Below are 57671 nucleotides of genomic sequence, written 5' to 3'. Positions count from 1 at the left end.
TGACGCAGAGTACCTTCCTGAACCAGGACGGTAGCAACAGGACCACGGCCCTTATCCAGCTGAGACTCAACAACCACACCGGCGGCCATGCCGTCACGTACGGCTTTGAGCTCGAGGATCTCGGCTTGCAGCAAGATACCTTCCAGCAGCTCGTCCACGCCCATACCTGTCTTGGCAGATACGAACACAAACATGTTGTCACCGCCCCACTCTTCCGACATCACGCCGTGCTGGGACAGTTCGCTCTTGACGCGGTCGATATCGGCTTCGGGCTTATCCATCTTGTTCACTGCCACAATCAGCGGTACACCACCGGCCTTGGCATGCTGGATAGCTTCAATGGTCTGAGGCATTACGCCGTCATCGGCAGCCACAACCAGAACCACGATATCAGTGGCCTTGGCACCACGGGCACGCATAGCGGTAAACGCGGCGTGGCCTGGAGTATCCAGGAAGGTGATCATGCCGTTGTCGGTTTCTACATGGTAGGCACCGATATGCTGGGTAATACCACCTGCCTCACCGGCCGCAACCTTGGTGCGACGGATATAGTCAAGCAGCGAGGTCTTACCGTGGTCAACGTGACCCATGATGGTCACAACCGGCGCACGAGGCTCCAGTTTGACATCTTCACCGTCACGGTCGGCCAGAACTTGATGCTCCAGCTCGTTTTCACGGATAAGCACAACCTTATGGCCCATCTCCTCGGCAACCAGTTGGGCAGTTTCCTGATCCAGTACCTGGTTGATGGTCACCATAGAGCCCATCTTCATCATGGTCTTGATGATTTCAGTGGCTTTGATGGCCATCTTCTGGGCCAGCTCGGCCACAGTAATAGTTTCACCTATGCGTACATCGCGGTTTACCGCGGCAACCGGCTTGTTGAAGCCATGGTTCATGGATTGAGGCGCACGGTTACGGATGTTGCGCTCGCGACCGTCACGGGAGTCCTTGGTACGTTTCTTACCGGCACTCTTGTGACGTGAACGACGACCACGCTTCTCCTCATCCATATCGCTGGTATCTTCGGCGGCGCGGGCCACTTTAGAGGTAGTGATATGGTGATCGCTGCGCTTCTCGGCTTCAAGACGCTGACGCTCTTCTTCGGCCCAGCGCTTTTCATTCTCTTCAGCTAGGCGACGGGCTTCGGCTGCCGCACGGGCGGCTTCTTCATCGGCCTTGCGCTTAACAGCTTCAGCCTGAGCCGCTTTCAAACGCTCGGCTTCAACACGGGCAGCTTCCTGCTCGGCGCTGGTCTTGGGATCGGCCTTAACCTCTTCCTTGGCTTTGCCGGCATCCTGAGCCGCTTTAGCCTTGGCTTTGGCTTCAGCTTCCGCCTTGGCTTTCGCTTCGGCTTCTACCTTGGCCTTGGCTTCAGCTTCTGCCTTGGCTTTCGCTTCGGCTTCTGCCTGAGCTTTGGCTTCGGCTTCTGCGCGGGCCTGCTCTTCCGCCTGACGGGCCAATTCGGCCGGGTCACGCTTCACAAAGGTGCGCTTCTTGCGAACTTCGACTTTGACGTCTTTGGACTGGCCGCCGCTGCCGGCGACACTCAGAGTCGATACGGTTTTACGCTGTAATGTCATCTTGGTGGGCGCACTGTCCGCACCATGTTGCTTTTTCAGGTAGTCCAGCAGTTGCTGTTTCTCTGCCTCGGTGACACTGTCATTCTTGCCTTTCTTGATACCGGCCTTGGAAAACTGCTCGATCAATCGCTCTACGCTTTTTCCCACTTCAGTGGACAGTTTCTCTACTGTTGTCTCTGCCATCAGTTAAATCCCCCTGTTGATCGACTATGCTTCTTCGCCAAACCAACAGATGTTGCGGGCTGCCATGATGAGCTCACCTGCTTTTTCTTCTGTCAATTCTTCAATTTCGATCAAATCGTCAATGCCTTGCTCGGCTAAATCTTCCAGAGTTATCACACCCATGCTTGCCAGAACGTAGGCCAGGTGGCGCTCCATTCCAGGCATGGACAACAACTCTTCACTCGGTTCGGCACCATCCAGTGCTTCTTCGGATGCCAGTGCACGGGTAGACAAGGCAGCCTTGGCGCGCTCACGCAATGCGGCAACTATGTCTTCATCAAATCCTTCGATGGCCAACAGCTCGGAAACAGGAACATAAGCCACCTCTTCCAGAGAGGTGAATCCTTCGTCGGCCAGCACCTGGGCGAAATCTTCGTCCACATCCAACGCACCCATGAACAGCTCCATCACTTTGGCGCTTTCGGCCTGATGTTTCTTGTTCATGTCTTCCACTGTCATCACGTTCAGTACCCAGCCGGTCAGCTGTGTCGCCAAACGAACGTTTTGACCATTGCGGCCGATAGCTTGTGCCAGACTATCGGCTTCGACGGCGATATCCATTGAGTGGTTATCTTCGTCAACAATAATTGAGGCCACATCGGCCGGTGCCATGGCGTTGATAACAAATTGTGCCGGGTTATCGTCCCAAAGCACTATGTCAACACGCTCACCACCGAGCTCATTGGATACGGCCTGTACCCGGGCTCCACGCATACCTACGCAGGCACCGATAGGGTCGATACGACGATCGTTTGATTTCACGGCGATCTTGGCCCGTGAACCTGGGTCACGGGCGGCGCCCATCACTTCGATCATCTCATCGGCAATTTCCGGTACTTCAACACGGAACAGTTCGATCAGCATCTCTGGCTTGGTGCGAGTCAGGAACAACTGAGCACCACGGGCCTCGGGACGCACTGCATACAACAGAGAACGTACACGGTCACCCGGACGGAAAGTCTCACGGGAGATCAGATCTTCTTTGAACAGCACGCCATCTGCGTTGTTGCCGAGATCAACCACTACGCTGTCGCGGTTGCTCTTTTTGACCACACCGGTAACCAAATCACCTTCTTTGTCGATAAACTGCTCGACGATTTGGGCACGCTCGGCTTCACGGACTTTCTGTACTATCACCTGCTTGGCGGTTTGAGTGGTGATACGGTCAAATTGTACCGAATCAATTTCATCCTCAATGAACTCACCAGGCTGGATCTCAGGGTTCTCATAACGAGCCGCTTCCAGAGTGATTTCACGGTAAGGGTTTTCCAACGCTTCACCGTTATCATCAACCACCAACCAGCGGCGAAAAGTCTCGTAGTCGCCGGTTTTGCGATCTATGGCAACACGAACATCGATATCGCCTTCATACTTTTTCTTGGTTGCGGTAGCCAGCGCAATTTCGAGCGCCTCGAAAATCTTTTCGCGCGGTACAGCCTTTTCGTTGGAAACCGCTTCAGCGACCAGCAAAATATCTTTATTCATCGTCTTGCCTCGTTCACCTTGAAACCATCAAAACTTAGCGATCAGGTTGCCTTTACGGATGTTATCCAAGGCAATAATCAAGTCTTTTCCATCCACTGTCAGGGTGAGCATCTGCCCGTCCACCTTAGTGATGGTACCTTTTAAGTTACGACTACCCGCTACCGGCATAGTCAGTTGAATCTTTGCTTCCTCTCCAAGGTACATACCATATTGCTCAGAGGTGAACAGCGGCCTGTCGAGACCGGGAGAGGAGACTTCCAGAGTGTATTCGGAAGTGATAGGGTCCTCGACATCCAGAATGGCGCTCGCCTGACGACTGGCATTGGCACAGTCTTCAATATTAATGCCGTTCTCACTGTCAATAAATAGCCGCAAGGTTGAATGCTTGCCGGCCTTAACAAATTCAATACCCCAGAGCTGGTAGCCTAAGCCTTCCACTGCTGGAGTAAGCATTTCTGTGAGTCTGGATTCTAATGTTGCCAAGGTAACCCCCGAAAAACAAAAAAGGGCTATTAATAGCCCCAGTATTGAGCTGCCGTAAAAGGCAGCAAATTTAAAAGTCCCAGATAACAAAAAACCCCGTAATCACGAGGTCATTATGTTCAAGAACCTGTAAACAGGATGAATTGTAGAGTAGCGCAATTCATCACTGGGAGCTGGTTGCGGGGGCCGGATTTGAACCGACGACCTTCGGGTTATGAGCCCGACGAGCTACCAAGCTGCTCCACCCCGCGTCAACTGCTGCAAGTTTACTGATTTCAGTTTTTACTTGCAATAACTGAGGAAAATTTCACATCCATTTCTCAGTTAAAGATTGGTGCCGAGAGCGGGACTTGAACCCGCACGACCGTTAGGTCACAGCCACCTCAAGGCTGCGCGTCTACCAATTTCACCACCTCGGCATATTCGGTATTAGTCTGGAATTTTGGTCTCAGACTGTTGGGTCTGTTCTACGTCAGGCCCCATAATGTTGGTTTCCTGCTTCACGTGATGTGCACTCATATTGCCGATAACCAGGCTGAGAGTGAAAAACGCGATAGCGAGAATCGCCGTTGTACGGGTCAGAAAGTTACCTGAACCTGCTGAACCGAACAGGGTTCCTGAAGCACCGGCACCAAAAGATGCGCCCATGTCAGCCCCTTTGCCTTGCTGGATAAGGATGAGTCCAACCAGACCCAAAGCTACCAACAAGTAAATAACCATCAGTACTTCTTTCATATTAAGCGCTCATTGCTATCGTACATAAACTCAAGAATTCGGTAGAGTTTAAGCTAGCACCGCCTATCAGTCCACCATCCACATCAGGTTGGGCGAATAAATCTGCAGCATTACTCGGTGTGACACTGCCGCCGTACAAGATCCTGATATTTTCCCCGATATAAGGGGACACTTCAGAGAGGCGATTGCGTATAAACGCGTGAACTTCTTGTGCCTGCTCCGGTGTTGCGCTCTTTCCTGTCCCTACAGCCCAAAGGGGTTCATAGGCGATGATCGCATTATCAAAAGCCATGGTACCGTTCTTTTCGATTACCACATCCAACTCCTCGGCAAGCACCTCGAAGGTACGTCTTGCTTCACGAGCCGGGCCCGATTCACCGACACAAAGTATCGGGGTCAAACCGTGCTTTTGAGCTGCGGCAAATTTCTCTGCCACTATATTACTCGTCTCACCGTACATACGGCGGCGTTCCGAGTGACCGATTATCACATAACGACAGCCGGCATCTTTCAGCATCCGCCCTGAGGTTTCACCTGTGTAGGCACCAAAATCGTGCTGACTCAGGTTTTGAGCCCCCATTCTAACCAGAGAACCGTTCAGGGTTTCTCTGTTAGTTTCGAGCAGTTGCCTTACGCTTTCCAGGTAAATTGCTGGTGGGCATAAAACCACTTCAACAGAATCATTATGTAGCTTGGTGGCAAACTTCTTGAACAACTCTTGCGCCAACTGCGCGCTGCCATTCATTTTCCAGTTGCCTGCTACCATTGGACGTCTGAGTGCCATCACCATCTCCTCTGAAAGCGGCGTGAATAATAGCGAACCACTTATTAACTTACAATACCTGATTACGGAATTTTTGCGATTTACTGTGTGTTCGGCTACTTTTTGCGCTCGCACTCAGTAAATCGCTCACAATTCCAGCTTAAGTCATTAATTTTACTTTGATTAAGCTAAAAAAGGCCAGTTTAAACCGCTTGTTTGACTGCGGTGGCAATGGTTTCGGCATGGGCGCGCACCTGGGCTTCATCGTCCCCTTCCACCATCACCCGGATCAAAGGCTCAGTACCGGATTTACGCAGCAGGACCCGGCCGCGCTCACCAAGTTGCGACTCAACCTGAGCCTGGGCGTCTTTCACCAGTTGTGATGCCAGCGGATCTGAGTTGCCTTCAAAGCGAACATTAATAAGGACCTGAGGCAACATCTTCATAGATTCAGTCAACTCGTCCAGCGAGGCGTTGTGACGACGCATGGCCGCCAGCACCAGAATACCTGCCACTATGCCATCACCCGTAGTACCATGATCCAGATTGAGGATATGGCCTGAGTTCTCCCCCCCTATACGCCAATCTTTCTCTTTCAGCAGTTCCATTACATAGCGGTCGCCGACTTTGGAACGGGCAAAGGGGATATTGAGCTGTTTGAGTGCCAATTCGAGTCCAAGATTGGACATCAGGGTACCGACAACCCCGCCTTTAAGAATGCCGCGCTTTTGGGCGTCGCAGGCAAGAATATAGAGGATCTGATCGCCGTCTATCACTTCACCCTGTCGATTGACCATCATGATACGGTCACCGTCGCCATCGAGCGCGATACCCAGATCGGCGCCTTCGCTGACCACGGTCTCACAAATCTTGGCCATGGAGGTCGCGCCAACCTGATCATTGATGTTGATGCCATTGGGTTTATCCCCTATGGTCACTACCTCGGCGCCCAGTTCGCGGAACACATTGGGAGCAATGTGATAGGTAGCGCCGTGAGCACAATCCACCACTATCTTGAGCCCGGCGAGGGTTTGATCCGCCGGGAAGTTACCTTTGCAATATTCGATATAACGACCGGCGGCATCATCGATACGGGAGACTTTCCCCAGCAGGTGCGACTCAACACAAACCAGAGGTTTTTCCAGCTCGGCTTCAATCTCCAGTTCCAGTTCGTCATCCAGCTTGCTGCCATCTGTGGAGAAAAACTTGATGCCGTTGTCATAGTAGGGATTGTGAGATGCACTGATAACGACCCCCGCCTCGGCGCGGAATGTTCGGGTCAGGTAGGCGACTGCCGGCGTCGGCATGGGCCCCATTAACATCACATTGAGTCCGGCGGCAGACAGGCCGGCTTCCAACGCCGACTCGAACAGATAACCTGAGATCCGGGTATCCTTGCCTATAATCACTTTACGGGTACCACTGCGGGACAAGACCCTACCGGCAGCCCAGCCAAGCTTAAGTGCCAGCTCCGGAGTCATCTTGCCCGCTCCAACCTTGCCGCGGATCCCGTCCGTACCAAAAAACTTTCTCACGCTCACTCCTACTGAGAACCATCTTTGAATGGTTATTCTATATACTGTAAACCTAATGCCGGCTGACCCGCCGGCCTGAAACCTATGAAGTCACGGCGCAGTCTTTATCCAAACTGCTTGGTTGCTGCCATGACCTTGAGTACATCGCTGGTCTCTGCAACATCATGTACCCGAATAATATGTGCGCCCCGCTGAGCAGCCAACATGGCGCCCGCCAGGCTACCTGCCAATCTGTTGTCGACACTGCGCTCAAGCAGATTTCCTATCATACTCTTTCGCGATAGTCCGATAAGTAAAGGCAGATCAAATTTTGCCAGCTCTTGCAAATGAGCCAGCAGATGATAATTGTGTTCCAGCGTCTTGCCAAATCCAAAACCCGGATCCAGCAATATTGCCTCTCTGGCGATCCCCGCATCAATACAGGCCTCAATGCGCTTGGCAAAGAAGTCATTCACCTCGGCAAGCAGATCCTCATAGTGGGGCGCATTCTGCATGGTTCTGGGTTGTCCTTGCATATGCATCAGGCATACAGGTACCTGCAGCTCAGCAGCGGCTTGTAGGGCGCCGGGCTCCTGCAAGGCCCGCACATCATTGATAAGGTGAGCGCCGGCATTGATACCGGCGCGCATCACTTCGGCTTTACTGGTATCCAAAGAGATCCAGATGTGGGGATACTTGGCGACAATATACTCCACCAAGGGAACAACCCGGGAAAGCTCCTCATCGACGCTGACATCGGCAGCTCCGGGCCGGGTGGACTCGCCGCCGATATCGATAAACACGGCGCCATCGGCCACCATTTGGTCGGCGTGGCGGCAGGCCAGTTCAAAGGAAGAAAAGCGGCCGCCATCGGAAAATGAATCCGGGGTTACATTGAGGATCCCCATTACCTTGGGCTCATCGAGTAGTAGTTTGTGAGCACCGGACTTTAGTTCAAACACTCTTTACTCCCTTACGCGTCAAGCGCGAGAACATCTTTATTGGATTTATTATTGTGCCTTCAGGCAGAAACAAGAAAACCCCTTGCGGGGTTTTCTTTTACCTCAGAGTAGGCTTATTTCAGTGGGCTCTCGCCGGGTTTGCCCAAATCTGCAGCAGTATCACTCGGCTCATGCTCTTCAACTTCAGTCTCTTCAGGCTTGGCACCTTTACTGCCATTATTGCCGTTGGAAGAGCCATTGTCGTCCAGCTGCCAATCGACCGGAGGACGCACTTCGCGGCGCTCCATCAGGTCCTCTATCTGGCGCGAGTCTATGGTCTCATACTTCATCAACGCATCTTTCATCGCGTGCAGTACGTCCATATTCTCATCCAGCAGTTGTTTGGCACGCTGGTAGTTGCGGTCAATGATGGCCTTGATTTCAGAGTCTATGATGGCCGCAGTCTCATCAGACATATGCTTGGACTTGGCCATGGAGCGGCCCAGGAATACTTCACCCTCTTCCTCTGCATACAGCAGCGGACCGAGTTTCTCGGAGAAGCCCCACTGGGTCACCATGTTACGGGCAATGGCCGTAGCATATTTAATGTCCTGAGATGCACCGGTAGAGACTTTTTCAGTGCCAAAGATAATCTCTTCGGCCAGTCGACCACCGTAGGCCACAGAGATCTTACTCTCCAGCTTCTGGCGGCTCTCACTGATGGCATCGGCTTCCGGCAGGAAGAAGGTCACACCCAAGGCCCGGCCTCGAGGGATAATGGTTACCTTATGCACAGGGTCGTGCTCAGGCACCAGATAGCCCACAATCGCGTGGCCGGCTTCGTGGTAAGCCGTCATCTCTTTCTCGGACTCAGACATCACCATGGAGCGGCGTTCGGCGCCCATCATGATCTTGTCTTTGGCACTCTCAAACTCTTCCATGGTCACCACACGGCGATTACCGCGAGCGGCAAACAGTGCAGCCTCGTTAACCAGGTTGGCAAGATCCGCACCTGAGAACCCTGGTGTACCACGAGCAATTACACTGGCTTTAACATCGTCACCCAAAGGCACTTTACGCATGTGCACTTTAAGAATTTGCTCACGGCCACGAACATCCGGCAGCCCCACTACAACCTGGCGGTCGAAACGGCCTGGACGCAGCAGAGCGGCATCCAATACGTCTGGACGGTTGGTTGCGGCGATAACGATAATACCTTCATTACCTTCAAAGCCATCCATTTCCACCAACATCTGGTTCAATGTTTGCTCACGCTCGTCGTGACCACCACCGAGCCCGGCACCACGCTGACGGCCAACGGCATCGATTTCATCGATAAAGATGATGCATGGAGCCGACTTTTTGGCTTGCTCGAACATGTCACGTACCCGGGAGGCACCGACACCGACAAACATTTCCACAAAGTCAGAACCTGAGATGGTAAAGAAAGGCACCTTTGCTTCACCGGCAATCGCCTTGGCAAGCAAGGTTTTACCTGTACCTGGGGGACCAACCATCAAGACACCGGTAGGAATACGGCCACCGAGTTTCTGGAATTTGGTGGGATCACGCAGATAATCCACCATCTCCTTCACCTCTTCCTTGGCCTCGTCACAACCGGCCACATCGGCAAAGGTAGTCTTAATCTGATCTTCGCTCATCAGCTTGGCTTTACTCTTGCCAAAGGACATGGCGCCTTTACCGCCACCGCCCTGCATCTGTCGCATAAAGAAGATCCACACCCCGATAAGCAGCAACATGGGGAACCAGGAGATGAAGATCTGTGTCAGGAAACCTGACTCTTCGGCTTCCTGCCCTTTCATGCGGATGCCTTTACGATCCAGGTCATTGATCAGATCCTGGTCATACAAGGGCATAATGGTGGTGAACTTTTCACCGGACTTTTTGACGCCTTCAATCGTACGTTGGTCGCTTTTCACTTCAACGTTACTGACTTGGCCGCTACGAACATCGTCCAGGAAAGTCGAATAATCCATCTTCTGCGCTGACGAAGAAGAGGGGGAGTAACCCTGGAACACGGACATCAGCACCACGGCGATGACCACCCAGAGAATCAAATTTTTTGCCATGTCACTCAATTACTGAACCTCACAAAGTCTTGAGATTTACTTCAATCAGGGTACTACAACTTGTACCCTGTCGCTACCAGATAGACCTCGCGAGAACGTGGCCTGGAGGAATCCGGCTTACGGGTTTTTACAGTCTTGAACGCTTGTCTGACTGCTTTCATATACTCGTCAAAGCCCTCCCCCTGAAAGACTTTAACAGCAAAACTACCATTGGCTGCCAACACCTGATGACACATATCCAGCGCCAACTCCACTAAATACATGGCTCTGGGCTGATCCACACCATCTGAACCACTCATATTGGGCGCCATATCCGAGAGCACCAAGTCAACCTTATCTTCCCCTACCCGGGTCAGCAAGGCCTCAAGGACTTTTTCCTCACGGAAGTCTCCCTGAAGGAAATCGACACCAACGATTGGGTCCATCGGTAAAATATCACAGGCAACCACTTTACCTTTTTCACCGACCAACTTGGCCGCCACCTGAGACCAACCTCCGGGAGCCGCCCCCAGGTCGACCACTGTCATCCCGGGTTTAATCAGCTGATCTTTTTGTTGCAGCTCCTCTAACTTGAACGCGGCCCGCGAACGCAGCCCCCGTTTTTGTGCCAATTTGACATAGTGATCATCAAAGTGTTCCTGCATCCAACGGGTGGAACTGGCCGTACGTTTCTTACCTGACATTCAAAATCCGCAACAAATGAGAGTTACACAAGGGCTATATGAGGGTAGAATAGCGGCTTTTCAACAGTAACTCAGCAAAAGTTGGTAGAAATGAACTTAACAACCAAACAGAAACAGCATCTCAAGGGCCTGGCACATAGCCTCAAGCCGGTAGTGCTGCTTGGTGCCAATGGCCTGACTGAAGGGGTACTGGCTGAAATTGATAATGCGCTCTCTCACCATGAGCTGATTAAAGTTAAAGTCGCCTCTGAAGACAGAGAACTGAAAGCCGCTATCGTTGATGCCATTGTCCGTGAAACCCAGGCAACCAAGGTGCAGCTGATCGGCCATGTTTTGGTGCTCTTCCGTCAATCCGAGGAGATGAAAATCGCTCTGCCCAAGGCCAGATAAGCCCTTTCCCCACAAAAAAGCCACCTTAACCGGTGGCTTTTTTGTTGCCATAATCCCATCGGCGCACACATTGTGGCGCCGGCGGATTAAATCAGTATTAATTGATGGGTTTCAATCAGGGTGTCTGGGTCACAGGCGTCACCCGATAATGCTCACTGGACAGTCCCAGCCATTCCGGCAGTGAAGTACCAACCGATATCGATGAGAAAGTACCGGTCAACACCCCGATAAACATGGCGATGGAAAATCCTTCCAAGGGGCCTCCGCCCATGATCCACAGTGCTGAAATAGTCATCAGGGTAGTACCGGATGTCACCATGGTTCGGGCAAAAGTGGCCGCAATCGCCTGGTTATTGATGTCTTTTACCGCCAACTTGGGTTTGGCAGCCAGCAATTCGCGGATCCTGTCGGCAATAATGATGGAATCGTTGAGCGAATATCCCAAAATGGCCAACACAGCCGCCAGCACCGTCAGGTTGAACTCCATCTGAGTGGCGGCGAAAAAAGCCAGCACAAAGATAACATCATGCACCAGAGCAAATATCGCACCGGACGCCAGACGCCACTCAAAGCGGTAAGAGAGATACCCCAGAATACACAGCATTGCCACCAGCAAAGCCAAGCCGCCCTGCTCGGCCAACTCCTGGCCGACCTGAGGCCCGACTATGCTGGTATTGAGCACTTCAACATGAGTGTTCATACCCGCCAGTACCTCCGGCAGTTCGGGCATGGTTTGCCCGGCACTTGGCGCTGCATAACGCAGCACCCAGCGTCCCGGCTCACCGGCAGCAATCAGGCTGACTTCCTGGCCATAGGCCTGCTGCAGCACAGGTTGCAGCGATTTGGAGCTGATTGAGCTGTCGATACGGATTTCACTGACCACACCGCCGGTAAAATCCAGCCCCCAGTTGAGCCCCTTGACGGCAATCACACTGATGGACACTATCATCAAAAACACGGAAACCGCGCTGCTGAAATAACGCCACTTGGTTGCATTTTTCATATTAATCATAATATTAAACCCTCACTTCGCGGCTAAAGTTCTTGCCATAGACCAGGTTAATAATCGCCCTTGAGGCAAAAATCCCGGTGAACATACTGGTCAACAACCCCAGCCCCAGCGTCAGCGCAAACCCCTGAATAGGACCATTACCTATGGCGTAGAGCACTACAGCAGTGATCATAGTGGTGAAGTTGGCATCGAAAATGGTGGAGAAGGCGCTGTCAAAGCCCTTGTCAATGGCGTGCGCCAATGCCCGCCCTTCACGAAGCTTGTCGCGGATCCGCTCGAAAATCAGTACATTGGTATCCACCGCCATCCCCACTGTCAGCACCAAACCGGCAATCCCGGGGAGAGTCAGTACCGCGCCGGGAATCAAGGCCAGCAAGCCAAACAGCAACACCATGTTAGCCAGCAACGCCAGGTTGGCGACCCAGCCAAGCCTGCGATACCAAAGCGCCATAAACACCAGGGTGATCCCCATGCCGAGCGCCAGGGCGGCAAAGCCGTTGTGAATATTCTCTGCCCCCAGCGTCGGGCCTATAGTGCGCTCTTCAACTATGGTGACAGGCGCAGTCATAGAACCGGCCCGCAGCAAAAGAGCCAGTTGCTGCGCATCCTGATAACTACCGGCGCCGGTTATCCGAAAACGCTCCGGCAGCACAGACTGAATGGTGGCGACACTGATAATTTCATTGCTTTGTACTGCCTTGCCGTTGGCATCGCGGCTGTACTCACTGTATGCCGTGGCCATAGGTTTGCCGATATGGCCTCGGGAGAAGTCGGTCATACGGCGGCCGCCTTCACTGTCCAGGGTAATATTGACCTCGGCAGTACCCATTTCACCTATGCCGGCACGGGCATCGACAATATGCTCGCCGGTCAGCACAGGTTTGCGCGCCACGGGTACAGGATTGCCGGACTTGTCCTTAATCAACATGGCGCCGGTGGCACTGTCCTTGACTTCATAGAAGGCCAGAGTCGCGGTCGCCCCTATCACGCTCTTGGCGGCAGCCGGGTCTTGAACACCTGGCAGCTCGATACGGATGCGGCTTTCGCCCTGACGCTGCACCAGCGCTTCGGTGATCCCCAACTCTTCGATACGGGTACGCATGATCTGCAGGTTTTGCTGCACTGTCAGGTTACGCAAATTGATTTTCTCAGCCTCAGTCAGCGCCAACTTGAGCTGACTGTTATTGCTGCTCACCTGCCAGAGCGGGTATTGCCTGGCCATAAACTGCCGCACCTCGGCGCGAGCCGCCTCTGGCATAACCACTGTCAGTTGCTCTTCAGCGCCCTGACGCACACTCAAGCCTCGGATCCCCTGCTCTCTGGCAAAGGCACGCAGGGCATCGGCCAGTGAACTTCCCTGGGTTTGATACACAGGGGTGATATCCACATCCAACAAGAATTGCACCCCGCCACGAAGATCCAGCCCCAACTTAATGGGTTCAAACCCCATGCCGAGCAACCACTCGGGCGCTGCCGGGCTCAAAGCCAGAGTGAGTTCAGCGGGATCTTTGGCACGACCGGCCAGCAAGGATTTGGCCAAAGTCTGTTGGCCTTCATCATTGAGAATAATCAGGGTTTGCTGATCTTTGCTGTCCAGGCGCTTGACTTGAATATCGGCCTTGGCCAGTTCAGAAACTATCTGGGTCGGAGATAAGTCCAGTCCGGCCTTTGGGGAAATCTGCACCGCGGCATCTTCACCATACCAAGTCGGCAAGGCGCTCAGCGCCATCACCACCAGGGTGACTACCAGTACCAGATATTTCCAGGCGCTGTAGTGATTAAGCAGTTTTTTAGGCTGGCGCCCGCGGCCATTACTCTTTAATAATGAGTCAGTTATCATATTTATGCTCTCTTTTCGACTCGTGGCTTAAGCCACATATCACAGTCGCAGCCATCCAATGAAGGAGTGACTGACAACAGATGAAGTGAAACCCGGACAGAAAAGCCCGGTAGAGAGCGTCAGGCGGCTTGCTGACTGAAGCGATAGCGGAGGTTGGCGTCTTTCCAGCCCCCAAGGCGCAAACCGGCTCCTGGGTGCTTTAAGGTCCAATACTGCTCAATAGGCAATTGCTCGGCAAAACCTATGCTGAGCACAGGCGCCGGTGGCATAGCGATTTCAAACGCCAATTCATAGGGTGGCTCGGCCACATCATGCGGAGCGGCCGTGCTGAGGCAGCGCTGGCTGGCTCCGGGCGCCGAATAGAGTTGGTCGCCCTGCTCGGAGCGCAGCAACTTGGATAAGTGAGACAGGGAAACCTTGCCATCCACCTTTTCTCTGTCGGCAGCATCATGCTTGCCAAGCTTATGATGCAGGGACTCCTGGGATTGGGGCTCTTGACCAAGAGACGCTGACAACACTGCAGAAGACGGCTCTTTGTCAGCATCTTGTTGCTGACTGAGCTCGGGTAAGGCTTGCTCAAACGCCTTCCAGGTTGCATCAGAGGCAATCCCGGAATACACATTGCCCAGCAGACCTATGGCGAGCAGCAGGGTAAAGAGGCGCATGATTCTCAGCAAGGTGTTATCCATAAACAGGGTTATTTGGGCGGATGCTAGTCTTTCAAGCCCTGACGGGCAAATTAAACTTTGTCCATCTTGCACAAAAAAGCCGCCCGGAGGCGGCTTGATAACGCAATCAGATATATTCGACGGCGACCACTTCATACTCTGCCAAGCCACCGGGAGTTTGGATGTTGACTTCATCCCCCAGATTTTTGCCGATAAGGCCACGGGCAATGGGTGAGTTCACCGAGATCAGGTTCTCTTTGATATTGGCCTCATCGTCACCGACAATGCGGTAAGTCACTTCGGCATCTGTGTCCAGATTCAGTATGGTCACAGTGGCGCCAAAGATGATCCGGCCATTGTTGGGCATCTTGGTCACATCAATGATCTGGGCATTGGACAGTTTGCCTTCGATATCGCGGATACGGGCTTCGCAAATGCCTTGCTCTTCACGGGCTGCATGGTATTCCGCGTTTTCTTTCAAATCCCCCAGTTCACGCGCCGCGGCAATTGCCTCGGTGATCTTGGGACGGCGATCAAACTTGAGTATATCCAGTTCTTTGCGCAACTGTTCTGCCCCAACCAGGGTCATGGGAACCTTGTTCATAATCTCTTTCGTCTCCTGTCAAACAAAAGCAGCCTCCGTCGGCCTAAGGCCAACAGAGACTCATTTTCCGGGTGAATGGGCGCCATTTTGTCAGCGGCGCCAGGGATGCATAGCGGAATACCGGGGAATACACCGGCTAAAACTCAATTCATCTTGGCTACAAGCTTACCTAAGCCATGGCTGGCTTGCCAGCCATGGCGACAAAAATCTCTGTTTCTGTGGCACCGACGATGAGAAATTCATCTCAGTTAAGACTCGAAAGCACAGAGGGATAGCCCCAACCATTGTCTCCTACCTCGACCTGCTCACCGGTAAGGTACTGATACAAGGTCGGTGCCAGTGAGCCGTTATCCAGCGGCCCCAATCTCTGGCCGGGTTTGACCGTCTCGCCCCAGAAACCTATGAAGGCATCTTTTTCCAGATAATGCTCGCCCGCATGACGACCCGGTACCAGGGTGTTGTAGCCAAACCCCTCTTTGGGGAAGAGGTTGATGGTGCCGGCCCTGTCTTCATCATAGAGATGTGCCAGCTGCACCACAGCATCGGGTCTAGGACTCATGGCCGCCAGGCTGCGCCACTGCTCGGCGCTGCAGCCCTTGGCACTCCCCAGGCATAGTTCGAGCAGTTGTTGCTTGGCAGACAGCTGAACATCAGACAACGGCGCCAGATAAGGGTTGCTCTGAGCCAGTGCCAGCAGCTCTGGCGCGCCCTTAGCATCCAGCGCCTGATAACGGATAACGCCCGATTCACGACTGATCATTTCATCGCGGCGCTGCCCGTTTCTGTATCCCACCAAACGCACAGAGCAGCTATCAAGCGTACAATCGCTTTGGCGCACCACCAGATAATCCAGCGATTCCTGCAACTCATCGGCAAGTAGGCTGACCATATCCAGCGCCTTGCCTTCTCTGACCTTAAAACGGGTCAACTCTTGGTACAGGGGTTGCATCTGCCAACCTCGGTCCGAGTTAAAGAAGTCCAGCATATAGTTGCCACCGGCAGTGGAGGCTATCACCAAATCTACCCCATGCAGTGAAGGCGGATTGAGGTTGTTGGTTATCTTGGGGCCTTCCCCTTCATCAGAGGAGATTTTGCTTATCTTGAGCTCGACCCCGCGTTGCTTGAGCGCATCTTGCAGCACCAGTTCGGGGTTAAGGGTGTGATACACAGGTGCCAAACCATGATCGCCGGCCATGCCCCACAGCGTCTGCGGATAGATACCCGCGTCCCGATACACCTTGTCCAGACGGCCGAGCCAGTAATCGAGCCGGTTAAGCTCACCGGTCGGCGCTATGATTTCATCGCTGAACGGCCCCTTGAAATGGGCGAAGTGATCCGGCCAGGGGTTATAAATAAGCAGATAGTCCGGCATTGCCTGCTCACTCAGCAAGGCCAGCTCATTGAGCTGCTCATTGAGCTTGGCCCGCAAGCTCATGCGGGAAAACAGCCGCCAGGCGCCCATCCTGTCGTAGGCCTCGAGTTGCTCTCGAACCGCCGCCACTTTATGTTGCAAGCCCTTCTCGGCTTCGGCGCGCAGCGACAACTCATTGAGACAGCGCTGCTCGCCAAAATCACGGATCACTTCCCCCAGCCCCAGATTGACCAGGGCATCGAAGCTGGTCTGGGCGTTCCAGTCATATTGGGCGTTGCAGTTTAAGGTCTTGAGATAGTTCAGTCGGTCGAACATGGTGCGCATGCCGCGGCTCTCCGCCAGATTTTCGAGCTGCAGAGCATCATTGCCGAAGAAGTAATAGGCCCGGTCACGGGTGCGATCGACAAAGTGAAAATTGGGGATCCCTGTGCCACCCTGGCCGGACACTGCGGCGCCTGTCTTGATAATCGGCAGATTGCGCACACTGATGGTAGGCGTGGAAGAGATACCTCCTGTGGCTATGCCATTTTCACTCCGGCGATAGAGTGACTTGAAAAACGGCAGATAGTACTGGTCGGTGGCGCCATGTTTCACCAACTGACGCAAAAAGTCCTGCTTGGGAGTATGCTGCGGCCGCCCCATGGCTGACGCGGGCGAGAGTTGCAACAAAGCCGCATCCCTGGCTAGTACTTCTTTGAGATAAGGGCCTGAATTGGGTGCAACCAACGCCTGCATCAGTCCCTGGCTCAAGCCATCTACCGTTATCTGCACCGCTCTTGGGCGTTGACTCCAACTTGCCAGAAAATCACTCAGCCCCTTGGGATCTTCCTTGAGACTGGCCTGCATCCAGGCAGAAAAGGACTTGGCCCGCTGCGCCGGTAATGCATATTGGCGATAGGCCTTGAGCACATTGAGACGGACAAAGTCGATAAGGGTAACGGTTATCGCCTGCGCCTTGTTGTTTACCTTGGCGGCATTTTCCGCCTTGCCATCTTCAATAATCAGCTCGAGGGCGCTGCGCATATCCCCCTCGGGCAAACTGCCGACATACTTGCCAATCTCAGTGATGATCAGCGGCTGAATGTCGGCAATCAGCGCCAGATCTTCAGGGCTATCGCCAAGATAGCGGTAATGTTCCGGCAGTTTCTTGCCAAGGGCCCAGTCATCATTGTTGAACAGACGATCATAGACAGTCACCAACATGGCAACCAACTGGCGATTGAGCGTCATGCCCTCGCGTCTGTCATTGGCTTCGGCGGTCGGTTCGGTGTTGTCTTTGACCTGCTCCTCCAGGCTGAACAGCGAATGCTGCCAGGGCGCGATTTGCTCCTTGCCGTATTGGCTCAGCAGATAATCCCGGAACTGATCCCGGTTTTCGGCGCGGCTGTATCTGTCGTAAAAAAGGTAGAGAAAATGCCCAAGGGGGATGCTGTAGAAAGGATCCGACAGCCGGGCTATGACCCTGGTCTTGGTCGGCGCATCGAGCGGCAGCGTTAAAATGTAGGCATCCAGGCTCATACCGGCAACGGAAAATATCGCCAGATCGCGCCCAGTGGTGACACTGAGCTCCAACCCTTTAAACAACTGCTTTTGCAACAGATCGCCGCCGTGATACAAGGGCGCCACCAAAGGCACAGTGTTGATATCGGCCAGCACGCCGTTACTGCCGAGGCTCAAAGCCAAGCCAAAACTCAAGGCAAGAGCCTGTGCTTTGCTCCGCCGGTTAAACAGCCCTTTGACGCGCCCCGCAACGTTTTCCCGGCCCTTGGGCTCCTTTGAGACAGACTCGAGTATCATCACTTCCTTTCCCTGAAACATCTTGATTGCAGCATCTTAAATGAAACGCCTTGATAGTGGGCGAGTTTAGCAAGAGCCGCCAAGATCCCAAAGCCAAGGAATTTGACCCAAATCATCCGGCCTACAAAAAAACAGGCCACCCTAATGGGTGGCCTGGTCACTTTCAGTTACTGACTGACAGCGTTTACTTGTTGACTCTCGCGTGCAGTTCCTGCACTGAGGCAACATTGCTTCTGTCGTCGGCATCATGGGCCATACAGGTTGCAAAAGCCGCATTCATGGTGGTGGTGTAGTTCACCTTGTGCTGCAGCGCGCCGCGGCGCAGCTGTCTGGAATCCTCGATGGCCTGACGACCCTCCGTGGTATTCACTATGTAGGTGTATTCACCGTTCTTGATCCGGTCAAGAATGTGTGGACGACCTTCATGCACCTTGTTCACCAGGCGGGGATTGATACCCGCTTCACCCAGCACCACAGCCGTGCCGTGGGTGGCATCCAGCTCATAGCCGAGTTCAATCAGCTTGGCCGCCAGATCCGAAACCCGCTTCTTGTCGCTGTGACGAACAGACAACAGGGCGCGGCCTGACTTGGGCACATCTTTCACTGAGCCCAGTTGCGCCTTGGCGTAGGCTTCGGCGAAGGTATCACCCACACCCATCACCTCACCGGTAGAGCGCATTTCAGGGCCGAGCAGAGGGTCAACACCCGGGAACTTGTTGAACGGCAGAACCACTTCTTTCACCGAGTAGTAAGGCGGGATCACTTCCTGAGTATGTTGCTGTTCGGCCAGTGAAGTGCCGGCCATTACCCGGGCGGCAATCTTGGCCAGAGGCACACCTGTGGCCTTGGAAACGAAAGGCACTGTGCGGGCGGCGCGCGGATTTACCTCAATCAGGTAAATCACGTCGCTCTTGACCGCAAACTGCACATTCATCAGACCGACAACGCCCAGCTCCAGCGCCAGCTTGCGTACCTGCTCGCGCATCTCGTCCTGAATCGCCTTGGAGAGAGTGTAAGGAGGCAGTGAACAACCTGAGTCACCTGAGTGAACACCGGCCTGCTCAATATGCTCCATGATCCCGCCGATAACCACGTCCTTGCCATCACAAACGGCATCCACGTCTACTTCGGTGGCGTCATCCAGGAAGCGATCCAGCAGTACCGGCGACTCGTTGGATACACTGACGGCTTCGTTGAAGTAACGGCGCAGATCCTGCTCGTCGTAGACGATTTCCATCGCCCGGCCACCCAGAACATAGGAGGGACGAACCACCAGGGGGTAGCCTATACGCTCGGCATCCAGTACCGCCTGCTCCAGGTTGGTCACTGTGCTGTTTTCAGGCTGTTTCAGCCCCAAACGCTCAACCGCTTGTTGGAAGCGCTCACGGTCTTCGGCGCGGTCGATGGCATCCGGGCTGGTCCCTATGATGGGCACACCTGCGGCTTCCAGGGCGCGGGCCAGTTTCAGTGGCGTTTGGCCACCATACTGCACGATAACCCCTTTGGGCTGCTCAACCCGCACGATTTCCAGTACGTCTTCCAGGGTAACAGGTTCAAAGTAGAGTCTGTCAGAGGTGTCATAGTCGGTGGAAACGGTTTCAGGGTTACAGTTAACCATGATGGTTTCATAGCCGTCTTCACGCATCGCCAGCGCTGCGTGCACACAGCAGTAGTCGAACTCGATACCCTGACCGATACGGTTGGGGCCGCCACCTATCACCATGATCTTGTCTTTATCGGACGGATTGGCCTCACACTCTTCCTCGTAGGTGGAGTACATGTAGGCGGTATCCGTGGCGAACTCGGCGGCGCAGGTATCTACCCGCTTGTAGACAGGGAAGAGCTCATACTTGTGACGCAGTTTGCGCACTTCACTTTCAGAAACCCCCAGCAGTGACGCCAGGCGCGCATCGGAGAAACCTTTGCGCTTCAGCTTGCGCAGGAATTCCTGGGAAAGACCGCTCCAGCCACCTTCCTTGACCTTCTCTTCCTGCAGTACCAGATCTTCAATCTGCACCAGGAACCAAGGGTCTATGTTGGTGATGCGGCGAATACCTTCCATGGACATACCGGCGCGGAAAGCATCAGCGATATACCAAGGACGCTCAGGGCCCACATCCTGCAATTCGTAACGTATCTTGGCCAGGGCTTCCGGCTCGTTGATATCCACGATAGGGTCAAAACCTGTCATCCCGGTTTCCAGGCCGCGCAGAGCTTTTTGCATCGACTCCTGGAAGGTACGGCCGATGGCCATCACTTCACCGACAGACTTCATCTGAGTGGTCAGGCGGTCGTTGGAACCGGCAAACTTCTCGAAGTTGAAGCGAGGGATTTTGGTAACTACATAGTCGATAGAGGGCTCGAACGAAGCCGGGGTCAGACCGCCGGTAATGTCGTTCATCAGCTCATCCAGGGTAAAGCCCACCGCCAACTTGGCCGCAACCTTGGCAATCGGGAAACCGGTCGCCTTGGAGGCCAGCGCAGATGAGCGCGATACCCTTGGGTTCATCTCGATGATCACCATGCGACCATCTTTGGGGTTAATACCAAACTGCACGTTGGAGCCACCGGTTTCAACGCCGATTTCCCGAAGCACCGCCATGGAGGCGTTACGCATCAGTTGATATTCTTTGTCAGTCAGGGTCTGGGCCGGTGCCACTGTAATGGAGTCACCTGTGTGCACGCCCATGGGGTCAAAGTTTTCGATGGCGCAGACTATGATGCAGTTGTCGTTGCGATCGCGCACCACTTCCATCTCATACTCTTTCCAGCCAATCAGCGACTCGTCAATCAGCAGCTCATTGGTCGGCGACAAGTCCAGACCCCGGGTACAGATCTCTTCAAACTCTTCGACGTTGTAAGCGATACCGCCGCCGCTGCCGCCCATGGTGAAAGAGGGGCGAATGATGCAGGGGAAGCCCACTTGATCCAGCACCTTGTGTGCATCTTCCATGCTGTGGGCAATACCGGCACGGGGACACTCGAGGCCGATACTCTTCATCGCCTTGTCAAAACGGGCACGGTCTTCGGCCTTGTCGATGGCATCGGCAGTGGCGCCGATCATCTCGACATCAAACTCTTTCAATACGCCTTTGGCTTCCAGTTCCAGGGCACAGTTCAGCGCCGTCTGGCCGCCCATGGTTGGCAGAATCGCATCGGGGCGTTCTTTGGCGATAATGTTGCGCACCACTTCCCAGTGGATAGGCTCGATGTATGTGGCATCGGCCATTTCCGGGTCTGTCATAATGGTTGCAGGGTTGGAGTTCACCAGAATGACCCGGTAACCCTCTTCTCTCAGCGCCTTACAGGCCTGGGCTCCCGAATAGTCAAACTCACAGGCCTGACCGATAACGATTGGGCCGGCACCCAGGATAAGAATACTTTGGATATCAGTACGTTTTGGCATTTTCTTCTATCTTCTCCCGGCGATTACAGCTTGACTTGGTGACGGTATTGCTCAATCAGTTCGATAAAGTGATCGAACAGTGGCGCACAATCGTGCGGCCCTGGACTCGCTTCAGGGTGCCCCTGGAAGCTGAAGGCCGGCTTGTCTGTCAGGTGGATCCCCTGCAGTGAGCCATCAAACAACGACTTGTGAGTCACCTTGATGTTGGCTGGCAGTGTGGCTTCGTCGGCAGCAAAACCATGGTTCTGACTGGTGATCATCACAGTGCCTTTGTCAATATCGCTTACCGGGTGGTTAGCACCGTGGTGACCAAACTTCATCTTCAGCGTCTTGGCACCATTGGCCAGTGCCAGCAGTTGGTGGCCAAGGCAGATGCCGAATACCGGGATATCGGTTTCGAGAATTTGCTGAATCGCCTTGATGGCGTAGTCACATGGCTCCGGGTCACCGGGGCCGTTGGAGAGGAATACCCCATCCGGTGCCATCGCCAGCACTTCACTGGCAGGCGTTTGTGCAGGAACCACAGTCACATCACAGCCTCTGTCTACCAGCATTCGCAGTATGTTCTGCTTCACGCCATAGTCATAAGCCACTACCTTGTACTTGAGTTCTGACTCGGGAGTATCGACCGGCAGGCCGCTCTCCAAACGCCAGGTTCCCTTGCGCCAGGTGTAAGACTTGTCGGTCGTCACTTCCTTGGCCAAGTCCATGCCTTTCAGCCCAGGGAAGGCCTTGGCGGCGGCCAGCGCCTTGTCTACGTCCTGTTCACCCACCAGAATGCAACCGGCCTGAGCGCCCTTCTCCCGCAGAATACGGGTCAGCTTACGGGTGTCGATATCGGCGATACCGACCACCTTGTTGGCTTTGAGGTAATCACTGAGGGATTGTTGGTTACGGAAGTTACTGGCGAGGAGGGGAAGATCACGAATAATAAGACCACAGGCATGAACTGCATCGGATTCTGTGTCTTCATCGTTGGTACCGGTATTACCGATATGTGGGTAGGTTAGAGTTACTATCTGGCGAGAATAAGATGGATCGGTGAGGATTTCTTGATATCCGGTCATCGAAGTGTTAAAAACGACTTCTCCAACTGCAATACCATCGGCACCTATTGCTGTGCCGGAAAATACGCTTCCATCTTCGAGTACGAGTAAGGCAGACTTTGTCAACGCGACCTCCGAGAAAAGAGCCAAGCCACTGAAATATAATATTTTTATCTTTGTTTAAAGTACCAATTTCCGCTAAAATACGAAATTTTGACAAATTCCGAGCATCCTACACGAGAAATGGTAATCCGTCTATAGCTTGGCGGACGAATTCGAAAAAAAACCGCCGATTGGCGGTTTTTTAAATAATGTCACAGGGGTTTCAACCCCAATACCTGTTGCATGTCGTAGAGCCCGGCATCCTGTTCCTGTAGCCAAAGTGCCGCACGCATGGCACCGTTGGCAAAGGTCATTCGGCTGGAAGCCTTGTGGGTGATCTCCAAACGCTCGCCCATATCGGCAAACATGGCGGTATGCTCACCCACCAAGTCGCCCGCCCTGATAGTGGCAAAACCTATGGTGTCGCGCTCACGCTCGCCGGTGATCCCTTCGCGGCCATAAACGGCCACTTTTTCCAGATCCCGCCCCAGCGTGTTGGCAATCACTTCCCCCATCTTCAAGGCGGTACCTGAAGGAGCATCCTTCTTGTGTCTGTGATGACCTTCGATGATCTCTATGTCGGTATAATCACCCATGACTTCCGCAGCCAGTTCCAGCAGCTTCCACATTAGGTTAACCCCAACCGACATATTGGGTGCCAAGACCACAGGCATCTGCTCGGCAAAGGCCTCAATCTGCGCCTTTTGCGCCGAGTTGAAACCTGTAGTGCCTATCACTATCGCCTTATGATGGCGGGCACACCAATCCAGATTGCTGAGGGTGCCTTCCGGGCTGGTGAAATCCACCAACACATCGAAGTCATCGGCAACCTGATCCAGGCTATCGCTGACCCGGACATGGAGACAACCGACTCCGGCCAACTCTCCGGCATCGACTCCCACCAGAGTCGAGCCTGCTCGCTCGATGGCCGCGCCCAGAATGATCCGGCTGGAATGCGCGGCCGCTTCTATCAGGGTACGCCCCATACGGCCGCTGCTTCCGGCAACCGCAACTCTGACATGTCCACTCATAACTTTCTCCACATACAGGCTAAAAAAATCGCCTGAGTCAGACTCAAGCGATTTTGGTATTACAGAATGTCCAGCAATTCCACTTCAAAAACCAGAGTGGAATAAGGCGGGATAGCCGCCCCGGCACCGCGCTCGCCGTAGGCCAGGTGATGCGGTACATACAGCTTGTACTTGGCGCCAACCGGCATCAATTGCAGCGCTTCGGTCCAACCGGCAATCACGCCGGAAACCGGAAATTCGGCAGGCTGACCACGGGTCACTGAACTGTCGAATACTTTACCGTCGATAAAGGTACCGTGATAGTGAGTACGAACATTGGAATCATAGCTTGGCTTCGCGCCTGAGCCTTCGTTGATGATTTCGTACTGCAGACCTGATTCGGTAGTCACCACACCTTCACGCTTGGCGTTTTCAGCCAGGAAAGCGTTGCCTTCGGCAGAAGCGGCTTCGGCAGCCTCTTCCTGAGCCTTCTGCAGACGCTGGCTGATTTCAGAGAAAGCAACCTGCAGATCTTCCAGGGAAACAACACTCTCTTTGCCGTCAAATGCATCGGCCAGACCGGCTTGAACGGCTGGAATATCCAGACCTTCAAAAGAGTTGGCGGCCAGTTGCTCACCCAACTGGCGACCTACGCCGTAGCTGGCTTGTTGTTCAACACTGGTGAACTTATCAGACATAATCAGTTTACTCTCAGTTTATCTGTGAATTTTTCGCGGCACAGTGTAACACTTATCCGGGTCCAAGTGTTGCGCTTATTCGTATCCTTACGGTTTGTTCATTCGCCTGGCCTCAGCCGAAATAAACTGAGGGCCAAGCAAGCCGATTTTCATACACCTCATCTTTGGCAAGAGCGAAACTTACCCTTGCTCGCCTGATAGAGCGGCATCATCTGCGCTTGTAAATCACGCAACTGGGCAATGCGGTTCTCATTGGATGGATGAGTCGATAAGAGCTCCGGCCCCTGACTGCCACCCGCCTTGGCCATGTTTTGCCACAAGGTCACCCCGGCACTGGGATCGAAGCCGGCCCTGGCCATCAGCTCCAGCCCCATCACATCGGCCTCGGACTCCTGCGCCCGGCCATAGGGTAAGATATAGCCCACCTGCACCCCAAGCCCCAGAGCCGCCATATAGAGATCGGCATTGGCTACCTGCCCCATCCCCAATGCAGCACCGGCCAACTGCATGCCGGTATTGCTGAGTTGGGCCCGTGAGGCCTGCTCATTACCGTGCTGCGCCAGCACATGGGCTATCTCATGGCCGATTACCGTTGCCAGTTGGTCTTCATTGTTAGCCACCTTGAGAAGCCCGGTATAGACACCGATATGCCCTCCGGGCAGGGCAAAGGCGTTGACCTGCTCCGAGTCAAACAGCACCCATTGCCAATGTTGCTGCGGCAACAAAGAGGTAATACGCTGCGCCACGCAGGCAACATAGGCACTGGCCGCTTTGTCCTGGCTCTGCTTCTCCTTTGCTTTTATCTGCTCGAAAGAGGCGGTGCCCATCTGGTTTATCTGCTCGGGTGAAAACAGTAGCATCTGCGAGCGCCCAGTGGGCGACTGGGTAGTAGAGCAGCCCGAGAGCAAACCCACAAAGAGTATGGCCAGCAGGCCGAGAATTCGGTTATTCATCTTTTATCTTCCGGTGATAAAGTTTCCCGGGATTTTACCTCAGTGTTACAAGCAAGCACAGCTTGCCGTATCGCCAAAGGATTGACCGACTCAAAAGTCATTTCCGCTCACAGCGAAGACATGAAAAAAGTTGACCTCAAGCCTATCTGGCACGAAACTGGTTAGCAGACTGGGATACGGAAAAACGCCGTTACCCGCTTATAAGTCACTCATTATCATTGGCCTTTTTATAGGATCCAACTCATACAATGCTTGAAGAATTAGCCTTGGGAGGATTGCTGTTCAGTCCTTTGGTTCTCTTCGCACCTCTTGCGCTCGTACTCTGGTTTCTGACCAGACTGGTCCTTCACTGGACCGGGCTGTATGCAAAAATCTGGCGAGTGGCCTGGTTCGAAGTCGCCCTGTTCGTGTGCTATCTGGCACTGATTATCTACCTGTTTGAGAATTGACACTTACCATGGCAAAAGTACTGCGCATCTCCATTACCCTGCTTCTCGTGCTGGCCGCCATAGTGGCCGGATACTGGATTTGGAATCACTACCTCTATTCACCCTGGACCCGTGACGGCCGGGTGCGGGCCGAAGTGATTACGCTCTCGGCCGATGTCTCCGGCTGGGTAACCCAACTGAATGTTAGGGATAACCAGCAAGTCAAAGCCGGCGATCTGCTGTTTCAGGTGGATGATACCCGTTATCAGGCCACCAGTACCGAATTGGCCGCCGAGCTGGAAAACAAACTCTATGCCTGGGAACTGGCCAAACACAAATATGAGCGGCGCAAGAATCTCACCGGCCGCGAGGTGATCAGCGAAGAAGATTTGGAAACGGCACGGATCAACACTGAGTTGGCCAAAGCCAGCTACAACTTGGCAAAGGCCAGACTCGACAGCAGCAAAATAGATCTGCAGCGCACCCAGGTCCACTCCCCCGCCGATGGCACCATAATCAACCTCAGCCTGCGTCAGGGCAACTATGTCAACCAGGGCAAGGCGGTATTGTCTCTGGTTAAACAAGGCTCTTTCTATGTCACAGGTTACTTTGAAGAAACCAAGCTGCCGCTGATAAAGATAGGCCAAAAGGCCAAAATCAGCCTGATGAGTGGTGGCGAGCCGCTCAGGGGCGAAGTAGTTAGCATAGGCAAGGCGATTGCCGACACTAATACCAATGCCAATGGCCAACTGCTGCCGCAAATTCAACAAAGCTTCAACTGGGTCAGGCTGGCACAGAGGATCCCTGTAGATATCAAGCTGGACCCGGCTTCAGAAGAACGTGAACTCAGCGCCGGAATGACGGTTTCCATCCAACTGCAAGCCGAAGAATAACATGGCCCTGTCTCCCACGCTGGCAGTATTCCTGACCCCGGACAAGCGCACACTGATCTTCGCCACCAAAGGGGTGATTGCCATGGCGCTGGCGCTGACGGCGGCGCTCTACCTGGACTTGGAGCGCCCCTACTGGGCGCTGGTGTCGGCGGTATTCCTGCAGATGCGCCCCGAAAGTGGCCTGGTGCTTGAAAAAGGCCTTTGTCAGATAATAGGCACATTGGTAGGCGGGGTTGTCGGCATAGCGATTCTCAGCGGCTTTTACAACGCTCCCGAACTGGCCATCCTCACCCTGACGCTGTGGCTGGGTCTGAACTCGGCGCTGTCGGCCATGGTGCGCCATATCAACTTTGTCTACGCCTTCGCTATGGCGGGGATCACCCCCTGTCTTATTGTGCTCTTGGTAATGGTCAACCCTGCCACCGCCAACAGTGAAACCATCTTCGCCGTCGCCCATTCCAGGGTCAGTGAAATCATAGTCGGCGCCATCTGTGCCACTCTGGTGAGCCAGTTGCTGTGGCCAGTCAGAGTCACCGAAGGGCTGCAGAAACAAACCCGAACAATAGTCAACCAGACGTTGGAATACCTCACGCTGGAGCTGGATCTCAACGGCTCCCATGAAAACCGCCATCAACAGATAGATGCGATTCTCGAATCACTGGCAGAAGCCAGTGACGATGCCAACGCCCTCAGCTACGAGGGGCCGGAAGGCCCTGGACGCAGTCGTGCGGCCAATTTGTTATTCAACAAGGTGTTGTCATTGCTCGCCGTGATCCAGATATTCGGCCGTTTGCAGCGTAACCATGAAGAGTTGATGACAGGCACCCTCTCAGGGCTAATCCGTACCCTGAAAAGCAACTTCAAGGCGATGTCCGAATCGGACGATTTCCATTTCTGTTATGAACTGGCACACAGGCAGAGGCGCGAAATCATTCACTATCGCAACACTCATGCCTGTATCAGCCCACTGGAGTCGCGGCTGCTGAAAACCGCCTCAGAGCTGGCCAGCGATTTGGTGCTGGTGCTGCGGGCTTTCAAGGCGTTGGAGTCACCGGACAAAACGCTGCTCAATGCTCCCGCGATGCAGACCCACAGAGATCCCCTGCTCGGGCTGATCACGGGTGTCAGAACCATGCTGATTTTCCTGATCGGCGCCGGTATCTGGATTGGCACCGCATCCAGCGCAGCACTGATGATAATGACCATGCCGGTGATATTCTCCATCATGATGGCCAGGCTACCCTTACCCCTTTTGAGTATGATCCTGCGGCGGCTGCTGATAGGGGTGATGATTGCCATTCCGGTCGCGATATTTTACGCCCTCGAACTACTGGCCCAGAGCAGCGGTGATATTGAGATCATGTTGTTGGTATTGGCAGGTCCCTTCTTTATTGGCCTGATGGCACTGGCCAATCGTGCCACCCTGCCCTACGGCCTGGGATTTTGCATCCCATTCGCCATTTTGGTCAGCCCCAGCAAAGACATGACCCAGGCCTTTGCCATAGACAGCACCCTGAGCAAAGCGATGGCCATCTTTGTCGGCGTCAGCATCCTCTATTGGCTGTTTAAGCTGGTGACAGAGCCAGGAGTCAAAATGATGCAGCAACGCCTGCTCAACGCCACTCGCAAAGATCTGATTGATATGGTCAAACAGGACAAGCCAGAGGACTGGTTCAATGCCCGCATGGCAGATCGCCTGCTGCGCTTGGCCAATTATGAACGCAGCAGCCAGAGCAGCAACCGAACCCTGACCGACTTAGGCCTTACCGGCCTTAACCTGGGCCATGTTTCGGTGCGCCTGCGCCGCCTGCTGGCCAGCATCAGCGACAGCCAACTCGACGAACTGCTGCAAGACTGGCAGTTGGCACTCGCCAACGCTTTTATCCTCTGTTCCCGCGGCGAAAACCCACCCGAGTTCCGTGCCAGCTGCGAACGCCTCTTGGCCCGGCTGCAAACCGATGGTTTGGCACAGGAGCAATTGGAGATGGTTCAGGGGATGTTTGAGCGCCTGATAATGACCTTTGAGCGCAGCGCTGCCATGATAAGCAATGCCAATGCACCCGCGACCCAAGCTGAGTCTGTGCCAAAGCAAGAGCAAGAGTCTACCTCCGAACAAAAGCCTTAGGTAAAGACCAGAAGCTCAGCGCCAGGAGTCATCAAACCAAATAAAAACTTGCAAACTACTTGACCACTCAAGCAAATACGCAGATACTTGCGCAATCAAGTATTAATAAAGCATTGGTCAAGTTAGTTTCGTTCTGAAGAGGTTTCAGATGACACAACCCATTACGGCAAGTATTGCGCTTGCCATAACCGAGATACACAGCCAACTGCAACGCAGTCTGGCAGGCAGGCTGTCGCTGCACGGCATCAGCTTCAGCGAGTTTTTGGTACTGAGGCAATTGGCAAAGGCCGAGGGCAATAAGCTCAGAAGGATTGACCTGGCCCAGGGCGCCGGACTTAGCGCTTCGGGGATCACCCGCCTGCTTAACCCAATGGAAAAAATTGGTCTGGTAGAAAAGGAAGCCGCCAGCCGGGATGCCAGAGTCAGCCTGGTGGCCCTGACACCGGCGGGCGCTAAGATCTTTGCAGAGGCCGAGGTATCGTTTCAGCAAGTCGCCGATGAGTTTATGTCACGCTTGAGTGAGCAAGAGCAACAACTGTGGCTAAGCCTGCTCCATAAGCTGGGTGCCTGAATACCAGGGCTCTGATTACAATACAGTAGCCCCGAGCACTGCAATTCTAAAAGTGCAAAATAAGCCGCCGGAAAGCCCAAACAGAAGAAACTGAAGAAGCCGCATAAGTATCGAACCTACCGTTAACGCTTCTCCGGGAATAGCCTAAAAAAAACCGATGCCTTGAGCATCGGTTTTTTGTTTCGGCCGAGAGCAAGTTAGCTATTCAGATCCTGAAAGAACTTTTTCACCCCGTCGAAAAAACCTTCGGCCTTGGGGCTATGCTTCTTGGATTCGCCGGTGACTGAGGCTTCGAATTCCCGCAGCAACTCTTTCTGGCGCTCGGACAAATTCACCGGCGTTTCCATCACCACTTTGCAAAGCAGATCGCCAACCGCGTGACTGCGTACCGACTTAACCCCTTTGCCGCGCATGCGGAACATGCGTCCGGTCTGGGTTTCCGCCGGGATCTTCAGGCTTACCTTGCCATCCAGTGTCGGTACTTCCACTTCACCGCCGAGGGCGGCCTTGGCAAAGGAGATAGGCACTTCGCAATAGAGGTTATTGCCGTCACGGACAAATATCGGATGCTCACGCACTGTGACCTGAACATAAAGATCACCCGCCGGAGCGCCAAATTCACCGGCTTCACCTTCACCGGCCAGACGGATACGGTCACCGGTATCGACACCGGCCGGAATTTTCACCGACAGTGTCTTGCTCTTCTCTATGCGGCCATCGCCATGACACTTGCTGCAAGGCTCTTTGATGATCTTGCCGCGGCCATGACAGGTAGGACAAGGCTGCTGCACGGCGAAAAAGCCCTGACGCATCTGTACCTGACCGGCACCATGACAGGTACCACAAGTCGTAGCCGAGGTACCCTTCTTGGCCCCTGAGCCATCACACACGTCACAGCTTGCCAGAGTTGGGATACGCAGCTCTTTGGTCAAGCCACGAACCGCTTCTTCCAGCGACAGTTCCAGGTTGTAACGCAGATCTGAACCACGGGCAGCTTGACGATGCCCGCCACGACGACCACCACCGAAGATATCCCCGAACACATCGCCAAAGATATCACCGAAATCGGCGCCGCCGCCAAAGCCACCGCCGCCACGGTTGGGGTCAACCCCGGCATGACCAAACTGGTCATAGGCAGCTTTTTTGTCTTCGTCGGTCAGGATCTCATAGGCTTCTTTGACTTCTTTAAAGCTGGCCTCGGCCGCCTTATCGCCCGGGTTGCGGTCAGGGTGATACTTCATCGCCAGGCGCTTATAGGCCTTCTTGATCTCCCGCTCGCTGGCGTCGCGACCGACGCCCAATACTTCGTAATAATCTCGCTTTGACATAATCTCACGCTTTCCAAGCTGGATTCACACAAGCGGGCGTTAGGGTTGCCCCGTAACGCCCGCCGGAATTAATCGAGTGTTACCACCCAATTACTTCTTGTCGTCTTTAACCTCTTCGAACTCGGCATCGACAACGTCATCGGCCTGGGCATTGCTGCTCTGGGCTTCGCCTTGACCTTGGGCTTGTTGTGCCTTGGCCTGAGCGATTTCCATCAGCTTGGCAGAAGCTTCGATCAGCTCTTGAGTCGCCTTGTCGATGGCTTCTTTGTCGTTACCCTTGGCGGCAGTTTCTACAGCGGCCATAGCGGTTTCGATCTTGGCCTTGTCGTCTGCTGCCAGAGCGTCACCGGCTTCTTCCACCTGTTTCTTGGTGGCGTGTACCAGACCATCAGCCTGGTTGCGAGCGCTGACCAGCTCTTCAAACTTCTTGTCTTCCTCGGCGTGAGCCTCGGCGTCGCGAACCATTTTCTCGACTTCATCATCAGACAGACCGGAAGAGGCCTTGATGGTGATGTTCTGCTCTTTGCCTGTCTTCTTGTCTTTGGCAGACACGTGCAGAATACCGTCGGCGTCGATGTCGAAAGTCACTTCAATCTGTGGCATGCCGCGTGGAGCAGGCTCAATACCTTCCAAGTTGAACTGACCCAGTGACTTGTTGGCGCTGGCTTGCTTACGCTCACCCTGCAGCACGTGAATGGTCACTGCGCTCTGGTTGTCGTCTGCTGTAGAGAAGGTCTGCTGTGCCTTGGTAGGAATAGTGGTGTTCTTCTCAATCAGCTTGGTCATTACGCTGCCCATGGTTTCAATACCCAGAGACAGAGGCGTTACGTCCAGCAGCAGTACGTCTTTCACGTCACCGGCCAGTACACCACCTTGAATCGCAGCACCTACGGCTACCGCTTCATCAGGGTTCACGTCTTTACGTGGTTCCTTGCCGAAGAAGTTGGTTACCGCTTCCTGAACCTTAGGCATACGGGTTTGACCGCCCACCAGGATCACTTCATTGATGTCAGACACTGACAGGTCGGCATCGGCCAGAGCCACTTTCAGAGGCTCCAGTGAGCGCTGGATCAGGTCTTCAACCAGAGATTCCAGTTTGGCACGGGTGATCTTAACCACCAAGTGCTTGGGACCTGTCGCATCAGCAGTGATGTAAGGCAGGTTCACCTCGGTCTGAGTGGTGCTGGACAGCTCAATCTTGGCCTTCTCGGCAGCTTCTTTCAGACGCTGCATCGCCAGAGGGTCGTTACGCAGATCCAGACCTTGCTCTTTCTTGAATTCGTCAGCCAAGTAGTTGATCAGACGGTTGTCGAAGTCTTCACCACCCAGGTGAGTATCACCGTTGGTTGCCAGTACTTCGAAAGTCTGGTCGCCATCGTTGCTGTCGATTTCGATGATGGAGATATCGAAAGTACCGCCACCCAGGTCATATACAGCAACAATGTTGTCGCCCTGCTTCTTGTCGATACCATAGGCCAGTGCCGCAGCAGTTGGCTCGTTGATGATACGTTTTACTTCCAGACCCGCGATACGGCCGGCATCTTTGGTGGCCTGACGCTGAGAGTCGTTGAAGTAAGCAGGTACTGTGATTACCGCTTCAGTCACTGGCTCACCCAGGAAATCTTCAGCAGTCTTCTTCATTTTTTTCAGTACTTCGGCAGACACCTGAGGTGGTGCCATTTTCTTGCCATGGCTTTCAACCCAAGCGTCGCCGTTGTCGGCCTTGATGATCTTGAAAGGCATGATGCTGACGTCGCGCTGAACTTCATCGTCAGTGAAGCGACGGCCAATCAAACGCTTGATGGCAAAGAAAGTGTTGGCTGGGTTGGTCACTGCCTGACGTTTTGCAGGTGAACCAACCAGTGTCTCGTCTTCAGTGAAGGCGATGATAGAAGGTGTAGTACGATCGCCTTCGGCATTCTCCAATACGCGAGCCTTGTCACCATCGAGGACAGCTACACAAGAGTTTGTTGTGCCTAAGTCGATACCAATAATTTTACCCATGAGGTCCTCCGAAAAATCTTTTCTTTCGAACTGAATATGTTTATCTGATTTCAGATATGGGGGTAAACTCGCTGTTTTCAAGCCCGTTGTAGATGGCCCCCAATCTTGCCTTACCCCCTATATAGGGGCGTAAAATTGCTTTACAAGGGCCAGGAAGAAAAAAATGGATCTTTTGCTCAATCTTTTTACACATCGCCGCGCCGGGATCTTTTTTTCTTCACCGACGCTGAATAAAATGATGTCTATTCCGGAGGTGGCCAGCCTGGCCGCCAAATAGCTGTACTGGCAGAGAAGTCTAGAGTGAGAAAATCCCAGCTGGCCCTGATCTACGGGATGGCCGCCGTATTCCTATGGTCCACAGTGGCGACCGCCTTTAAAATCGCCCTTGGCTTCTTCTCGCCGTTGCAACTGGTGTTTGTTGCCGTCATCACTTCGTCCGTCTGCCTGGGGCTTATTCTTGCCTGGCAGGGAAAACTCAAATTATTAAAGCAACAGTTTTGCGCCCGCCCCTGGTTTTACCTGCAAACAGGGTTACTGAACCCCTTTCTTTATTATCTGGTGCTGTTCAAGGCCTATGATCTGCTGCCAGCGCAGCAGGCGCTGTCGCTGAACTACACCTGGGCGGTGCTGCTGCCGCTGTTGGCAGCCCCCATGTTGCAGCAAAAACTACAGGGCAGTGACATGCTGGCGGCCGTCACAGGTTACTTTGGAGTATTGGTGATAGCCACCGGTGGCAATCTGTTGTCAATGGACTTTGCAAACCCCTTTGGCATACTGCTGGCACTCTCCAGCACCCTGCTATGGTGCCTATATTGGATCATTAATACCAAAGACAAGGGCGATGCCATTGTCAGCCTGATGCTGAGTTTTTTGGTGAGCCTGCCGCTGATAACCATCACCTTGCTGACAACCGAAAGCCTACCCTCTTTGCATTGGCAAGCCCTCGGTGCCGGTGTCTATGTCGGCCTGTTTGAAATGGGAGTCACCTTTGTGCTCTGGTTGATGGCACTGAGAACCACAGAGCGAGCCGCCAGCATCACCAATCTGGTGTTTCTGACGCCACTCCTGTCCATGGTGTTTATTGCGCTGATATTGAAAGAAACCATCACACTGGCGACTCTGGTAGGCATGGGGCTTATCCTGTCAGCCCTCTTGATACAAAAAGTACTGAAACCCAAGGCGCCGAAAGTGAACATTGTTTGATGGGGAACTGACTCTGAGAACAAACCGCATTTGATTGAAACTGTTGTTGAAGCAGCGTTTAACAAAAAGGCCAAGGTATCAAAACCTTGGCCTTTTTGCTGGCAGGCGATACGGGAAATTGTGTCGCTTGAATCTATCTCCAGCTCATCTTGACCTTTCCCCCTACAAAAAGCCACGGGCAAAAGAGAAAAAGATAGTTCAGTCATCAAGGCTATCTGCCTGAAACTATTTCTATGCTGCCCTAAGCCATGTCTATCACTGCGCGACAAAGATCAATTTACTGGTATCAAAACCGCGTTCGGCCGACATCTGAATAAATTTGTCCATTACCTCAGGCTCAACAACCGCCGTTCGCGACAGTAACCACAGGTAATCGGTATCTGGCCCGGAAACGAAGGCATAACTGTAGTTTTCTCTATCCAATTCAAAGACCACATAAGAGCCGTAAAAGGGACCGAAAAATGAAACTTTCAGATAAGCGTCGGTATCACTTTTAACAAAGTACGCCTTGCCTTCAGCCTCTTTCCACTCGCCGTCAGCCTCTGAGTAGCCCCGGTTGAGCACAGAAACGCCACCATCACTTCTCATCTTATACTCGGCCGTAACCTGCGTGAGGCCTCGCTCAAATGAATGGTCGAGGCGAGCCACCTCATACCACTTGCCCAAATAGTTGTTCAGTTCAAACCCTGATACAGGTTTGACCGAATCTGGCATACCCAGGCAACCACTGAGCAAAGCCGCAAACACAACCAATAAAATTCTTCTCATGATGCCTCCCATTTACTCATAGTTCTGTCAGCTCTAATCATTCAACTCCTGCGTACTCAGAAAGAAATCAACTTCACAGGGTGCCATAGAATGACCATAGTAAGGTTGAATGATGACCCCATCCGCGGTGAGTCGCCATTTCACCGTCGCCCAGTTGTCCCGGGATTCGAAGTACTCACATTCAGCTTGTAGCTTATTGTTATTCGCATACTTCTCTTTCAACAAGGAGTAATAGTCCAACTTGGGGAAGCGTTCCGTTAGGTTATGCAACTGCGCCAGTTTGCTGAGATCAAAATTCAACATCTGCTCACCATACTCAGGATGTGGCCCACCACAAGAAATCTGGTACTGAATAACGACACTAAAATACTCATCAGAGACCAGGCTTATTTGAGGTTCGTATGATGCCTCTTCACATTGCAGAAAATTCGAGACGTAATCCCGGTGCAATTTTGCCAGCAGCGGATTTAAAAATGCTTGCTGGGCTTGAGTAAACCCTTTGCCGAGCCGGTAAAAAGCAAAGTTGCTGTGATCTTCTTTGATTAGCTCAATGGTTTGCTTAGCAAACTGTTTTTCCCCGACCAGGGTAAACTTCATATGCTCAGCCCGATAATCGGCAAGGCTTTGCTCAACCGGCGTCAGATGCACAGGCAAAACCCTTTGTTTATTCTGCCAGGTGCCTTGCAGGTTCCCCCCTACCAAGCGAAGCTCGAACAGTTCCAGCTTCTGCTCTTTCGAACTGTAACGCTGATAAAAGGTATACCCCTCCCGCTCCAGAGGGATCTCCTTCAAGTAACGGGTATACATATAAGTGCTCACGGCATCATCCTGGATGCTAAGCATAATGGAATACTTGCCCAAGGTGCCTTTGTAGGTTTGCGCCTGTATCGGCATGACCAAGCCAAAGCAAACGACAATCCCGATGATGACTCTTTTAAGCATTAATAATTTACCTAATCCAAAGCTGTTAAATTAAATTCAGGAGAGCCGTTTCCCTCTGTAGTGCAAACGAGGAAACCGGTTGCAAGCTCATGGTAAGCGCATACTAACAGGCACCAAAAACCAATAAGCATCCATGCCGCAGCTTATTAGGCTGTTTGAATATAGATCAAGTTGGAGTGTCCACTTCATCCCAATCACTATTCTCAAAGCCGATTAGCCAATTAAGGGCATAATGGCGCTCAAGCACAACTCCTCGGTCGATATCTGGGGAAATATCTGCCCCGTCAATGCCGGCCTGACGGCATAACCAATGAAGCCGATAATGCAGGTCCAAACAGTCCAGCACTTCATCGACCGCCCGTAACTCAACCCTGTCTTCCCAAGAGCTGGAATCGAGCATCAGCCTGGCAATTTCAGGCACGTCACAAATGGAATCCGGAAATGGCAGTTCAGGCAAAATACCCAATACCCATAGCAATAGCGCCGCAGCCTCATATCGCCAAACAAACTGCACTACCAGGCTTTCATCAGGGTTATCATCAAGGTGTTCAGCCTTTAAAAACGCCTCTTCTGCGGGGCTTAGAGCCACAAAGCCACTTGGAATACGTTCCTTCAGCATCTCTATATCGAGCGGGTCTCCCGTTGCTATAGACTCAGCTCGGACGGCGACAACAAATAGTGACATTGCACGAAGAACAATCTCGCTAACAGGCCTAAGGCTTATTTCATGCTCACAAGGTAAAGGAGGAGTTGGAGGAACATTTAAATGCCTTGCTTTAAGCAGAGCTTCTGTTTGATGCTTGCGGCTATAGCTTGCGTCCAGGAATGGAATGAATGCCGCCTCATCGGCCTGACGTCCATCAGGGTAAAATAGGACATGGCCATTTGGATCTCGGACAGTTCCATCTGGGAGGAATAAGATCGAATTCGACTCCAATGCCCACGTAGACAAATCGTCCAAATGAGCCTCTTCCAGATCGAAGCTAAACTGATGATTTACCCTCTGTATATGACGCAGAAGATGATATTTTATTTTAGTCATCTCACTACCTCCTCTTTCGAGGATATAGCTGTGAAACCCATTAAGGTGGTTTGTCAATTCTGGGTCACTTAAACCACGCCTGTTATTCAACACATGTGGAAAAGAGATATCTATAGGATTAAGGTGCGTGGAATACGCGTTTACTAAAATACTCATTTAAACTCCATTTCAATCAAAGGCATTGCCGGGTGCAACCAGTCACCATATAAAAATATCGCCTAAAGTTTCGGGGGATTATCACTCCCGGCTTGTTTAATATAAATCTATAAAATTAAAATAATTATTCAAGTGACAATTATGCCTGAGTCAATCTTGATTCTTGATTAGCGCAGTCAAATGCATGACTAAAAAGCCACCGGCCATATTGTATACATCCAAAATAATCTCAGCCTTGATTTAACTCTGATGTCATTCGTTCCTTATTGGGTTTCCAAGCATAAAATCCACCTCTTACAATCCACTCTACCTCCATGCAGAAGTTGAAATCCAGAGGAAGTTAAACCCAAATGACGCTGCCGACCGTATAGAAAAGTTATTCGCCAGCAGCATAAGCTGCATTTCCACATAATCGAAGGGCTGATACCTTCACCATGAGCGCAAGGCTGTTTTGTCGACATGTCGTTTTTTAGAAATTAATCCATCTCATTTAATTCATAACTCTTACTAACAACTAATACCAGAAAAGCCAAAACACTCACCCAAAATCCAATAAACCCACAAATTTCATTACTGTTAACCAGTGGATGCCAACTTGCTCGTTTCTAGGGTTTCCCTACATTAGACAGGAAAACCAGAGTTGAGCGCCTCGCTACCTGAGCACTTCCTAATATTGATACTTTCGAACTAATCCATATAAGAAGCTAGCGCAACCACGCCAAAATAAAGCTCCAACATAAAGTATAAAAGCATCAATTTTGAACGCCCTTTCTTTAATAGCATTATGAGCATCAGCAAGGTGACTATGATATATGCAACGGCAACTAACATTCTATCTCTGTATGTCTGTAAAAATTGATAACAAACTATCTTAACGTCTACTCTCTTTTCCCAATAGACAATTTCAATTCCCTTAAGTTCATAACCTTGTCAATAGTAGCTGCCTATGCTGTTAATGCACATAATATCAGAGCTTACTGTATGGCTGGGTTAAACTCGGTTACTACCCCGCGCAGGAACATGCTAACTTCTAATTAATAATCAAGGATCAGACCACTAAAGCATGCCACTCCATCAACATAACCAACATAATAAATATGATCAGTATATTGCGGGATTAATCGCGAACCTTGACTAGCCAAAAATTGAACATCAGCGTGCCTTTAGTGGTAATTTCTGAGTCTCCAGTTATTTGGCAAAGAAGAGCTCCCTCTTGAGTGATTTCTATATGTTTCTTGCCTCGATAGTCAGGCTTAGCAAGTTACCACCTTTGGCTTCAACATAACCACCATCCAGGTAGTAGCAGAACAATTCTGATTCGCGCATTAGATCGATAAAAACTGGATTACCATTATCAGTTCCGATAGTAATGCAAGAGCTGCACTGTTCAATGGTTAAAGGAGAGCTGCCGGAAACTTCTAATTGAGTTTTGATGAAGGCATAAAGCTGGTTAAAGGTGTTGACAGTGTTTTTATCTATCGTGACTTCATCAGCAAGCTCACTCTCCGGGAACAAATAGAACTCACTCCCTCTGTAATAGACCACTTCAGCTGTATCAATACTACTGAGCCATTCCGTATAATAACTTGGAAATATCACAAGCACTCCCTATAAAAATAACAGTTACACAATGCGAGCAAACGGTTGTACCGAACAAATACCTTAAAGCAATTAGCGCACATGGGTATTAGGCAAAGTTAAAACAGTGTTTTTCAAAAAAGAATATCACAGTCACTTTTCATGTATTTAACCTACTTTCTGGCGAAACTTGATCATTTATCAGTTCAACAAGAGACTTGGCAACAAATTTTGCCTCATCCCAACCTAAGTCGCCACAATTAGCGATGTAATAGCCAGAAATTCTTTCCTGTTCAATTTTTGCCACGCAAATATTACCATTCCCATCCATGCAAACAGGTATTGAGTTAGGCATATACTTCTTTAACTCGTATATATCCTCACCTAGTATTTCTATGATTGAGAAAAATTGCAGCTCTTTAAAACCAAAAAAGATGTCCGCCCCATTACTTTTCTGCCACCAATCATAAAATTCACTTGGTAAGCTAACACCAAAAGCCTCTTCAAGCTCTCTAATCGATTCTCTACTTACTCCAGGTGGTTTGTTTACGTATTCCATACCTTCCTCTATGCATAATACCGAAAACAGCCAATCGTAACGAGGTTCAGCCCAGAATGGACAATAATAATTAGCCTATTATTTTTTACATATTTCATCAATTTCTTCAAGAACCAAGCCTAGGGAAGATTTTTGTTCATTTTGTTTGAGTTTTACTGCCAATTCTTTCTGAAGCTTTAGCAGCTCATCTTTTTTACAACGCAAATTCCAGACATCAGCCTTTAATGGTGCCACCATTATTTTTGACTCTAGCAAGTTTGAAAGCTTAAAATTCCGGAGCAGAATCAGCGCGCCTATTTGTGAAATACTGAAATCTACCATTTGACCTCTTTAACAAAAATCAAGCGCCCTATTATAGAACGACAAGTTAATCTTCTTTCGGTCTGCATCCAAGCACCGCTAGGTAACTTAAGCACACTGAGATAAAAAGAGCCTGGCATTGCAGATGTTTGATTAGACTTAACCTATTTAAGCATAACCGAAGCCTAACTACCACGTTATTAATGCTGAGAACCAACGTTTTTTCTTTTTATTAGCCGGTTTACTTTGCCTATGTATACCTTGCTCGTAAAAGCTCCCCCCAACAAAACAGGATTCTTGTGACTCAATATAGCTTTTAACATTTTCAATTTTAAATAACCAAAATCACTAGACTGAATCTCAGCTATCCACCATCTACCAGATTTTGTATAGTGTGGTTCTTCAATTAGATAATTGACCCAGACAGAACCACAAATTTTGCACGTCTGTAACCTAGCTTGTCATTGGTTGTTTCCACCCAATTCAATTATCTCATAATCTAAATAGCTAAATGGTGGAGTTTTGCACTTACATTGAAATATTAGACTTTCCTATAAGCATAGACATAATAATTCCTTATACAGGTGTCGACCTCCGTGTTTTTTCGTGGATTGGTAAAGCCAGACCCCCCTGTTTGTTGCACTTCCTTACAAAAACTGGAAAAGAATTAGAGAAAACCAACATATCTACAGCCAACACACTTTTATCGGCTTGGTCTTAATTACAAAAAACGACCACAGATTTTGGCTGAGTTTTTGAAAGCACTCCAGTATTGCGTTATCTATGAGACAGTTCCCGGTGAAGACTGCATTAATATCCGCGATCCTTACCATTCAAGATAATACTAATTAAATCGCTGACACTTACTCGCCAAAACTCAATTGCCAGAGTAACCATACCGGAGATCTTTGGTTTCAGGTATGGACTCTTTTATCTATTTAACACTGCAATCTGGAGCATTAGGAATAGAACGAAGAAGCGACAATGGCGTGGCATAAGAACCACCTTAAAAAGGTTAACCACGCGAAATTATTTTATACTTTTAAGGACTTTTATTCCAATTAGTCAAAATCAATACTGTTAAAATAAATCCAGGCGGTTTGTTCCTGCTGACTTAACCAATCTTCACGCTCATTCTCATCGGCAATAAAATCCGCATAAAAACGAATCGCTGCAAACCACAACTCACCACCCATGTACTGATCGTATACGGACTTAACCCCGGTTTCCAGAAATAACTTAAGATGTTGCGGATATTCAGCAAAATAATCCAGCAACACATCCTGGTGTGCTTCGACCTGCAGTGACCCCCACTGACCACCTGCGCCACCTGCCCGATGCGCCAGCAGCGTCAGCATAGGCTTACAAATGCCGTGTTTTTCGATCAAGGCTTCGATATGATCATTCTGGTACACCTCATGATCCAGATCGTTCAGCAGTAATAGCTCAACATATAACGGGATGTATTTCAGATCCTGCATACACAAAACATAAGCAGCGTTCTCGGCCAGCGGATTTTCATCATCCTGCCAGATTCTGTCGTCGTCACGGGTTCGACACCAGATATTAACGTTGCTGATAAAGGTAGCCGCTTTCGCTTCCAGGGTTGAGTTACCCACAAACTTAGCGAACACCTCCTCTTCCTCCACCTGGCCTTCCGGGGTCATAACATTAATGGAATAGAACAGCGTGTGGAATTCCACACTGACACCATGTTCCGAGAGCTTCTCATCAATCTGATAACTCAGATCAAGATACACATCGGCCAGCGCATTTAAACATTCAAAAGAGTCGAGGTCATCAACTTCAATATTAAAGATAATTTCAGAGTGCGATGTTTCAATAGTCGTCTTCAATGTTAACCCTTAGTTAAAATATAAAATTCTATGTATTAAAATAGATACGATTACTTATCGTAGCGAAGGATGGTTATTTAATTTCTGAAGCTAGCTACCGTTGCAGCGAAAAAAGTCCCCCCAACAGTAAGCTGGCAAGGAGCAGACGTTAAAATAACTTCAGAGATTCCTAGTGAAAAATAGACCACAACAGGCGTCTTAATTTTTCGACAGCATGCGCTTGTTAGCTTCTGTTGGTTCCAGTGAACTGAATTATATTGTTCGGAAACTTCATTGACTCAACCTCACCGAAAGGCTCTTTTGCCACTACAGTTTCCAAATCTGCCATCTACCAAAAAACACTATACACTTGGCTTTATTGACATTTTTAATTCCGCCAACAGATTAACGCGCAAACCATCTAAAACAGGCTGCTTTTGCGGAACATTTTGCTGCAGGCATAGCTACCGCACGGACACGAAACTGACTTCGTCCCTGAAGATCCCCCAAAACCGCCGAGAGCGGCCCGGGAACTATGTCAGGCCAATATTCCCTATCATGGCCTACTACACTGAGAGTCATATCCGCTGCAGTTAAGAAAAAAAGTCTAACATAAGTAGTTGAATTGTATCTACAATAACCATGGTAGATAAGTGAAAAAATCGCCAATAGGGAGAAATTAGATAAAAGCGATAAAATACTGTTTTAACTGCCGGCGCCGAAATGATTGGCTATTTGGGAAGATAGTTGCTCTCTTTGCGATTCAGCTCATGCTTGTTGAGCTTTAGCAATCAGGAATGTGAGGCGGATTACAGCAGTTTGCAGCAAAACACTCTAGGGTAAGCTAACCCTAATACCGAGAGGCAAGCTCTCGACTTTAAACAGGAATCTCAGATGTCTGATACAGATAAGGCGTTTTTTCAGCGTGCCAGTGAGCTCATCGAATTGGCCAACAAACAGAACCAGAATACTGAAGTCCAAACCGGTGAAGTCAGTGCCTCCTTCATGTATGCCCTGGCTCGCTACAATGCCTGGTTCGGCTCTACCGGTTTTGCCACCAAGGAGCAGATGCAGTCGAAGAAGCAAGAGATGATGGATTACTATATGGAGCGCTACAAGGAGATGCTTGAAGGCTCTATGGACGACTATATCGAGAATTTCGACCACTACCGCGCAACGCAGAAGTAAGGCCGCCATAGTATTTCAAAATGCCCAGCCTGATGCCGGGCGTTTTATTTTGACTTAACTCATGTTTAAAGCCCTTCCCTAGCCTATCGATTTTGCCATCCTTTGATTAGCCTCGAATTCAGATTGAATCGCCACCGATATCTAGGCTATTGTCTGAGCTATTTTTCTTGGCTATTTTCTAAGCTATTGTCTGAGTTAATACTTAAGCTTTTGTGCCGCTTTGTGGTCTTGCTCTTAAACTGAGTCTTAAAAGAGTGACCCGCTGTCTCGACCCAGAAAGGCTTGAGGCTTATGCTATGACACCTATTTTGATAGTTAGACAGGTTTTGGCGCAACAGATCTCCGGATTAAAACGCGATACTAAACGCTACTCACGCCATCACCTAAGGAGACACTTGTGACACCCGCAATCGATCTCGCCACCAAGGCGGGGATCTCTTTTACCGTTCACGAATATCACCACGACAAGAATGCCCCTTCCTACGGAGAAGAGGCCGCCAGTGCACTTGGACTGGATCCCAACCGGGTATTCAAGACTCTGCTGGTCAGCAGCGATGAAAAGTCGCCGCCACTGGCGGTGGCCCTGGTGCCAGTGAATCATCAACTCAGCTTGAAATGCGTTGCCAAGGCGATTAAGGCCAAGAAGTTGGTGATGGCCAATCCGCAGTTGGCGCAGCGTTCATCCGGCTATCTGGTGGGAGGCATTAGCCCTCTGGGGCAGAAAAAGCAGTTACCCACAGTGATAGACGCCAGCGCCCAGGAGTTTGACAGCATCTATGTCAGCGCCGGTCGCCGCGGACTGGAGATCTGTCTTGCCGCAGAGGACTTGGCCAAGCTCTGCCGCGGCAGTTTTGCGGCGATTAAGAGCTGAATCGTAAGCGGCCAAAGCAAAAGCCCCGCAACTGCGGGGCTTGGGTTACACTATGCTCTGAATCCCTTTTACAAGAAGTAAACACTAACTTCTGGCGGTGTAATCACCGACACCCAACCACTTGTAGGTGGTCAGTGCTTCCAGTCCCATGGGGCCTCTGGCATGCAGTTTCTGAGTACTGACAGCCACCTCGGCGCCCAGGCCAAACTGGCCGCCATCGGTGAAACGGGTGCTGGCATTGAGGTAAACCGCCGCCGAATTCACCTGATTCATAAACTCGGTGGCGGCATTGATATCATCCGTGAGGATAGCCTCGGAGTGACCGCTGGAATAGCGGCGAATATGACCTATGGCCTGCTGGATATCATCGACTACCCGGATCCCCAGATTGAGAGATAACCACTCGGTAGCAAAGCTATCCTCGCTGGCGGCGGCCACTTGCTCGGATCCAAGAATAGCCACAGTCTCGGGGCAACCTACCAGCTTAACCCCGGCATCGACTAAGGCCTTGGCCACCTTGGGCAATGCCTCCTTGGCTATCTGCTTATGCACCAACAGGGTATCCAGGGCGTTACATACGGTTGGGCGCTGCACCTTGGCGTTGAGGATGACAGGAATGGCCTTCTCCAGATCGGCCGCCTTATCCAGATAGAGATGGCAGATACCGATACCGCCGAGAATAACCGGGATGGTCGCCTGATCGGCGCAGAGCCGCTGCAGCTTGTCGCCGCCGCGGGGCACTATCATATCCACATATTGATCCAGTTTGAGCAGGCCGGTAACCAGGGTACGATCCGGGTTGTCGATAAGCTGCACCGCATCTTCCGGCAAGCCACTGGCTTTAACGCCCTGGCGAATCGCCTTGGCTAGTGCCAGGTTGGATTTCAGGGTTTCCTTGCCACCACGGAGGATCACCGCATTACCGGTTTTAAGGGCCAGCACGGCGATATCCACAGTCACATTGGGTCTGGCCTCATAGATAATGCCTATCACCCCCAGTGGCACGGCGCGGCGGCACAGGCGCAAGCCGTTATCCAGCACCCGGCTGTCATATTCGCGGCCAATGGGATCGGCAAGGGCAATCACATTGTCGATATCGGCTATGACTCCAGCCAGGCGCGGCTTATCCAGCAGCAACCTGTCTATCATGGCCTCGTTGAGACCGACCTCTTTGGCCGCGGCTACATCCTGCTCATTGGCCGCGAGGATTGCCGCTTCATCGGCCTTGAGAGCGGCAACGATATTATGCAGCAGTTGCTGCTTGGCGGTGCCGGAAAGATTAGCCAGGGCAAAACTGGCTTCCTTGGCCCTTTGCCCCAGTTGTTGCAGATATTCAGCTGTCATAAAACCACCATGTCGTTGCGGTGCACTATTGCATCACCATAGTCATAGCCCAGCAAGGATTCAATGTTATCTGAATGCTGGCCCGCGATACGTTTGAGGGCCACGGCGCTGTAGCGGCAGATCCCCCGCGCCAGTTTACGGCCATTGGGATCCAAGAGTTGCACTGTGGCGCCCCGTTCAAACTCGCCCTCGACGGCGATAATCCCCTTGGACAACAGACTGCGGCCCTTTTCGGTTACCGCTCGCACCGCGCCTTCATCCAAGGTCAGTTTCCCCTTGGCCTTGGGCCCGGCAAGAATCCACTGTTTGCGGCTCTCCAGCGGGGTTTCGATGGCGCAGAAGTGAGTCCCCACTGACTCGCCGGCAGCGATTTTTTCGATAGCATCCGGATGATGGCCCGAGGCGATAACCACTTCGATACCGGCGCGGCGAGCTATGTCGGCCGCCTCCAGCTTGGTTGCCATGCCGCCGGTACCCAATCCGGAAACTGAACCGCCGGCCAGTTGCCGCAGGCTGTCGTCGATATTGGCCACTTCGCTGATAAGATGAGCATTGGGATTGTGGCGCGGATCGGCATCGAACAAACCTTTTTGGTCTGTCAGCAGGATCAGCAAGTCGGCATCGCACAAAAGCGCTGCGCGGGCGGACAGGTTGTCGTTGTCCCCAACCTTGATCTCATTGGTGGCAACGGCATCGTTTTCATTGATGATGGGGATAATATTCTGTTTCAGCAGCGCATTCAGGGTATCTCTGGCGTTGAGATAGCGCTCGCGATCGTGCAGATCCGCCCGGGTCAGCAGCAACTGCCCCACGTGCAGACCATAAATACTGAACAACTGAGCCCAGGCCAGGATCAACTGGCTCTGGCCCACAGCCGCCAGTAACTGCTTGTTGGCCATGGTATCCGGCAACTCCGGATACATCAGGTGCTCACGCCCGGCGGCAATGGCGCCGGAGGTACACAAAACCACTTCGATACCGGCGCGCATCAGGGTCGCCATCTGCCTGGCCAGTTCGACCATATGGGCCTTGTCCAGGCGCTTGCTGCCGGAGGTAAGTACACTGGTACCCAGTTTTACCACTACCCGGCGGTAGCGTGTGTCACTCAAGTTCATCACTTGTATTTGCTTAAAAAAGTCGGGGATAAATCTTATACCCAATCCGTCGCCTGATTCCTAGCGGCAGTAGGCCTTCAAGTGGATAAAATCGTTATTTATTGCGGTATCTCATACAAAAAGGGCCATACAAAGTATGACCCTCAATAAATACTGTTTATAAAGCACTTGCTCGCGTTTTACCTTTAGCTCCCGTAGGCAAACTTGAGAATAAACAGCAGCGCCAGTGCCACAACCCCGGCGTTGAGATCGCGAAAACGGCCGCAGAGAAGTTTAATCGCCGCATAGGCGATAAAGCCAAAGGCGATCCCCGTGGCAATTGAGAAGGTTAATGGCATCAACAGGCAGACCACCACCACGGGGGCAGCCTCGGTCAAATCTTCCCACTCTACATGCACCAGACCAGACATCATCAGAATCGCCACATAGAAGAGGGTGCCCGCGGTAGCATAGGCTGGCACCATACCGGCCAGCGGCGAGATAAAGAGCGAGGCCAAAAACAGCAGTCCGACCACGACGGCGGTCAAGCCGGTACGGCCACCGGCACTAACGCCAGAGGTACTCTCGACATAACTTGTGGTGGTCGAGGTACCCAGCATGGCCCCAGCAATAGTGGCGGCGCTGTCGGCGGTCAGGGCGCGATTGAGTCTTGGCAGGCGCCCCTTATCATCCAGAAAACCGCCACGATGGGCCACGGCTACCAAGGTGCCCGAGGTATCAAACAAGTCCACAAACAAAAAGGCAAACACCACGGAAATCATGCTGATCTCCAGCATGCCGGAGAGATCCATCTTCATAAAGGTGGGCGCTATGGAAGGCGGCATGGATACCAGGCCACTATATTGCACATCACCAAAGGCCAGCCCCAACACTGTGATGGCCAGAATGCTGAGGATCACCGCCGCCTTATAACCACGCTGAACAAAAGCGATGATCAGGAAGAACCCCAATACCGACATCAGTGCCGGAAATGCAGTGATATCGCCCATACCTACGAGTGTTGCCGGGTTGGCAACCACTATGCCGGCACTCTTGAGGCCGATGAGCGCCAAAAACAGGCCGATACCTGCGGCTATGCCAAGGCGCAGCGACATGGGAATGGAGTTGACCACCCATTCCCGAATTCGCACCAGGGAGAGGATCATAAAGCAGATCCCGGAGAGGAATACTGCGCCGAGCGCGGTTTCCCAGCTATAGCCCATTTCCCCCACAACTGTGTAGGTAAAAAAGGCGTTGAGGCCCATTCCCGGCGCCAGGGCTATGGGATAATTGGCCAGCAGCCCCATGACCAGACAGCCTATCGCCGCCGCGACACAGGTCGCCACGAAGACAGCGCCTTGATCCATACCGGCATCGGCCAGCATAGAGGGGTTAACGAAGATGATGTAAGCCATGGTCAGAAAGGTGGTCAGACCCGCCACGGCTTCCTGCTTCAGAGAGGTTTTGTTTTGCTTTAACTTGAACAGTTTTTCCAACATGGAACCAGGTTCCTTGAGTTTGAGTGTAGGGAGGTTTGTGACACTTCTTTAACGAGGTCATCGGCGGCAGATTATAGGGAGTTTGACCTGATCAGACCAGCACCAGAGCATGGAGGCTACCTGTGGTATCCATTAAATGCCCACCAGCTCACAATTTATTCACATTTTGCTGCGGACAAAAAAAAGCCTGCTCAAAGAGCAGGCCAAGACATGTATCAAGCACCCAAAAGGGAAAGAGTCTACCGCGCTAGCGGGTAACACCTGGCAACAGAAGCAAAACTTCTATTGCGACTTGAGTCTAAATACACCACAGAGTGGTGAACAAAGGTTGATGGATGATGGAACTACTTAAAGGGGTAGTCAGCCCTTGAAACTCATGGCGAACATGCCGCCGCGCAAAACCTGACAATCAAACCAGGTGTTGCTCCAATAAACTACGTTGTTTTTGCCTGTGTAAGACATAGCCGATACTCCTAACAAAGTTGTGAAATAAATACTCTAGTGAAGCTTGGCTCGGTTCCCTGGAACTAGAGGTTCTCATATCCGTGGAGACAACTTGTCACTCATTTCCTTGGAGATAGTTATCCATCCTGGATTGACTAGAGGTGGAAGGCGCTTGCCTAACCAACGAGAGCTATTATAGCCACCTGTAATTTTATTACAAGTATTAAGGCTAGAAATTTAAAATACACCTAAAACTGTAAGACAATTACATAAAAGTTACACAGGATTTACCCACCGCACCTAATGATACATCTCGAAACATAGTAAGAGAACACTCATTACCATTTGATTTTAAATAAATAAATCAAAAGCCAATCAGGCCAACCTCATTCCAATTAAGTAAAATCTAACACTGTAATTAGCTGTCAGTTACAGCCCAAATGTTAGTCTCCCGGCGGGGGTAAAAGCGTGATCTCAAAGAGGTAAGACCAGTTAAGGTGAATTGGATCACCCCACCCAAGGGCTGGGTAAAAATCCATCTGAAAGTTTTCTGTTGTTTTCAGATATCGTGTCAAATAACAACCTAAAGCAGGGGCGAGATCCAATCACTCGCAGTGGATAGCTTGGGTGAGATGACGTCCAGCAAATATCGGGGCCATGTGATGCCAACATAGCGGTCGCCAAGTGAAGAAAAGCCAACGGACAGGGTGCAGGGATAACCCGGCCGACGACATCGGCCGGGAGGCGTTGAGGGCTTACTCAGTCATATAGGCAAACAACCCAAGCAGCGGCGCCGCCGTAGGTTTGCCATAGAGGGGATCACCTTCTGTGGCACTGCCGGCGATATCCAGATGACTATAGGCCATGGGCTGAGCGTCTTTTACCCCGTGTTGCGCCAATCCGGAAGCCTTTAGCAGGAAGGCCGCCGGATACTGGTGCCCTCTGGCGGTAACCGATGAGGGCGCATTATTGGAAGAAAGTAGCTCAGAGGCGCCGGAAACATCACGCACCTTGGCAAAATCTTCCTTACGCAAACGGGACAGCTCCAGCCCTTCACCGTAACGTTCGGCGCTGGCTTGCAACCGCTTGGGTAATGCCTGTTGCTCGGCAACGGCGTTGGCCACTACCGCACTGTAAGATCCATAGGCTCGCACCACATGGCCGGTCAGGGTTGCCACAGAGAATAGCTCGGGCGCCGCACTGCCCTGCGCCTTTAAACGCAGATGGGACAGCAAGTCGGCCAGCACTAAACGTCCTTCGGCATCGGTATTGCCAATCCTGACCCTGACACCCGAATGGGCTGTGATGATTTCGTCCGTGACAAAGGCTTCGCTGCCTATACTGTTGCGTACCAGCCCCAGTTCGGCCACCACACGAATGCCTTTGGGCTTGAGTAATGACAAGGTCTTCATCAAACCGGCCACGGCAGCCGCGCCGCCCTTGTCGCGGCTCATACCGGCCATGGCACCGCCCACTTTCAGATCGGCGCCGCCTGTGTCATACACCACGCCCTTGCCGGCAAAGAAATAGTTGTGCTGGATGTCACCTTCGCCGCGGTACTCCAATTTAACGACTCTGGGCTGATGTCTGGCCACGGCAAAAGAGGCCCGCGCCACAGCGCTCAGCAAGGGATAGTCCCGCTCGAGAATGTCTCTGTCTTCCACGACCTGCAGCGACAGCCCTGAATCTTTGAAGGCGTTGAGGCAGTAATCGGCAAAGGCAGGGGCGCCCATGCGCTCGGGCTCAGTGCCGCAAAGATCTCTGGCAAGGGTGCGGCCGGCTTCAATGGCATTGAGCATGCCGGCATCTGCGCCGTTCATCACCCCTATGGCTTCTATGCTGTCAAGGGCGGCGCCCGCCTCACGGGCTTCCAATGGCTGCCATAGCTCCTGCGCCGTTGCCAGCGCCGCAACCATATCTGCCTTGGCGTATTCATCACCTAAGGATGCAGGCTTATCAACCCACAATAGCGGCCTTTTGGCTCCGGCGTCACGGGCGATGGCGATACCGGCACGGGCGGCATTGGCAAAGGCGCGCACATCGTCATAATCGCCAAGCGGCGCGACCGGGGCGATAATCAAGCGGCCACCGGCAAGCCCAGGAGCAAACAACAGGGTTGGGCTCTTGCCCACCCGTTTGTCAACTTGAGCCCCATGGGAGGCCAGTATCGCCACCTCTTCGATTGGACACGCCGTCACATCGGCGCTGACCACCAGCAATGCATCCCAGTCTGCCTCACTGAAAATTGCATCCTGGTCAGTAACATCAATAAATTCAACCATGACCCATCCTAATTATTTTTTATTGGCGCCCAGCATTATTCCCTTTCCGGCGCCGGATTACCAATATCTGGCTGGCAAGTTTCGCTGCCACAAATAAACAATTGTCCCAACTGGGTTCTGCGCCCTTACGTCGCTCTGTGGTAGACTGATGACAACTCGCGCTTGGCCCGGTCCAAGCCCGCCAACCAGACGAAAAGATCAGGAGTTTGCTGTGTCCAGTCTCAGCCAATTGCAACCTCAGCCTCTATGGCAGTGGTTTGAACAAATCTGTGCCATTCCTCACCCATCCAAACATGAAGCCGCGCTCAGCCAGTATATTCAGAACTGGGCCAAAGACCGTCAGCTTGAGGTTATCGAAGATAAAGTCGGTAACCTGATTATTCGCAAAGATGCCACTCCCGGGATGGAAAACCGCAAACCCGTGGTGATCCAGGCCCATATCGATATGGTGCCGCAGAAAAATGCCGATAAAGAGCATGACTTCGTCAAAGATCCGATCCAGCCCTGGATTGATGGCGACTGGGTCAAGGCTCAGGGCACGACTCTGGGTGCCGATAACGGCATAGGCATGGCATCGGCGCTGGCAATTCTCGGCAGTGACGATATTCCCCACGGGCCACTGGAAGTGCTGCTGACCATAGATGAAGAAGCGGGTATGACAGGAGCCTTTGGCCTGGAAGCCGGTATGCTTCGCGGTGAAATCCTGATCAACACAGATTCCGAGCAGGAAGGCGAGATCTACATGGGCTGCGCCGGTGGCGTGGATGCCGAGATCACCCTGCCCATGGTCTGGGAAGCCACAGGCGATGGTTTCCAGGCATTCAACCTGACACTCTCCGGGCTAAAGGGTGGCCACTCAGGGGTGAACATTCACCTGGGACGCGGTAATGCCAACAAGCTGCTGGCCCGTTTTCTGTTTGAACACAGCGAAAGCCTGCAGCTGGAACTGGCCGAATTCAACGGCGGCTCGCTGCGTAACGCCATTCCCCGTGAAGCCAGTGCCACTATTCTGGTACCGGCCGAACAAGCCACAGCTTTGAGCGAAGCCGCCGCGGCTTTCCAGGCACTGCTTAGAGAAGAGCTGGCGGTTGCCGATCCGGCCGCTTGCCTGACTCTCACCGAAGTGCCGCTGCCTGCCAAAGTGATGAGCGAGCAGAGTCAGAACACTCTTATCGATCTGCTGCATGCCTGCCCCAATGGTGTCATGCGGATGAGTGACGAGATTGAAGGCGTGACCGAGACCTCACTCAACCTCGGGGTGATCAATACCAGCGAGCAGGATGTTAAACTCCTGTGCCTGATCCGCTCCTTGATTGACTCAGGCCGCAGCCAGATTGAGGGCATGCTGATCGCCCTGGCCAACCTGGCCGGTGCCGAAATCGATCTCTCCGGCGCCTACCCAGGCTGGAAACCAGACAGCCAGTCTCCTGTGATGGCGATTGTGCGCGACACCTATCAGGACATCTACCATAAAGAGCCGGTGATCATGGTGATCCATGCCGGTTTGGAATGTGGCCTGTTCAAGGAGCCCTATCCGGCCATGGATATGGTGTCTATCGGCCCCACCATACGTTTCCCTCACAGCCCGGATGAAATGGTGAATATCACCACAGTGGGCCAATATTGGCAGCTGCTGTTGGCTGTACTGGAGCGTATTCCAGAAAAGGCCTGACACCTTGAGAAAGGCACTTAAGCCTTGAATAAATAGCGCCAAACGACTTGGCGTTGCGGCAAGGAGGCAAAGGCTGCAAGAGTGGCTCCCCATCAACATGGGCAAACTATGTGATTGGGATGAACGAAGATTGCCAACACAGCTGCCTCTTCAAGTTAGCAAGAGTAAAAAAGCCGCCCCTGGAGCACTCCGGGGCGGCTTTTTGATGCGTAGCACCTTGCGTTTAGGCTATTCCTCCAGCAAGCTACGCAGCATCCAGGCAGTCTTTTCGTGGACTTCCAGTCTACGGGTGAGCAGATCGGCGCTCGGCTGATCATTGGCCTTGTCGATAACGGGGAACAGGGCTCTGGCGGTGCGGGCCGTGGCCTCCTGGGCTTCGACCAGGTGCAATATCATCTCATTGGCAGAGGGCACACCTTCCACTTCCTTGATGGATGCCAGACGCACAAACTCCTTATAAGTCCCCGGCGCCGGATACCCCAGGGCGCGGATCCGCTCGGCGATTTCATCCAGCGCATTCCATTGCTCCGTGTATTGCTCCATAAACATCAGATGCAGGCTGTTGAACTGCGGCCCTTTGACGTTCCAATGGAAATTATGGGTCATCAGATACAGGGTATAACTGTCGGCCAGCAGCGCAGAAAGCCCCGCGACAATTTTTTTACGATCCGCATCAGAGATACCTATATCTATGGTGGGTGCCTTGACTTTCTTGGTTGCCATATACACTCCTTTTGCTTGTTGGCGATAGCCGCGCTCAATGGCGACTAAAGATAAAATAGCCATAACAGAGTGGGATCTTATGCCCGGGCAAACTGTGATAAATATCACAACTTACTAAACTGTAGCGGCCCAAAGCCCAAACGAGTTCTCTTTATCAAGCAGGAAAACAGCTTTTTAACCGATTGATTTTCATAATCAAACATACATGCCACCTGCGATAACCCCTTATAACCGATTTGCCAGTTCCCAATAGAAGCCAGACAAGGCAATCCGGGAATCTCTTTGCCGGCCAGAGCTTATATTTAGAGAAACTCGCGATCACTTTTCCGCAGCTTGACATCTTATGTTCATTAAAAGCTGATAGCCTGCCGACAAGCCTTATACCTTAAGCGCCGCGGCACAGGAGTGGTATCTTGACTTTGGCTTCATCCACACCTTTTACTCTGCCACGCTTATGTTACCTTTCACTGAAGCTATAATAAGTTAAAGCTGCAGCCCTGCATCAGGAATGACAACTGCGAAATGGATTCTCGCCTCAGAATACGAGCCGACAGCAAGCTGCCGACTAAACCTAACAAGTGGGGATCTGTTTTATGTTTTTTAATAAATCGTCCAAACAAGCGCTGGCACAATGTCAATTGCAGCTGTCCAAGCAACTGGCAACTGTGCAAGCCATAGAACAGTCGCTTGCCTGTGTGGTATTCACGCCCGACGGCACTGTGATAGAAGCCAATCGCCTGTTTGCCGAGTTGTTTGGCCTGGAGCATGAGAAGCTCAAAGGCATGCCACACAAAACCTTGTGTCAGGCCGATTATGCCGCCTCAACCCAGTACCGCAGTTTTTGGGAACAGCTCAGGCAAGGAAAAGCCGCTGCCGGGGTGTTTGAACGTCGCCACGCAGATGGCAGCAGCATTTATTTGCAGGCCACCTATTTCCCCGTGTTTGAGCAGGGTAAAGTCACTCGCGTCATGAAGATTGCCGCCGATATCACCAACAGCCAAATGGAAACCGACACTCAAAAAGCCGTGGCCAACGCCCTGGACAACTCCCAGGCGATTATCGAGTTTGATCCCAAGGGGAATATCATTGAAGCCAACACCAATTTTCTCGATGTCATGGGCTATACCCGGGCCGAACTGAAGGGGCAACACCACAAGCTGTTTTGTGACGAGGCCTTCTACCGGGAACACCCCCATTTTTGGGAAGAGCTCAATAAGGGCCAGTTCAAGTCCGGGCTGTTTAAACGCTTCAATAAACTGGGGCAAACCGTCTGGCTTGAGGCCAGCTATAACCCTATACGCAATCCCGCCGGTAAGGTGATCAAGGTGATTAAGTTTGCCAGTGATATCACCGCCAGGATAGAAAAGTCCCAGGCGATTAAAGAAGCGGCCGAAATAGCCCACAGCACGGCGCTGAATACCGGTGCCACAGTTGAGCAGGCGATAGACAGGCTGGACAGGGTAACCGCCACCTCCAACAGCATAGCGTCTCAGGTGCAGCAGGCCTCAGAGGCGATAGCTCAGCTCAATGAGCAGTCACGCAATATCCAGGCGATAGTCTCGACCATCAGCGCCATTGCAGAGCAGACCAACCTGTTGGCGCTCAATGCGGCGATTGAAGCGGCCCGCGCCGGTGAGCAAGGACGGGGGTTTGCCGTCGTCGCTGATGAAGTCAGACAACTGGCGGCCCGCACCAGTGAGTCTACCAAGGAGATTGGCTCTGTCGTCAGTCAAAATGGTCAGCTCACAGACAAGGCCACCCGTGAAATGGCGGCGGTGGCCGAGGCGGCCAACCAGGGTAAGACCCAGCTGCAGGAAGTCGCAGACGTAATGGGCGCGATTCTCGACGGAGCCCGCAATGTGGTCGATACCGTCGCGTCCCTGTCTGATGAACATCACAGGCATTGATCCGAAGGCGTCTCTCGCTCCTCTAAAAAAGAACCCAGCCGAGGCTGGGTTCTTTTTGTTTGCTTGGGGAAGGTGCGAACAAGCCCCATGTGTGCCATGCGTTGGCTTACATGCCTGGATGCAAGGCGTGGTTCGCAACAAATGGCCCAAGTCCTTTGCAAGAAGCACAATGCAGTAGACGGATATGTAAGCCTCGAGGACTTATTAGCATCTTCCTTAGGTCTTGAGTCTATCCAATTGATCGTTTTGGCTGTCCACCAACTGTGCCAGCGTCTGACTGCTCTGCTCCGCCTCACCGGCCAGACGCGCCAGTTCGGCCGCCGAGTCTGAGATACCTGTGATATTCTTGTTCACCTCTTCGGTGACAGCGCTTTGCTCCTCGGCCGCCGTGGCAATATGGGTGATCTGCGCCGAGATCTGATCCAGCTGGCTGACCATAAGATTCAGAGCGCTGAGTGCCTGCTCTGTTTGCGACACGGCGTTTTTGGCCTGCTCCACTCCGCGTTCAATAATATTGGAGGCGCTGCCCACTTCCTGCTGCAGTGACTCGATTAGACGACCAATATCCAGAGTCGAGCTCTGGGTCTTGGAAGCCAGCGCCCTCACTTCATCCGCTACCACGGCGAAACCTCGGCCCTGATCGCCGGCGCGGGCCGCTTCAATCGCCGCATTGAGCGCCAACAGATTGGTCTGTTCGGCGATGGCGCTGATCACTTCCAGAATGCTGCTGATGTTATTGCTGCTCTCCGCCACCTTGGCGACGGCGGCCTTGGCCTGCATCGACTCACTGGACATGGTATTGACGTAATCCATCGCCTTGTTGAGGCTGGTTTCACTGTCGCGGACATTGACCGCCATGGACTCAGTTTCCGATGCCGTCTGCTCCGAAGCCTTGGCCACTTCATGGGCCGTGGCGCTCATCTGGTTGACCGCGGCCACCACGCTCTCTATCTCACTGTATTGGCGATTGACACTGTCCAGTGTCTGGCGGGCAATTTCTGCCGTGGTTTGGCCCTCATCACGGGAGCGTCCGGCAAGCATTTTCAGCTCACGGATAAGCTCCCTGAGTTTGAGAATAAAGGCGTTTACCCCGGCGCCAAGGGCGATAAGCTCGGCGTGGGAAGTCACCTGAATGCTTTGGGTCAGGTCGCCTTCGGCACTGGCCAAATTCTCAACCCGGGATTGAATGCTCTTGAGCGGTGCCAATATGCTGCGGATCACCAAAGCTATGGCCAGTACCGCCAGCACAGATACCAAGACGCCAACCCCGAGCAGCAAGCTGCCCAATTCGGTGGCCATCACTGTCATCTCTTCACTGAGCTTGGCCACGGGCGCAAAGGCGTCCACCTTGGGCACTTCAATCAACAGCGACCAGCGACTACCGGAAAGAGGAATGTCGATGCGGTGTGCAACCACTATGTCATTGTCCGTCAACATAAAGCCCTCGCCGCCGGCCAGGGCCACCATTTTGGCGGCCAGCTCAGGGGCGACAGACTCGGCCAGTGGCCGCGCCTTCTTGCTGTAATGACTGGCAGCCACCACCAGCCCCTTACTGCTGAGCAGAGTAACCTTGGCCTTGCCCTGATAGAGCGACTGCGACAGTTGATCGATCAGTTTCTGAAATACCGGCAGGTTGACATCCACCCCGACAATACCGGCAAACTGGCCTTCGCGCAGCGCCGGTACAGTCAAGGAGGTCATCAACTCATTGTTGCCCGGAGCTATCTCATACAGGTAGGGCTCCATCAGGCAGGGCTTGAGGGTGTCTTTACCGCACAGATACCACTCGGCCTCGCGAATGCCAAACTCGTTGAGCGTGGCGACATACTTCTCCTCGGCATCGTCTACCTGGTGTTGCTCAATACTGCCGTCGTTGTTGCGGGTAAAGTAGATCTCCAGCGACCCGGCACCAGGCACACTGTGTTTGCTCGCTTGCTGTTGATACTGCCAATCCTGGCCGTCGTATCCATCTGGCTCAAACTGGGCATAGATGGAGGAAACCTGGCTGTTCTTTCTGAGCACCGCCTCGACGGTTGTCTGCACTTCTTCCCGGGTCATGGGCTCCCGCTCAGAGGTCAGCTCCAGAATCCCTGCCAGTGACCAGGGAATGCGGTAGGCCTCATCAATAAAACCAGCGACTTTCTCACCGTATTGGGCGGCACTGGCCTCGAGCTTATCGCGGATCTCCAGCTCCAGCGTCTGCTGCACCTCTGCCGACAAACGTTGGTTTTGATCCGACAGAGACCACCAGAGACTGATGGAGAGAATGGCCACTGTTATGAGAAACAGCGCCGAAGTTATCCAGAGAAGTTTGGTTCCGATGGAGAGTTGCTTCATCCAAGGCTCCTGATAGCGGCGGGCGCAATGCGCTTGTAAATGAAAGGTTAACAGCTACAAAGATAGCACCATGGACTCTCCCTGTCTCAATCTACTAGCACTTATGGATTATTTTTACCAAGGAAAGTGCCAATAAGCCTTCGCGGCACTCTGGCTTGCACTGCCATTGGCGCTGCTGAGCTTGCCGATAAGTCATTTCGTCTTTTCCACTTGCTCGACAACGGCCGATTAAAGGCAAGGGAACAACCTCACTGAGTTCGCTTGGTACTTGTTACCATTACTCTCTCCCAAAAGAAGTCTGGAAAGTGTCAACTGTATTCCGGATGGGTCACAGACATAAAAAAGGGAAGCGCTGGGCTTCCCTATCATCCTTCATGCTCAACTACGCAGTTGCCGGAAACACTCGGCAATAATCTCCAGCCCCTGCTGCAGATCCCTGTCACTGACGGTCAAAGGCACCAAGAGACGCAGCACATTGCCATAAGTGCCACAGGAAAGCAGGATAAGACCGCGCTCCCGCGCCAAGGTGAGGACTCGCGCGCAATACTCGGGCTTCGGCACACCGTCTTCAACCAGCTCCATGGCCACCATAGCGCCTAGGCCGCGAATATCGGCAATAAAGTCGTACTCCTGCTGCAGCTTGCCAAGCGCTTCTTTAATGACAGTGCCCACCTGGTTGGCCCGCGCCAGCAGCTGTTCCTTCTCGAAGGTTTCTATCACCGCCAGGGCGGCGGCGCAGGCAAGCGGATTGCCGCCATAGGTGCCTCCCAAACCGCCAGGGCCTATGGCATCCATCATCTCGGCCCGGCCGGTAATACCGGAGAGCGGGAAACCACCGGCGATGGACTTGGCAAAAGTCGTGATATCGGCGGCAACGCCCATCTGCTCCATGGCAAAGAAGGTGCCGGTGCGGCCGGCGCCCGTCTGCACCTCATCGGCAATCAGCACTATCCCTTCCTTGTCACACAGCTTGCGCAGCCGCGCCATAAACTCGGGGGATGCGGCATAGAAGCCGCCCTCGCCCTGCACCGGCTCGAGAATAATGGCAGCAATATCCGCCGGTTCGGCATCATTCTTGAAAATCTGCTCGATGGACTTCATCGCATCGTCGTCACTCACCCCATGCTGCGCGCAGGGATACTGGGCGCGAAACACGTTGGCCTGCATCAGCCCCATGCCCT

The 57671-nt window shown here is 52.3% G+C and carries 45 protein-coding genes and 2 tRNA genes (2 of these 47 cut by a window edge); 10 read left to right on the top strand and 37 right to left on the bottom strand.

What is annotated here, in order from left to right; genetic code table 11:
• The 11 genes from infB to rlmE all read right to left on the bottom strand — a co-directional run.
• A protein-coding gene (gene infB / locus E1N14_RS05685; protein WP_025887923.1) for a translation initiation factor IF-2 crosses the window boundary here: on the bottom strand, positions 1–1766 show its 5' portion. 892 nt of this gene lie to the left of the window's left edge; 1766 of the gene's 2658 nt are visible here — the first part of the coding sequence; its start codon is at positions 1764–1766; the stop codon falls past the left edge of the window.
• Positions 1767–1790: 24 nt separating this feature from the next.
• A complete protein-coding gene (gene nusA / locus E1N14_RS05680) occupies positions 1791–3290 on the bottom strand; it encodes a transcription termination factor NusA (RefSeq protein ID WP_028780659.1) in 1500 nt (499 codons plus the stop codon).
• A gap of 27 nt (positions 3291–3317) precedes the next feature.
• Positions 3318–3773 (bottom strand): ribosome maturation factor RimP, encoded by a 456-nt coding sequence (rimP, locus tag E1N14_RS05675; protein ID WP_025009933.1) that lies wholly within the window; start codon positions 3771–3773, stop codon positions 3318–3320.
• A gap of 174 nt (positions 3774–3947) precedes the next feature.
• Positions 3948–4024: transfer RNA gene (locus tag E1N14_RS05670), tRNA-Met, on the bottom strand.
• 81 nt (positions 4025–4105) lie between these two features.
• Positions 4106–4192, bottom strand: a tRNA-Leu gene (locus E1N14_RS05665).
• A 10-nt stretch (positions 4193–4202) separates the two neighbouring features.
• On the bottom strand, positions 4203–4508 hold the full coding sequence (secG, locus tag E1N14_RS05660) for a preprotein translocase subunit SecG (RefSeq protein ID WP_025009932.1): 306 nt from the start codon (positions 4506–4508) through the stop codon (positions 4203–4205).
• A gap of 1 nt (position 4509) precedes the next feature.
• Complete coding sequence (gene tpiA / locus E1N14_RS05655) at positions 4510–5292, bottom strand: triose-phosphate isomerase (protein ID WP_025009931.1); 783 nt, start codon at positions 5290–5292, stop codon at positions 4510–4512.
• A gap of 182 nt (positions 5293–5474) precedes the next feature.
• On the bottom strand, positions 5475–6812 hold the full coding sequence (glmM, locus tag E1N14_RS05650; protein WP_025009930.1) for a phosphoglucosamine mutase: 1338 nt from the start codon (positions 6810–6812) through the stop codon (positions 5475–5477).
• A gap of 98 nt (positions 6813–6910) precedes the next feature.
• Positions 6911–7747 (bottom strand): dihydropteroate synthase, encoded by an 837-nt coding sequence (folP, locus tag E1N14_RS05645; protein ID WP_025009929.1) that lies wholly within the window; start codon positions 7745–7747, stop codon positions 6911–6913.
• 113 nt (positions 7748–7860) lie between these two features.
• Positions 7861–9825 carry an ATP-dependent zinc metalloprotease FtsH gene (gene ftsH / locus E1N14_RS05640; protein WP_025009928.1) on the bottom strand — a complete coding sequence of 655 codons (1965 nt, stop codon included), beginning with the start codon at positions 9823–9825 and terminating at the stop codon, positions 7861–7863.
• Between the two features lie 44 nt (positions 9826–9869).
• The gene (gene rlmE / locus E1N14_RS05635) at positions 9870–10499 is read right to left on the bottom strand and encodes a 23S rRNA (uridine(2552)-2'-O)-methyltransferase RlmE (protein WP_025009927.1); all 630 of its coding nucleotides are present in this window, start codon (positions 10497–10499) and stop codon (positions 9870–9872) included.
• A gap of 90 nt (positions 10500–10589) precedes the next feature.
• Here rlmE and yhbY point away from each other — a divergent pair, with 90 nt between their 5' ends.
• On the top strand, positions 10590–10889 hold the full coding sequence (gene yhbY, locus E1N14_RS05630) for a ribosome assembly RNA-binding protein YhbY (protein WP_025009926.1): 300 nt from the start codon (positions 10590–10592) through the stop codon (positions 10887–10889).
• Between the two features lie 115 nt (positions 10890–11004).
• On the opposite strand, the gene secF is transcribed toward yhbY, so the two are convergent.
• The 10 genes from secF to E1N14_RS05580 form a co-directional block, all read right to left on the bottom strand.
• A complete protein-coding gene (gene secF / locus E1N14_RS05625; protein WP_420877388.1) occupies positions 11005–11901 on the bottom strand; it encodes a protein translocase subunit SecF in 897 nt (298 codons plus the stop codon).
• A 4-nt stretch (positions 11902–11905) separates the two neighbouring features.
• Positions 11906–13741, bottom strand: coding sequence for a protein translocase subunit SecD (gene secD, locus E1N14_RS05620; RefSeq protein ID WP_062793364.1), 1836 nt, complete (start codon positions 13739–13741; stop codon positions 11906–11908).
• A 119-nt stretch (positions 13742–13860) separates the two neighbouring features.
• Positions 13861–14430, bottom strand: a complete 570-nt coding sequence (locus tag E1N14_RS05615; protein WP_025009924.1) for a hypothetical protein — start codon at positions 14428–14430, stop codon at positions 13861–13863.
• Positions 14431–14536: 106 nt separating this feature from the next.
• Positions 14537–15013 (bottom strand): transcription elongation factor GreA, encoded by a 477-nt coding sequence (gene greA, locus E1N14_RS05610; RefSeq protein WP_025887902.1) that lies wholly within the window; start codon positions 15011–15013, stop codon positions 14537–14539.
• 244 nt (positions 15014–15257) lie between these two features.
• Entirely contained in the window at positions 15258–18203 is a 2946-nt protein-coding gene (locus tag E1N14_RS05605) for an alkaline phosphatase family protein (protein ID WP_025009923.1), read from the bottom strand.
• A 163-nt stretch (positions 18204–18366) separates the two neighbouring features.
• Positions 18367–21588, bottom strand: coding sequence for a carbamoyl-phosphate synthase large subunit (gene carB, locus E1N14_RS05600; protein WP_062793363.1), 3222 nt, complete (start codon positions 21586–21588; stop codon positions 18367–18369).
• A 23-nt stretch (positions 21589–21611) separates the two neighbouring features.
• The gene (gene carA / locus E1N14_RS05595; RefSeq protein WP_025009922.1) at positions 21612–22760 is read right to left on the bottom strand and encodes a glutamine-hydrolyzing carbamoyl-phosphate synthase small subunit; all 1149 of its coding nucleotides are present in this window, start codon (positions 22758–22760) and stop codon (positions 21612–21614) included.
• 188 nt (positions 22761–22948) lie between these two features.
• Complete coding sequence (gene dapB, locus E1N14_RS05590) at positions 22949–23767, bottom strand: 4-hydroxy-tetrahydrodipicolinate reductase (RefSeq protein WP_025009921.1); 819 nt, start codon at positions 23765–23767, stop codon at positions 22949–22951.
• Positions 23768–23826: 59 nt separating this feature from the next.
• Positions 23827–24444 (bottom strand): BamJ family beta-barrel-assembly machinery protein, encoded by a 618-nt coding sequence (locus E1N14_RS05585; protein WP_044733924.1) that lies wholly within the window; start codon positions 24442–24444, stop codon positions 23827–23829.
• Between the two features lie 158 nt (positions 24445–24602).
• Positions 24603–25397, bottom strand: coding sequence for a M48 family metallopeptidase (locus E1N14_RS05580; protein ID WP_062793362.1), 795 nt, complete (start codon positions 25395–25397; stop codon positions 24603–24605).
• Between the two features lie 248 nt (positions 25398–25645).
• On the opposite strand from E1N14_RS05580, the gene E1N14_RS05575 reads away from it, so the two are divergent.
• The 4 genes from E1N14_RS05575 (at position 25646) to E1N14_RS05560 (ending at position 29414) form a co-directional block, all read left to right on the top strand.
• Positions 25646–25846, top strand: coding sequence for a DUF1656 domain-containing protein (locus tag E1N14_RS05575; protein ID WP_025009920.1), 201 nt, complete (start codon positions 25646–25648; stop codon positions 25844–25846).
• An 8-nt stretch (positions 25847–25854) separates the two neighbouring features.
• Positions 25855–26718 (top strand): efflux RND transporter periplasmic adaptor subunit, encoded by an 864-nt coding sequence (locus tag E1N14_RS05570; protein ID WP_025009919.1) that lies wholly within the window; start codon positions 25855–25857, stop codon positions 26716–26718.
• Positions 26719–26725: 7 nt separating this feature from the next.
• Positions 26726–28843 carry an FUSC family protein gene (locus tag E1N14_RS05565; RefSeq protein WP_025009918.1) on the top strand — a complete coding sequence of 706 codons (2118 nt, stop codon included), beginning with the start codon at positions 26726–26728 and terminating at the stop codon, positions 28841–28843.
• Between the two features lie 148 nt (positions 28844–28991).
• Complete coding sequence (locus tag E1N14_RS05560; protein WP_037436687.1) at positions 28992–29414, top strand: MarR family winged helix-turn-helix transcriptional regulator; 423 nt, start codon at positions 28992–28994, stop codon at positions 29412–29414.
• A gap of 197 nt (positions 29415–29611) precedes the next feature.
• Here the strand turns inward: E1N14_RS05560 and dnaJ are convergent, their stop codons facing one another.
• Together dnaJ and dnaK are read right to left on the bottom strand one after the other, a co-directional pair.
• Positions 29612–30742: a molecular chaperone DnaJ gene (dnaJ, locus tag E1N14_RS05555; protein WP_025009916.1), complete on the bottom strand. Its 1131-nt coding sequence runs from the start codon at positions 30740–30742 to the stop codon at positions 29612–29614.
• 90 nt (positions 30743–30832) lie between these two features.
• Entirely contained in the window at positions 30833–32746 is a 1914-nt protein-coding gene (gene dnaK / locus E1N14_RS05550) for a molecular chaperone DnaK (RefSeq protein ID WP_025009915.1), read from the bottom strand.
• A 300-nt stretch (positions 32747–33046) separates the two neighbouring features.
• Between dnaK and E1N14_RS05545 the strand changes: the two genes are divergently transcribed.
• Positions 33047–33949, top strand: a complete 903-nt coding sequence (locus E1N14_RS05545; protein ID WP_025009914.1) for a DMT family transporter — start codon at positions 33047–33049, stop codon at positions 33947–33949.
• Positions 33950–34204: 255 nt separating this feature from the next.
• Here E1N14_RS05545 and E1N14_RS05540 read toward each other — a convergent pair whose 3' ends face one another.
• The 7 genes from E1N14_RS05540 to E1N14_RS05510 all read right to left on the bottom strand — a co-directional run bounded on the left by E1N14_RS05540 (position 34205) and on the right by E1N14_RS05510 (position 41150).
• The gene (locus tag E1N14_RS05540) at positions 34205–34717 is read right to left on the bottom strand and encodes a lipocalin family protein (protein ID WP_025009913.1); all 513 of its coding nucleotides are present in this window, start codon (positions 34715–34717) and stop codon (positions 34205–34207) included.
• A gap of 33 nt (positions 34718–34750) precedes the next feature.
• Positions 34751–35659, bottom strand: coding sequence for a hypothetical protein (locus E1N14_RS05535; RefSeq protein WP_025009912.1), 909 nt, complete (start codon positions 35657–35659; stop codon positions 34751–34753).
• Positions 35660–35825: 166 nt separating this feature from the next.
• Positions 35826–36857, bottom strand: coding sequence for a DUF4272 domain-containing protein (locus E1N14_RS05530; RefSeq protein WP_025009911.1), 1032 nt, complete (start codon positions 36855–36857; stop codon positions 35826–35828).
• 1224 nt (positions 36858–38081) lie between these two features.
• Positions 38082–38456 (bottom strand): hypothetical protein, encoded by a 375-nt coding sequence (locus E1N14_RS05525; RefSeq protein WP_062793361.1) that lies wholly within the window; start codon positions 38454–38456, stop codon positions 38082–38084.
• A 139-nt stretch (positions 38457–38595) separates the two neighbouring features.
• Positions 38596–38994: an SMI1/KNR4 family protein gene (locus E1N14_RS05520; RefSeq protein ID WP_025009909.1), complete on the bottom strand. Its 399-nt coding sequence runs from the start codon at positions 38992–38994 to the stop codon at positions 38596–38598.
• 78 nt (positions 38995–39072) lie between these two features.
• Entirely contained in the window at positions 39073–39315 is a 243-nt protein-coding gene (locus E1N14_RS05515) for a hypothetical protein (RefSeq protein ID WP_025009908.1), read from the bottom strand.
• A 1040-nt stretch (positions 39316–40355) separates the two neighbouring features.
• Positions 40356–41150: a hypothetical protein gene (locus E1N14_RS05510; protein ID WP_025009907.1), complete on the bottom strand. Its 795-nt coding sequence runs from the start codon at positions 41148–41150 to the stop codon at positions 40356–40358.
• 873 nt (positions 41151–42023) lie between these two features.
• Between E1N14_RS05510 and E1N14_RS05505 the strand changes: the two genes are divergently transcribed.
• Both E1N14_RS05505 and ybaK read left to right on the top strand, forming a co-directional pair.
• The gene (locus E1N14_RS05505; RefSeq protein WP_025009906.1) at positions 42024–42317 is read left to right on the top strand and encodes a DUF3144 domain-containing protein; all 294 of its coding nucleotides are present in this window, start codon (positions 42024–42026) and stop codon (positions 42315–42317) included.
• Positions 42318–42714: 397 nt separating this feature from the next.
• On the top strand, positions 42715–43188 hold the full coding sequence (gene ybaK / locus E1N14_RS05500; RefSeq protein ID WP_028780679.1) for a Cys-tRNA(Pro) deacylase: 474 nt from the start codon (positions 42715–42717) through the stop codon (positions 43186–43188).
• An 84-nt stretch (positions 43189–43272) separates the two neighbouring features.
• On the opposite strand, the gene E1N14_RS05495 is transcribed toward ybaK, so the two are convergent.
• The 4 genes from E1N14_RS05495 to E1N14_RS05480 all read right to left on the bottom strand — a co-directional run bounded on the left by E1N14_RS05495 (position 43273) and on the right by E1N14_RS05480 (position 49851).
• Positions 43273–44532: a glutamate-5-semialdehyde dehydrogenase gene (locus tag E1N14_RS05495; protein ID WP_062793360.1), complete on the bottom strand. Its 1260-nt coding sequence runs from the start codon at positions 44530–44532 to the stop codon at positions 43273–43275.
• On the bottom strand, positions 44529–45647 hold the full coding sequence (gene proB / locus E1N14_RS05490) for a glutamate 5-kinase (RefSeq protein WP_025009905.1): 1119 nt from the start codon (positions 45645–45647) through the stop codon (positions 44529–44531). Before proB ends, E1N14_RS05495 begins: the two co-directional genes overlap by 4 nt.
• A 185-nt stretch (positions 45648–45832) precedes the next feature.
• Positions 45833–47125 carry an NCS2 family permease gene (locus E1N14_RS05485; RefSeq protein WP_025009904.1) on the bottom strand — a complete coding sequence of 431 codons (1293 nt, stop codon included), beginning with the start codon at positions 47123–47125 and terminating at the stop codon, positions 45833–45835.
• A 1199-nt stretch (positions 47126–48324) separates the two neighbouring features.
• On the bottom strand, positions 48325–49851 hold the full coding sequence (locus tag E1N14_RS05480; protein ID WP_025009903.1) for a M17 family metallopeptidase: 1527 nt from the start codon (positions 49849–49851) through the stop codon (positions 48325–48327).
• Positions 49852–50062: 211 nt separating this feature from the next.
• On the opposite strand from E1N14_RS05480, the gene E1N14_RS05475 reads away from it, so the two are divergent.
• Complete coding sequence (locus tag E1N14_RS05475) at positions 50063–51523, top strand: aminoacyl-histidine dipeptidase (RefSeq protein WP_025009902.1); 1461 nt, start codon at positions 50063–50065, stop codon at positions 51521–51523.
• A gap of 228 nt (positions 51524–51751) precedes the next feature.
• Here E1N14_RS05475 and E1N14_RS05470 read toward each other — a convergent pair whose 3' ends face one another.
• The gene (locus E1N14_RS05470) at positions 51752–52246 is read right to left on the bottom strand and encodes a Dps family protein (protein ID WP_025009901.1); all 495 of its coding nucleotides are present in this window, start codon (positions 52244–52246) and stop codon (positions 51752–51754) included.
• A gap of 593 nt (positions 52247–52839) precedes the next feature.
• Here E1N14_RS05470 and E1N14_RS22175 point away from each other — a divergent pair.
• Positions 52840–54153, top strand: coding sequence for a methyl-accepting chemotaxis protein (locus E1N14_RS22175; protein ID WP_025009900.1), 1314 nt, complete (start codon positions 52840–52842; stop codon positions 54151–54153).
• Between the two features lie 216 nt (positions 54154–54369).
• Here E1N14_RS22175 and E1N14_RS05460 read toward each other — a convergent pair whose 3' ends face one another.
• On the bottom strand, positions 54370–56490 hold the full coding sequence (locus E1N14_RS05460) for a methyl-accepting chemotaxis protein (protein WP_025009899.1): 2121 nt from the start codon (positions 56488–56490) through the stop codon (positions 54370–54372).
• Between the two features lie 378 nt (positions 56491–56868).
• Positions 56869–57671: the 3' portion of a 4-aminobutyrate--2-oxoglutarate transaminase gene (gene gabT / locus E1N14_RS05455; RefSeq protein WP_025009898.1), read on the bottom strand. 469 nt of this gene lie beyond the right edge of the window; the window shows 803 of its 1272 coding nt (coding positions 470–1272); the start codon falls outside the window, past its right edge — the gene reads right to left on this strand; it ends in the stop codon at positions 56869–56871.

Origin of the sequence: Shewanella algae, from assembly GCF_009183365.2 — a bacterium.
Classification (GTDB): Bacteria; Pseudomonadota; Gammaproteobacteria; order Enterobacterales; family Shewanellaceae; genus Shewanella; species Shewanella algae.
This window is presented reverse-complemented; position numbering and strand designations above follow the sequence as displayed.

Coding starts and splice junctions, on each gene's coding strand:
- carB (WP_062793363.1), bottom strand. CDS start 21,588: ATGCCAAAACGTACTGATATCCAAAGTATTCTTATCCTGGGTGCCGGC.
- tpiA (WP_025009931.1), bottom strand. CDS start 5,292: ATGGCACTCAGACGTCCAATGGTAGCAGGCAACTGGAAAATGAATGGC.
- E1N14_RS05515 (WP_025009908.1), bottom strand. CDS start 39,315: ATGGTAGATTTCAGTATTTCACAAATAGGCGCGCTGATTCTGCTCCGG.
- E1N14_RS05605 (WP_025009923.1), bottom strand. CDS start 18,203: ATGTTTCAGGGAAAGGAAGTGATGATACTCGAGTCTGTCTCAAAGGAG.
- E1N14_RS05520 (WP_025009909.1), bottom strand. CDS start 38,994: ATGGAATACGTAAACAAACCACCTGGAGTAAGTAGAGAATCGATTAGA.
- secD (WP_062793364.1), bottom strand. CDS start 13,741: ATGATAACTGACTCATTATTAAAGAGTAATGGCCGCGGGCGCCAGCCT.
- E1N14_RS05470 (WP_025009901.1), bottom strand. CDS start 52,246: ATGGCAACCAAGAAAGTCAAGGCACCCACCATAGATATAGGTATCTCT.
- secG (WP_025009932.1), bottom strand. CDS start 4,508: ATGAAAGAAGTACTGATGGTTATTTACTTGTTGGTAGCTTTGGGTCTG.
- E1N14_RS22175 (WP_025009900.1), top strand. CDS start 52,840: ATGTTTTTTAATAAATCGTCCAAACAAGCGCTGGCACAATGTCAATTG.
- proB (WP_025009905.1), bottom strand. CDS start 45,647: ATGAACTTGAGTGACACACGCTACCGCCGGGTAGTGGTAAAACTGGGT.
- greA (WP_025887902.1), bottom strand. CDS start 15,013: ATGAACAAGGTTCCCATGACCCTGGTTGGGGCAGAACAGTTGCGCAAA.
- E1N14_RS05495 (WP_062793360.1), bottom strand. CDS start 44,532: ATGACAGCTGAATATCTGCAACAACTGGGGCAAAGGGCCAAGGAAGCC.
- nusA (WP_028780659.1), bottom strand. CDS start 3,290: ATGAATAAAGATATTTTGCTGGTCGCTGAAGCGGTTTCCAACGAAAAG.
- E1N14_RS05575 (WP_025009920.1), top strand. CDS start 25,646: ATGCTTGAAGAATTAGCCTTGGGAGGATTGCTGTTCAGTCCTTTGGTT.
- dapB (WP_025009921.1), bottom strand. CDS start 23,767: ATGAGTGGACATGTCAGAGTTGCGGTTGCCGGAAGCAGCGGCCGTATG.
- E1N14_RS05460 (WP_025009899.1), bottom strand. CDS start 56,490: ATGAAGCAACTCTCCATCGGAACCAAACTTCTCTGGATAACTTCGGCG.
- E1N14_RS05570 (WP_025009919.1), top strand. CDS start 25,855: ATGGCAAAAGTACTGCGCATCTCCATTACCCTGCTTCTCGTGCTGGCC.
- E1N14_RS05485 (WP_025009904.1), bottom strand. CDS start 47,125: ATGTTGGAAAAACTGTTCAAGTTAAAGCAAAACAAAACCTCTCTGAAG.
- E1N14_RS05615 (WP_025009924.1), bottom strand. CDS start 14,430: ATGGATAACACCTTGCTGAGAATCATGCGCCTCTTTACCCTGCTGCTC.
- E1N14_RS05585 (WP_044733924.1), bottom strand. CDS start 24,444: ATGTCTGATAAGTTCACCAGTGTTGAACAACAAGCCAGCTACGGCGTA.
- E1N14_RS05480 (WP_025009903.1), bottom strand. CDS start 49,851: ATGGTTGAATTTATTGATGTTACTGACCAGGATGCAATTTTCAGTGAG.
- E1N14_RS05540 (WP_025009913.1), bottom strand. CDS start 34,717: ATGAGAAGAATTTTATTGGTTGTGTTTGCGGCTTTGCTCAGTGGTTGC.
- secF (WP_420877388.1), bottom strand. CDS start 11,901: ATGATTAATATGAAAAATGCAACCAAGTGGCGTTATTTCAGCAGCGCG.
- dnaK (WP_025009915.1), bottom strand. CDS start 32,746: ATGGGTAAAATTATTGGTATCGACTTAGGCACAACAAACTCTTGTGTA.
- E1N14_RS05535 (WP_025009912.1), bottom strand. CDS start 35,659: ATGCTTAAAAGAGTCATCATCGGGATTGTCGTTTGCTTTGGCTTGGTC.
- E1N14_RS05560 (WP_037436687.1), top strand. CDS start 28,992: ATGACACAACCCATTACGGCAAGTATTGCGCTTGCCATAACCGAGATA.
- E1N14_RS05530 (WP_025009911.1), bottom strand. CDS start 36,857: ATGAGTATTTTAGTAAACGCGTATTCCACGCACCTTAATCCTATAGAT.
- dnaJ (WP_025009916.1), bottom strand. CDS start 30,742: ATGTCAAAGCGAGATTATTACGAAGTATTGGGCGTCGGTCGCGACGCC.
- yhbY (WP_025009926.1), top strand. CDS start 10,590: ATGAACTTAACAACCAAACAGAAACAGCATCTCAAGGGCCTGGCACAT.
- E1N14_RS05505 (WP_025009906.1), top strand. CDS start 42,024: ATGTCTGATACAGATAAGGCGTTTTTTCAGCGTGCCAGTGAGCTCATC.
- rlmE (WP_025009927.1), bottom strand. CDS start 10,499: ATGTCAGGTAAGAAACGTACGGCCAGTTCCACCCGTTGGATGCAGGAA.
- E1N14_RS05580 (WP_062793362.1), bottom strand. CDS start 25,397: ATGAATAACCGAATTCTCGGCCTGCTGGCCATACTCTTTGTGGGTTTG.